This is a genomic window from Nocardia sp. SYP-A9097 (genome assembly GCF_009649815.1).
Taxonomy (GTDB): domain Bacteria; phylum Actinomycetota; class Actinomycetes; order Mycobacteriales; family Mycobacteriaceae; genus Nocardia.
In genome coordinates, this window is sequence record NZ_WJIC01000030.1 from 1 (window position 1) to 57671 (window position 57671).

General features: G+C 65.7%; 51 protein-coding genes, 1 tRNA gene and 1 pseudogene (1 of these 53 running past the window's edge). 37 read left to right on the plus strand and 16 right to left on the minus strand.

The window, feature by feature from the left end:
- The 4 genes from GFY24_RS34475 to GFY24_RS34490 form a co-directional block, all read left to right on the plus strand.
- A partial coding sequence (locus GFY24_RS34475) for an amino acid adenylation domain-containing protein (protein ID WP_153809306.1) occupies positions 1–2327 on the plus strand: 2327 nt, incomplete at its 5' end.
- Entirely contained in the window at positions 2314–3558 is a 1245-nt protein-coding gene (locus GFY24_RS34480) for a fatty acid desaturase (protein WP_153809307.1), read from the plus strand. The genes GFY24_RS34475 and GFY24_RS34480, both read left to right, overlap by 14 nt.
- Positions 3559–3570: 12 nt before the next feature.
- The gene (locus tag GFY24_RS34485) at positions 3571–4428 is read left to right on the plus strand and encodes an aspartyl/asparaginyl beta-hydroxylase domain-containing protein (protein ID WP_153809308.1); all 858 of its coding nucleotides are present in this window, start codon (positions 3571–3573) and stop codon (positions 4426–4428) included.
- On the plus strand, positions 4425–5297 hold the full coding sequence (locus tag GFY24_RS34490) for a hypothetical protein (RefSeq protein ID WP_153809309.1): 873 nt from the start codon (positions 4425–4427) through the stop codon (positions 5295–5297). The genes GFY24_RS34485 and GFY24_RS34490 overlap by 4 nt, the downstream gene beginning before the upstream one ends.
- Before the next feature lie 253 nt (positions 5298–5550).
- Here GFY24_RS34490 and GFY24_RS34495 read toward each other — a convergent pair whose 3' ends face one another.
- Entirely contained in the window at positions 5551–7104 is a 1554-nt protein-coding gene (locus GFY24_RS34495) for a trehalose-6-phosphate synthase (RefSeq protein WP_375336141.1), read from the minus strand.
- Entirely contained in the window at positions 7040–7252 is a 213-nt protein-coding gene (locus tag GFY24_RS34500; protein ID WP_153809310.1) for a hypothetical protein, read from the minus strand. Before GFY24_RS34500 ends, GFY24_RS34495 begins: the two co-directional genes overlap by 65 nt.
- 160 nt (positions 7253–7412) lie before the next feature.
- On the opposite strand from GFY24_RS34500, the gene GFY24_RS34505 reads away from it, so the two are divergent.
- From GFY24_RS34505 to GFY24_RS34525, 5 genes are all read left to right on the plus strand, one after another.
- Positions 7413–8216 (plus strand): alpha/beta fold hydrolase, encoded by an 804-nt coding sequence (locus tag GFY24_RS34505; RefSeq protein ID WP_153809311.1) that lies wholly within the window; start codon positions 7413–7415, stop codon positions 8214–8216.
- A 140-nt stretch (positions 8217–8356) separates the two neighbouring features.
- Positions 8357–8599, plus strand: a complete 243-nt coding sequence (locus tag GFY24_RS34510; protein ID WP_019931522.1) for an MbtH family protein — start codon at positions 8357–8359, stop codon at positions 8597–8599.
- Between the two features lie 185 nt (positions 8600–8784).
- Positions 8785–8856, plus strand: a tRNA-Thr gene (locus GFY24_RS34515).
- Between the two features lie 121 nt (positions 8857–8977).
- Positions 8978–9712: a response regulator transcription factor gene (locus GFY24_RS34520; protein WP_153809312.1), complete on the plus strand. Its 735-nt coding sequence runs from the start codon at positions 8978–8980 to the stop codon at positions 9710–9712.
- Entirely contained in the window at positions 9709–11172 is a 1464-nt protein-coding gene (locus GFY24_RS34525; RefSeq protein WP_153809313.1) for a cell wall metabolism sensor histidine kinase WalK, read from the plus strand. The genes GFY24_RS34520 and GFY24_RS34525 overlap by 4 nt, the downstream gene beginning before the upstream one ends.
- Here the strand turns inward: GFY24_RS34525 and GFY24_RS34530 are convergent.
- Entirely contained in the window at positions 11148–11573 is a 426-nt protein-coding gene (locus tag GFY24_RS34530; protein ID WP_153809314.1) for an HIT family protein, read from the minus strand. The two genes, GFY24_RS34525 and GFY24_RS34530, sit on opposite strands and share 25 nt — an antisense overlap.
- Positions 11574–11778: 205 nt before the next feature.
- On the opposite strand from GFY24_RS34530, the gene purD reads away from it, so the two are divergent.
- Positions 11779–13065, plus strand: a complete 1287-nt coding sequence (gene purD / locus GFY24_RS34535) for a phosphoribosylamine--glycine ligase (RefSeq protein WP_309231674.1) — start codon at positions 11779–11781, stop codon at positions 13063–13065.
- On the opposite strand, the gene GFY24_RS34540 is transcribed toward purD, so the two are convergent.
- Positions 13062–14054 carry a M23 family metallopeptidase gene (locus tag GFY24_RS34540; RefSeq protein ID WP_153809354.1) on the minus strand — a complete coding sequence of 331 codons (993 nt, stop codon included), beginning with the start codon at positions 14052–14054 and terminating at the stop codon, positions 13062–13064. The two genes, purD and GFY24_RS34540, sit on opposite strands and share 4 nt — an antisense overlap.
- Positions 14055–14527: 473 nt before the next feature.
- Between GFY24_RS34540 and GFY24_RS34545 the strand changes: the two genes are divergently transcribed.
- From GFY24_RS34545 to GFY24_RS34565, 5 genes are all read left to right on the plus strand, one after another.
- Positions 14528–15685: a pyridoxal phosphate-dependent aminotransferase gene (locus GFY24_RS34545; RefSeq protein WP_309231675.1), complete on the plus strand. Its 1158-nt coding sequence runs from the start codon at positions 14528–14530 to the stop codon at positions 15683–15685.
- A 91-nt stretch (positions 15686–15776) separates the two neighbouring features.
- Entirely contained in the window at positions 15777–16382 is a 606-nt protein-coding gene (locus GFY24_RS34550; RefSeq protein ID WP_309231676.1) for a TetR family transcriptional regulator, read from the plus strand.
- 161 nt (positions 16383–16543) lie between these two features.
- Positions 16544–17965, plus strand: coding sequence for an adenylosuccinate lyase (purB, locus tag GFY24_RS34555; RefSeq protein WP_309231677.1), 1422 nt, complete (start codon positions 16544–16546; stop codon positions 17963–17965).
- Between the two features lie 84 nt (positions 17966–18049).
- On the plus strand, positions 18050–18487 hold the full coding sequence (locus GFY24_RS34560) for an HIT family protein (protein WP_153809316.1): 438 nt from the start codon (positions 18050–18052) through the stop codon (positions 18485–18487).
- Between the two features lie 128 nt (positions 18488–18615).
- Positions 18616–19575 (plus strand): alpha/beta hydrolase family protein, encoded by a 960-nt coding sequence (locus GFY24_RS34565; RefSeq protein ID WP_153809317.1) that lies wholly within the window; start codon positions 18616–18618, stop codon positions 19573–19575.
- Between the two features lies 1 nt (position 19576).
- Here GFY24_RS34565 and GFY24_RS34570 read toward each other — a convergent pair whose 3' ends face one another.
- The gene (locus GFY24_RS34570; protein ID WP_153809318.1) at positions 19577–19870 is read right to left on the minus strand and encodes a DUF397 domain-containing protein; all 294 of its coding nucleotides are present in this window, start codon (positions 19868–19870) and stop codon (positions 19577–19579) included.
- Positions 19871–20234: 364 nt separating this feature from the next.
- Between GFY24_RS34570 and GFY24_RS34575 the strand changes: the two genes are divergently transcribed.
- Entirely contained in the window at positions 20235–22397 is a 2163-nt protein-coding gene (locus tag GFY24_RS34575; protein WP_153809319.1) for a S9 family peptidase, read from the plus strand.
- Here the strand turns inward: GFY24_RS34575 and GFY24_RS34580 are convergent.
- Positions 22394–23833: a glutamate decarboxylase gene (locus tag GFY24_RS34580; RefSeq protein ID WP_153809320.1), complete on the minus strand. Its 1440-nt coding sequence runs from the start codon at positions 23831–23833 to the stop codon at positions 22394–22396. The two genes, GFY24_RS34575 and GFY24_RS34580, sit on opposite strands and share 4 nt — an antisense overlap.
- A 310-nt stretch (positions 23834–24143) precedes the next feature.
- On the opposite strand from GFY24_RS34580, the gene GFY24_RS34585 reads away from it, so the two are divergent.
- The 4 genes and pseudogenes from GFY24_RS34585 (at position 24144) to GFY24_RS34600 (ending at position 27608) form a co-directional block, all read left to right on the plus strand.
- Complete coding sequence (locus GFY24_RS34585; protein WP_153809321.1) at positions 24144–24620, plus strand: hypothetical protein; 477 nt, start codon at positions 24144–24146, stop codon at positions 24618–24620.
- Between the two features lie 13 nt (positions 24621–24633).
- Positions 24634–25358, plus strand: a pseudogene (locus GFY24_RS34590) (peptidase dimerization domain-containing protein); the annotation flags it as partial.
- A gap of 97 nt (positions 25359–25455) precedes the next feature.
- Complete coding sequence (locus GFY24_RS34595) at positions 25456–26082, plus strand: hypothetical protein (protein WP_228566944.1); 627 nt, start codon at positions 25456–25458, stop codon at positions 26080–26082.
- A complete protein-coding gene (locus GFY24_RS34600) occupies positions 26082–27608 on the plus strand; it encodes a hypothetical protein (RefSeq protein WP_153809322.1) in 1527 nt (508 codons plus the stop codon). The genes GFY24_RS34595 and GFY24_RS34600 overlap by 1 nt, the downstream gene beginning before the upstream one ends.
- Positions 27609–27625: 17 nt before the next feature.
- Here GFY24_RS34600 and GFY24_RS34605 read toward each other — a convergent pair whose 3' ends face one another.
- Positions 27626–28270 (minus strand): MBL fold metallo-hydrolase, encoded by a 645-nt coding sequence (locus tag GFY24_RS34605; protein WP_153809323.1) that lies wholly within the window; start codon positions 28268–28270, stop codon positions 27626–27628.
- Between the two features lie 162 nt (positions 28271–28432).
- Between GFY24_RS34605 and purS the strand changes: the two genes are divergently transcribed.
- Positions 28433–28666 (plus strand): phosphoribosylformylglycinamidine synthase subunit PurS, encoded by a 234-nt coding sequence (purS, locus tag GFY24_RS34610; protein ID WP_309231678.1) that lies wholly within the window; start codon positions 28433–28435, stop codon positions 28664–28666.
- Positions 28663–29340: a phosphoribosylformylglycinamidine synthase subunit PurQ gene (purQ, locus tag GFY24_RS34615; RefSeq protein ID WP_067568440.1), complete on the plus strand. Its 678-nt coding sequence runs from the start codon at positions 28663–28665 to the stop codon at positions 29338–29340. Before purS ends, purQ begins: the two co-directional genes overlap by 4 nt.
- Before the next feature lie 62 nt (positions 29341–29402).
- Here the strand turns inward: purQ and GFY24_RS34620 are convergent, their stop codons facing one another.
- On the minus strand, positions 29403–30491 hold the full coding sequence (locus GFY24_RS34620) for a substrate-binding domain-containing protein (RefSeq protein ID WP_153809325.1): 1089 nt from the start codon (positions 30489–30491) through the stop codon (positions 29403–29405).
- A 43-nt stretch (positions 30492–30534) separates the two neighbouring features.
- Here GFY24_RS34620 and GFY24_RS34625 point away from each other — a divergent pair, with 43 nt between their 5' ends.
- On the plus strand, positions 30535–30972 hold the full coding sequence (locus tag GFY24_RS34625) for a MarR family winged helix-turn-helix transcriptional regulator (RefSeq protein ID WP_153809326.1): 438 nt from the start codon (positions 30535–30537) through the stop codon (positions 30970–30972).
- 30 nt (positions 30973–31002) lie between these two features.
- On the opposite strand, the gene GFY24_RS34630 is transcribed toward GFY24_RS34625, so the two are convergent.
- The gene (locus GFY24_RS34630; RefSeq protein WP_194853136.1) at positions 31003–32067 is read right to left on the minus strand and encodes an ABC transporter substrate-binding protein; all 1065 of its coding nucleotides are present in this window, start codon (positions 32065–32067) and stop codon (positions 31003–31005) included.
- A 214-nt stretch (positions 32068–32281) separates the two neighbouring features.
- Here GFY24_RS34630 and GFY24_RS34635 point away from each other — a divergent pair, with 214 nt between their 5' ends.
- On the plus strand, positions 32282–33601 hold the full coding sequence (locus GFY24_RS34635) for a M18 family aminopeptidase (protein ID WP_153809328.1): 1320 nt from the start codon (positions 32282–32284) through the stop codon (positions 33599–33601).
- Here the strand turns inward: GFY24_RS34635 and GFY24_RS34640 are convergent.
- Positions 33598–34812: a glycosyltransferase 87 family protein gene (locus GFY24_RS34640; protein WP_153809329.1), complete on the minus strand. Its 1215-nt coding sequence runs from the start codon at positions 34810–34812 to the stop codon at positions 33598–33600. The two genes, GFY24_RS34635 and GFY24_RS34640, sit on opposite strands and share 4 nt — an antisense overlap.
- A gap of 339 nt (positions 34813–35151) precedes the next feature.
- On the opposite strand from GFY24_RS34640, the gene purL reads away from it, so the two are divergent.
- The gene (gene purL, locus GFY24_RS34645) at positions 35152–37446 is read left to right on the plus strand and encodes a phosphoribosylformylglycinamidine synthase subunit PurL (RefSeq protein ID WP_309231679.1); all 2295 of its coding nucleotides are present in this window, start codon (positions 35152–35154) and stop codon (positions 37444–37446) included.
- Positions 37447–37543: 97 nt separating this feature from the next.
- Here the strand turns inward: purL and GFY24_RS34650 are convergent, their stop codons facing one another.
- Positions 37544–37834, minus strand: a complete 291-nt coding sequence (locus GFY24_RS34650; RefSeq protein ID WP_153809331.1) for a YiaA/YiaB family inner membrane protein — start codon at positions 37832–37834, stop codon at positions 37544–37546.
- A 144-nt stretch (positions 37835–37978) separates the two neighbouring features.
- On the opposite strand from GFY24_RS34650, the gene GFY24_RS34655 reads away from it, so the two are divergent.
- The 3 genes from GFY24_RS34655 to GFY24_RS34665 are packed head-to-tail and all read left to right on the plus strand — an operon-like array spanning position 37979 to position 40918.
- Positions 37979–39748 carry an alpha/beta hydrolase gene (locus GFY24_RS34655; RefSeq protein WP_309231680.1) on the plus strand — a complete coding sequence of 590 codons (1770 nt, stop codon included), beginning with the start codon at positions 37979–37981 and terminating at the stop codon, positions 39746–39748.
- A complete protein-coding gene (locus GFY24_RS34660) occupies positions 39745–40521 on the plus strand; it encodes a CPBP family intramembrane glutamic endopeptidase (protein ID WP_228566945.1) in 777 nt (258 codons plus the stop codon). Before GFY24_RS34655 ends, GFY24_RS34660 begins: the two co-directional genes overlap by 4 nt.
- Positions 40522–40531: 10 nt before the next feature.
- On the plus strand, positions 40532–40918 hold the full coding sequence (locus tag GFY24_RS34665) for a sterol carrier family protein (RefSeq protein ID WP_309231681.1): 387 nt from the start codon (positions 40532–40534) through the stop codon (positions 40916–40918).
- 88 nt (positions 40919–41006) lie between these two features.
- On the opposite strand, the gene GFY24_RS34670 is transcribed toward GFY24_RS34665, so the two are convergent.
- Complete coding sequence (locus GFY24_RS34670) at positions 41007–42341, minus strand: DUF3533 domain-containing protein (protein WP_309231682.1); 1335 nt, start codon at positions 42339–42341, stop codon at positions 41007–41009.
- A gap of 115 nt (positions 42342–42456) precedes the next feature.
- On the opposite strand from GFY24_RS34670, the gene purF reads away from it, so the two are divergent.
- From purF to purM, 6 genes are all read left to right on the plus strand, one after another.
- Positions 42457–44022: an amidophosphoribosyltransferase gene (purF, locus tag GFY24_RS34675; protein WP_309231683.1), complete on the plus strand. Its 1566-nt coding sequence runs from the start codon at positions 42457–42459 to the stop codon at positions 44020–44022.
- A gap of 334 nt (positions 44023–44356) precedes the next feature.
- Positions 44357–45898 (plus strand): ABC transporter substrate-binding protein, encoded by a 1542-nt coding sequence (locus GFY24_RS34680; RefSeq protein ID WP_194853138.1) that lies wholly within the window; start codon positions 44357–44359, stop codon positions 45896–45898.
- The gene (locus GFY24_RS34685; RefSeq protein ID WP_309231689.1) at positions 45898–46920 is read left to right on the plus strand and encodes an ABC transporter permease; all 1023 of its coding nucleotides are present in this window, start codon (positions 45898–45900) and stop codon (positions 46918–46920) included. Before GFY24_RS34680 ends, GFY24_RS34685 begins: the two co-directional genes overlap by 1 nt.
- A complete protein-coding gene (locus GFY24_RS34690) occupies positions 46920–47915 on the plus strand; it encodes an ABC transporter permease (protein ID WP_194853137.1) in 996 nt (331 codons plus the stop codon). Before GFY24_RS34685 ends, GFY24_RS34690 begins: the two co-directional genes overlap by 1 nt.
- Positions 47908–49578 carry an ABC transporter ATP-binding protein gene (locus GFY24_RS34695; RefSeq protein ID WP_153809333.1) on the plus strand — a complete coding sequence of 557 codons (1671 nt, stop codon included), beginning with the start codon at positions 47908–47910 and terminating at the stop codon, positions 49576–49578. The genes GFY24_RS34690 and GFY24_RS34695 overlap by 8 nt, the downstream gene beginning before the upstream one ends.
- A gap of 168 nt (positions 49579–49746) precedes the next feature.
- Entirely contained in the window at positions 49747–50826 is a 1080-nt protein-coding gene (purM, locus tag GFY24_RS34700; protein WP_153809334.1) for a phosphoribosylformylglycinamidine cyclo-ligase, read from the plus strand.
- Positions 50827–51117: 291 nt separating this feature from the next.
- Here the strand turns inward: purM and GFY24_RS34705 are convergent, their stop codons facing one another.
- The 4 genes from GFY24_RS34705 to GFY24_RS34720 form a co-directional block, all read right to left on the minus strand.
- Complete coding sequence (locus GFY24_RS34705; protein WP_153809335.1) at positions 51118–51327, minus strand: DUF3073 domain-containing protein; 210 nt, start codon at positions 51325–51327, stop codon at positions 51118–51120.
- 208 nt (positions 51328–51535) lie between these two features.
- Positions 51536–52498 carry an asparaginase gene (locus tag GFY24_RS34710; RefSeq protein ID WP_309231690.1) on the minus strand — a complete coding sequence of 321 codons (963 nt, stop codon included), beginning with the start codon at positions 52496–52498 and terminating at the stop codon, positions 51536–51538.
- 20 nt (positions 52499–52518) lie between these two features.
- Positions 52519–53196, minus strand: coding sequence for an MOSC domain-containing protein (locus GFY24_RS34715; protein WP_309231691.1), 678 nt, complete (start codon positions 53194–53196; stop codon positions 52519–52521).
- Between the two features lie 71 nt (positions 53197–53267).
- Complete coding sequence (locus GFY24_RS34720; RefSeq protein WP_309231684.1) at positions 53268–54383, minus strand: folate-binding protein; 1116 nt, start codon at positions 54381–54383, stop codon at positions 53268–53270.
- 257 nt (positions 54384–54640) lie between these two features.
- Between GFY24_RS34720 and GFY24_RS34725 the strand changes: the two genes are divergently transcribed.
- From GFY24_RS34725 to cydB, 3 genes are all read left to right on the plus strand, one after another.
- Complete coding sequence (locus GFY24_RS34725; protein WP_153809338.1) at positions 54641–55570, plus strand: aminodeoxychorismate lyase; 930 nt, start codon at positions 54641–54643, stop codon at positions 55568–55570.
- A gap of 184 nt (positions 55571–55754) precedes the next feature.
- The gene (locus GFY24_RS34730; RefSeq protein ID WP_153809339.1) at positions 55755–57230 is read left to right on the plus strand and encodes a cytochrome ubiquinol oxidase subunit I; all 1476 of its coding nucleotides are present in this window, start codon (positions 55755–55757) and stop codon (positions 57228–57230) included.
- A 9-nt stretch (positions 57231–57239) separates the two neighbouring features.
- On the plus strand, positions 57240–57671 hold the 5' portion of the coding sequence (gene cydB / locus GFY24_RS34735; protein ID WP_153809340.1) for a cytochrome d ubiquinol oxidase subunit II. The gene runs 624 nt beyond the window's last position; 432 of the gene's 1056 nt are visible here — the first part of the coding sequence; it begins with the start codon at positions 57240–57242; the stop codon falls past the right edge of the window.

The window sequence follows — 57671 nt, forward strand, 5'->3', positions numbered from 1 at the left end:
CGTTGATGTTGCCGCGCTCGGCTGCGGCGATCGTGGCGACCCTGGCGGTATTGCGGACCGGCGCTGCGTATCTGCCGATCGATGTGCGTCATCCCGATGAGCGGGTCGGTTTCATGCTCGCGGACGCATCGCCCGCCGCGGTGATCACGGTGGGGGAGTATGTGTCCCGGCTGGCCGGACGCGATCTCGTCGTCATCGACATCGCCGACCCCGCACGGGCTGCTCAGCCGCTCGCGCCTTTGCCAGCGCCGTCGGCCTCGGCGGTGGCCTATGTCATCTACACCTCCGGTACGACCGGTACACCCAAGGGTGTCGCGGTCACCCACACCGGAATCGGTGATCTGATCGCCGATCAGGCCGCAAGGTTCGGCGTCGACGGAGACAGTCGGGTGCTGCAGTTCGCGTCCTGGAGTTTCGATGCGGCGGTGTCCGAAATATGGGTGACGCTGGTGACGGGGGCGACGCTGGTCATCCCGCCGGATGACGCGGTGACGCGTATTTCCGGGTTGACCGGCCTCATCCAGGAATTCGGCATTACCCATGTGACCCTCACTCCGTCGGTGTTGGGTGCGCTGTCACCGGAGGGGTTGGAGTCGGTGCGTTCGCTGGTCGTCGCGGGCGAGGCGACTTCGGCGGAATTGGTGGATCGGTGGGCGCCGGGCCGGTCGATGGTGAACGCGTACGGGCCGACGGAGACGACTGTGTGCGCGACGGTGAGCGAACCGTTGGTGGCGGGGTCGGGGGTGTTGCCGATAGGTCGTCCGATTTCGGGGACCGCGGTGTTCGTTTTGGATGAGGGTTTGTCCGAGGTCCCGGTCGGGGTCGTGGGTGAGTTGTATGTCGCGGGAAGGGGTTTGGCGCGCGGATATCTGCGTCGTCCGGGTTTGACGGCGTCGCGGTTTGTGGCGTGTCCGTTCGGCTCGGCGGGATCGCGCATGTACCGCACGGGTGATCTGGTGCGCTGGAATGCCCAGGGCGAGTTGGAGTATGTGGGTCGTAGCGATGACCAGGTGAAGATTCGGGGTTTCCGGATCGAGCTCGGTGAGGTCGGTGCGGCGTTGTCCGGGGTGGCGGGGGTCGAGCAGGCCGTGGTGGTTGTACGCGAGGATCAGCCCGGGAGCAAGCGACTTGTCGGGTATGTGACCGGTGCGGTGGACCCTGCGGTGGTGCGTGCCTCGGTCGGGTCGCGGTTGCCGGAGTACATGGTTCCCGCAGCTGTTGTGGCGCTGGACAGCCTGCCGTTGACGGTCAATGGCAAGTTGGACAAGCGGTCTCTACCGGCACCCGATTATGCAGGCGAGGGATATCGGGCACCGTCGACACCGACCGAGGAAGTGCTGGCCTCGATTTACGCCCAGGTGCTCGGGTTGGAGCGGGTGGGAGTCGATGACTCCTTCTTCGATATCGGCGGTAATTCACTGCTGGCGATGCGGGTGGTCGCGGAAATTCATGATGCGTTCGATGTCCGGGTTGCGGTGCGCACTTTGTTCCAGGCGCCGACTGTGCGTGCCTTGAAGGAGCATTTGGGCGGCGATGTCGATTCGGAAGTCTCCCAGGCGGAGATATTGAGCGAAGGTGGGGGTACACCGCTGTTCTGCATACACCCGGGAGGCGGTGTGAGTTGGCCCTATAGGCCGCTCGGCGATTACCTCGACATTCCTATAATCGGAATATCGCAGGACCTGGATAATGATAGATCCGAAAGTGTCCGAGAAATGGCTGCGAACTATCTGGAGATCATCAGGAAGGCTCAGCCCGATGGCCCGTATCGCCTTTTGGGGTGGTCGTTCGGTGGAGGAGTCGCCCATGAGATCGCCGCACAGCTGACCCGATCCGGCGAGCAAGTCTCCACCCTGGTCCTGATGGACTCATTCCTGGCGATAGAGGATGCCGATTCGGCAGGGGATGTCTACACGGAGCGGCCGATTCTCGAGGATTATCTGAGAATCAATGGGTTGGATCCGTCGGGCATCGAGCCTCTCACGTACGAGGTGGTTCAGAGAATGGTTGATAGTGCATCGAATCTCAAGATGTCACTGCCACCTGAATCGATGGTCGGCCGGATCGCTGAAAACGTCAGGCACAACAGGCGGCTTCAAAATAGTCACAGTCCGGCGAAATTCGCTGGCTCGGCCATTATCCTGTCGGCTCGACTTGCCGAGAACAAAGAAGATCTGTCGGCATTGTGGAAGCCGTATATAGAAGGCGAGATCGTGGAGTACGGCGTCGAATGCACTCATGAGGAAATGCTGGATCCGGTGCCCATGGCGTCATACGCGGGGGTTCTGGAAGAAGCGTTCGGGAGGAATCAGGATGGCCATCAGTGATGTGAAGGAATATGCGCACCTGACTCCCGAGGAGGTGGAGGCACTGGGCGCGGAGTTCGATGCGATCCGTCGCGATATCGAGTCTTCGCTGGGCGAGCGGGACGCACAGTACATCCGCAAGGTGATCCGATTGCAGCGCGCGCTGGAGATCGGCGGTCGCACTGTGCTTTTCGTGAGTGCCTTCCGCCCGGCCTGGGTAGCAGGCACGACCATGCTGGGTCTCGCGAAGATTATCGAGAACATGGAGATCGCGCACAATGTCATGCACGGCCAGTGGGATTGGATGAATGATCCCGAGATCCACTCGGTGGCATGGGAATGGGACAACACCGGACCTTCAGAGCATTGGAAACATACACATAACTTCCTGCACCACAAGTACACGAACGTGCTCGGGATGGACGACGACATCGGGTACGGCGTGCTGCGCGTGACGCGCGACCAGAAGTGGCGGCCGTTCAATATCGGCAATCCGGTCTACAACCTGGTGTTGCAGTTGGGTTTCCAGTACGGGTTCGCAATTCAGCACCTGGAATTGGGCAAGGTCGCCAAGGGGCGAGTGGACCGCGAAGAGTTCGCGCGTAAACGCCGTGTGGTGCTGGCCAAGATCGGCAAACAGGTAGGTAAGGACTATGTGTTCTTCCCGCTGCTGACGGGTCCCTCCTACGTCTCGACGTTGACGGCGAACCTGACCGCCAACATGATTCGTAACGTCTGGAGCAATGTGGTGATCTTCTGCGGCCATTTTCCCGACGGCGCGGAGAAGTTCACCAAGTCCGACGTCGACTCCGAGACCCCGGGCGAGTGGTATCTGCGCCAGATGTTGGGCAGCGCCAATATTTCCGGCGGCCCGCTCACGCATTTCATGACGGGCAATCTGAGCCATCAGATCGAGCATCACCTGTTCCCGGACTTGCCGAGCAATCGGCTGGCCGAGGCCGCGGTGCGGGTGCGGGCGCTATGCGAGAAGTACGACCTGCCCTACACCACGGGATCGCTTCCGGCGCAGTACTTCAAGTCGTGGCGGACGATCGTGAAACTGTCGCTGCCGAACAAGTACCTGCGGCGCACGGCCGACGATGCCCCCGAGACGGCCTCGGAGCGGATGTTCGGCGGCAATGCCGTGGCGACGATCAATCCGGTGACCGGTCGGCGACGTGGCCTGCGCACGGCGCGCGTCGAGCGACAGTCGATCAGACGTGGTGCTGGAAGACCAATTTCTCACCAGTAAGGAGCTTTTCGGATGGTAGCGACGACAGTCAGCCAGAGTGGGCTACTGAGCCAGATCGCCTGTATCGACACCATCGACACCGATGTGTTGGAGCGTCTACGACATGAGGCACTGACGGTGCCGGCGAACTGGGTAGTCGAGTACGGCCGGTACCAATCCGGTGGATGGCGAACCCTTTCGTTGCTCAACGGCAGCGGAGATCCGGGTGACGTCAGAATCAGCGACTGCGATCCGGTCCCGACCACACTATTGCGACAGATGCCCATAACCGGACGGTTTCTCGACTCGCTGGGGCTGCGCTACATGTGGGTTCGGCTGGCGTGGTTGGAGCCGAGTTCGTTTCTGTGGGAACACCGCGACTACGCCGAGTTGGAGGACGTCGAGCGGCATCGGCTGCATCTGCCGTTGGTGACCAACTCCTCCGCGGCGTTGGTGACCGGCGGTGCCCGAGTCTGCCTGGATGCCGGCAGATTGTGGCGGCTGACACCGACGAATGTTCATGGTGCGTGCAACCTTTTGGGGCCGGGACGGCTGCACCTGATCATGGACTGTTACTCCGATGAAGCGCTCGCCCGGGTAATCGACAACGCGTATCTCGCGCCGGATGACGTGACGCTGTTGCCGGCGGCCGAGCCGACCGAATTGGAAAACCGAGTGGAGCAAGCCCGCAAGCTGATCATGCTCGGGTACGACCGGGCGGGCGAACAGCACCTGCTGCGGATGTTCTATGAGCGCACCGTGCCGGAGGGCCGGTTGTACGAGCTGATCGCCGCCGCCTACGAATCGGTCGGTCGTCATGCAGACGCGCAACGGTGGATCGACAGCAAAGCGGTCCTTCTCGGTGGCGAGCGTGCGGAGGTGTTGCAATGAGGAATCTCTTGTTGGATGGACTGGTGGCGCTGAACCGGCCCGAACAGTTCCTGTTGCTCGAGAATGCGATCGATGTATTCACGGCAAGCCCCTCGGTAACGCAGCTGTTGGTGCGTGGATCGCTGGCCACCGGCACCGCGGACCGGCTGTCCAACGTCGACTTCGTGGTTGGCGTCGCGGACGACGATTACATCGACTTCGTCTCTGTGCTGGACGCGTTGATGATGGCAGAGCTGCATGCGATCATGCCGGGCTGGCGCGATACCGGTGCCGGCGATATGGGAGGGCTCGGCTACGTCTATCTGGTGGCCTGTCAGGAGCGCCTGCGGCAGCTCGACATCTACGTGGTGCCGGAGAGCGCTCTCGACCACAACGTTATTTCGGCGCTCCCGGTATTCACCAGGGCCGATACCGATGTGTCGCTGCCGAGCCACGACGCCATGGCCTTCATCGCACGCACTATTGCCGAGCCACGGACATGCGGCGAGCTGCTTATCGAGTTCATGGTGCGGGGATTCCTGATCGGCAAACGGGTCATGCGCCGCCAGCGATTCGCCGCCTACCGCGAAACACATATGTTCAACGCGGCAGTCAAGAACCTCATCAAAGTTGCGTTGGCCCCGGATTCTCGCGATTACGGCTGGGACAACCTCCACACCGACATCGGTGCGACCCCTATCGGCAAACGGTGTCTCGCCGACCTGGACGCATTGCTCTCCGGTCCAGCTGTCCCGACAATCGAGTCGCTCGACCAGAACATCGCCCGCGCGCTCGCCTTGGCCGAGCGTGCTGCTCCCGAAGCAGTCGAAGCCCTACGCAAGCCGATCGACGCCTACCTCGAGTACCTGGAGCTGTTGAGACCGCTGTGACGATCTGAGGCTCGCGGATTCGCGAAGACGATTACTGACAGCGGAATGTTTTTCGCATCATGGGGATGCCGAATTAAGGAGATTGGTGTGGGAATTGCGGGTGTTTTCATTACTCTCGCCACTTACGGTGTGTATTTGGTCAAGGCCGCCATCCTCGGATTGGCAATGATGGGCGCCGGTCAGCTCTAGACGCCGATATGGCTGTGGCCCAGTCCCGCATGTCGTGCGGGACTGGGCCACAGGGTATTTCGCATCAGTTCCGGTGTACGCCCGGATCCACATCGTCATCGGTGAGCAGGGCGCTGCCCGCCACCCGATCCTGAGCCAGCGCGTCCAGGAAGGCGCGGGCCCAGCGGTCCACATCGTGGGTGAGCACCTGGCGGCGCATCGACCGCATGCGGCGGCGACGGGTGTCGCGGTCGTCCTCGATCGCGGCCAGCAGGGCTTCCTTGACGCTTTCCAGGTCGTGCGGGTTGCACAGGTAGGACTGGCGCAATTCCGCTGCGGCACCGGTGAATTCGCTCAGCACCAGAGCGCCGTTCAAGCCGCCCTGACAGGCCACGTACTCCTTGGCGACCAGGTTCATCCCGTCGCGCAGCGGGGTCACCACCATGACGTCGGCGGCCACGAAGAAGGAGATGAGGTCCTCGCGGGGGATGGGGCGGTGCAGATAGTGCACCACCGGATAACCCACCCGGGAGTACTCGCCGTTGATCCGGCCCACCTGGCGTTCGATATCGCCGCGCATCTGGATGTAGGAGTCCACCCGTTCCCGGCTCGGGGTGGCCAGCTGCACCATCACCGTATCGGCGGGATCGATGCGTTCCTCGTGCAGCAGCTCTTCCAGTGCGGCCAGCCGGATGTCGATGCCCTTGGTGTAGTCCAGGCGGTCCACCCCGAGCAGGATCGTCTTCGGATTACCAAGCTCCGCACGGATTTTCGACGCTCGTTCGCGCACGCTGCGGCGGCGCGAATATTCGTCCAACTCCGTGGAGGTGATGGAGATCGGGAACGCGCCCACCCGGACCGTGCGGAAACCCACCTGCACCACACCGAGTTTCGAGCGCACACCCACATTGCCGCGTGAAGTCGGTTGTCCGGCAAGCCTTCTCGCCAGGTACAGGAAGTTCTGCGCTCCCCCGGGGAGATGGAAGCCGATCAGGTCCGCGCCCAGCAGGCCCTCGACAATCTCTGTGCGCCAAGGCATCTGCATGAACAGTTCCACCGGCGGGAACGGAATGTGCAGGAAGAAGCCGATGGTCAGATCCGGGCGCAGCATGCGCAGCATCTTGGGCACCAGCTGCAGCTGATAGTCCTGCACCCAGACCGTCGCGCCCTCGGCGGCCACCTTCGCGGTGTGCTCGGCGAAACGCCGGTTCACCTGCACGTATGCCTGCCACCACTTGCGGTCGTAGACCGGCCGCACGATCACATCGTGATACAGCGGCCACAATGTGGCGTTGGAGAAGCCCTCGTAGTAGTCGGCGACCTCTTCGGAGGAGAGCGGTACCGGATGCAGTTCCAGCCCGTCCTCGACGATCGGATCGAGCTCCACATCGGGTACACCCGCCCAACCGACCCAGGCGCCCTTGTTATTTCGCAGCACCGGCTCCAGTGCGGTCACCAAACCGCCGGGACTGCGCTTCCAGCGGGTGGTGCCATCCGGCAGTTTCTCGAGGTCGACCGGCAAGCGGTTGGCGACTACGACGAAACCCGAGCCGGCGCTGTCCGGGTTCACGGTCTCATTCGCCCCGCGTATTGGGGCCGATGCCGAGCATCGACAGCAGCATGCGGCATTCGTCGGCATCGGTGGCGTACGCGGCTACGACACGCTGGGCCTGGCGGGCTGTCTCGTCGGCGAGCGGTTCCAGATCGTCGTCCGCGATGTCTTTCGCGCTGCTGTTCGCGGCCATCATCATGTCCTCTCGGGTCTGCTCAGCTTGCGAGGCCCCCATACTATCCGGAGCTTTCGGCCGAACTCTGTCCTGCGGGTACAGCGAGCCCGAAACGCAATGCGTGATTCGGACGATTCACCTGCGGACCGTACCGGCCGATCGGCCTGGCTTACGGTAATGACAGGAAGAGTTACCGGAATCGGGTGAAGGGGTCGTAGCAATGCCGTTGGTCACGGTGCACGGAATCTCGCTGAACTACCAGATCAAGGGGTCCGGACCGCTGGTCGTCATGATCATGGGGACGGGCAGCGGCGGCCGGGTGTGGGAGCTGCACCAGGTGCCCGCGCTGGTGGCCGCCGGATATCGGGTGTGCACCTTCGACAATCGCGGTATCGCGCCGTCCTACGAGGCCGCCCAGGGCATGACCATCGACGAACTGGTGCGCGATACCGCCGGGCTCATCGAATTCCTCGGGGAGGGACCGGCTTTGGTGGTCGGCCAGTCCATGGGCTCACGGGTCGCCCAGGAATTGGCGCTGGCCCGGCCGGATCTGGTGCGCAAGGCCGTCTTCCTGGCCGGGCACGCCCGCCTGGACCAGCTGCAGAAGACGCTCTCGGCCGGTGAGCACGAACTCGACGCTTCCGGGGTGCGGTTGCCCGCCAAATACGAGGCCGCCATCACCGCTCTGATGAACTTGTCCCCGGCCACCCTGGCCGATACCCATGCCGCCCGGGACTGGCTGGACCTGTTCGAATTCACCGGTGGCCCGGCCACGCCCGGTGTGCGTGCCCAGCGCCGGATGGATCATGACTTCGATCGCACCGCTGCCTACCGGGGTATTACCGTGCCCTGCCTGTCGGTCGGCTTCGCCGATGATCGGATGATCCCGCCCTACCTGTCCCGCGAGGTCGCCGAGGCGATTCCGGGCGCCCGCTATCAGGAGGTCCCGGACGCCGGGCACTTCGGCTACCTGGAACGACCCGAGGTCGTCAACAAGATCCTGCTGGAATTCTTCGCGGGCTGAAGGTAACCGCCCAGCCGTAACGCGAGCCTTGCTAGGGTCGAATCAACGTAGCGGGCTCGTCCTTGCGCTGCGGGTGCCAACCCAATGCGAAGATGATCCGTCAGCGTTCCTGTACAAGCGCCAGTATCCAGTGAGGTGAAATGAGCACCAATCCTTTCGATGACGAAGACGGCCGGTTCTTCGTCCTGGTCAACGACGAGGAACAGCACTCCCTGTGGCCTGCCTTCGCCGAGGTTCCGGCGGGTTGGCGGGTCGTGTTCGGTGAGGACTCGCGCGCCGCGTGCGTCGAGTACGTCGAGAAGAACTGGACGGATATGCGTCCCAAGAGCCTTCGTGATGCCATGGCCGCCGATGATGCGGCCCGTCAGGCGGCGCAGTCCTGATATCTAGCGGTTGACCCGATACTGCGCAGGAACGGTTCCGGATGCGGCAGGCGGCGCCATAAGCGCCGCCCCGCCGTGCTTCGGTCCGGCTTCTGACAGCGTCAGATCGACCGGGACGTCGGCTTTTCCGCGCAGCCGACCCACCCGGTTATGATGGGCACCGCTTTTGAAAAGGGCACCGTCACGCCTCCTTAGCTCAGTGGTAGAGCACCGCTCTTGTAAAGCGAAGGTCGTCAGTTCAATCCTGACAGGGGGCTCTGTACCCGCCTCCCCACGACTTCGGTCATGGGGAGGCGGTCTTTTTTGGTTTGCACCGCTCCCAGGAAACTCCCAGGTTTGGTACAGGGAGTTCGATGATGCGGGCTGCAGGATGAGGTCATGACAGGTGTGCCCGGGGGTCGTGAAGCCGAAGCCAGAGTGCTTATCGTCGATGACGAACCGATGATTGTGGAGTTGCTGTCGGTGAGTCTGCGGTATCAGGGGTTCGAGGTGGCGACCGCGGGATCGGGGACCGAGGGGTTGGATCGGGCCAAGATGTTTCGGCCGGATGCGCTCATCGTGGATGTGATGATGCCGGGGATGGATGGGTTCGGGCTGTTGCGGCGGTTGCGGGCCGATGGGATCGATGCGCCTGTGCTGTTTTTGACCGCGCGGGACGAAGTGGACGACAAGATCACCGGATTGACGCTCGGGGCAGACGATTACGTGACCAAGCCGTTCAGTCTCGAAGAGGTGGTGGCGCGGTTGCGGGTGATTTTGCGGCGGGCGGGGCGGGCCGCGCCGGAGGAGAAGTCGTCGCGGTTGCGGTTCGCCGATATCGAACTCGACGACGACACCCATGAGGTGTGGAAGGCGGGGGAGCCGGTTCCGTTGTCGCCCACCGAGTTCACGCTGCTGCGGTACTTCATGGTCAACGCGGGCACGGTGTTGAGCAAGCCGCGCATTCTGGATCACGTGTGGCGCTACGACTTCGGCGGTGAGGTCGGCGTGGTGGAGACCTATGTGTCGTATCTGCGTAAGAAGGTCGATACCGGGCCGGATCGGCTCATTCACACGCTGCGCGGGGTCGGCTATGTCATGCGGGAGCCGCATCGCCGGTCGGCCGCTAAATGAGCCGACGCGCCCGGTTGTCGGATCGGCTCGCCGCGGTACCGCTGCGCACCACCCTCGCCCTGGCGCTGGTCTCGCTCGCGGGTATCGGGCTGCTGGTCTCCGGGATCGCGGTCACCACTCTTATGAACAATGTGCTCATCGATCGCATCGACCGGCAGTTGAGCGAGGCCGCGCACAGTTGGGCCGCACCGGGTGCGCGCCGGCCCGAAACGCTGCCCGCACCACCCGCCGGTAAGGAGCGTCCGGCCGATCTGCTCTATGTGCGCGTACAGGATTCGACCGGGAAGCTGACCTTGCACCTGGATGTCGGCACCGGGCAGCCGGATGTGCCGGAGAATCTCGGCAGGCATGCGGTCACCGTCGGCTCCATCGGCAATTCGGGTGAGGAGTGGCGGGTCCTGCGCGTCACCAATCAGAACGGCACCAGCATTGTCGCGCTGCGCATGGATCAGACCCAGAGCATTCTGGATCGGCTGATTCTGCTGCAGGTGGTGATCGGGGCGCTGGTGCTGGCCGCGCTGGCGGTTGTCGCACGCCTGGTGATCCGGCGCAGTCTGCGACCCCTGGAAGCGGTCGAGCGCACCGCCGCGGCCATCGCGGGCGGTGACCTGCATCAGCGAGTTCCCATGCGCGGCAACGACACCGAGGTGGATCGGCTGTCGCAATCGCTGAACACCATGCTCACCCAGATTCAGCAGGCGTTCGCGGCCACCGAAGCCTCCGAGGAGGGGGCGCGGCGCTCCGAGGCCAAGATGCGGCAGTTCGTCGCCGACGCCAGCCATGAATTGCGCACACCGCTCACCACCATCAAAGGCTTCTCCGAGCTGTACCGGCAGGGCGCGATCACCGAACCCGAGCTGCTGATGGATCGCATCGAACGCGAATCCAAGCGGATGGGACTACTGGTCGAGGATCTGCTCATGCTGGCGCGGCTCGACGCGCAGCGTCCGGTGGAGCGGCGTCCGGTGGATCTGCTGACCATTGCCAGCGATGCGGTGCACAATGCGCGCGCCCTCGCCGCCGTACAGCAAGGTGACGGGCCCGCGCGGCCCATCGATCTGGAGATCCGTTCCGGCTCAGGGACTTTGGAGATCGCCGGGGACGAGACGCGGCTGCGGCAGATCCTGGCCAATCTGCTCAATAACGCGCTCGTGCACACACCGCCCGAGGCGGCGGTCACCGTGCGGCTCACACCCTCCGACGCGGATGTCCTCATCGAGGTCGCCGATACCGGGCCGGGGCTCGCGCCGGAACAGGCCGAGCGGGTCTTCGAACGCTTCTACCGCACCGACGCCTCGCGCAGCCGGGTCAGCGGCGGTACCGGGCTCGGGCTCTCGATCGTGCAGGCACTGGTCACCGCGCACGGTGGCGTGGTGTCGGTGACCAGTGCACCGGGTGCGGGGACGACCTTCAGTGTGCGATTGCCGCGAACCGGTCAGTCCGGGACATTGGCGCCGTAACCCAGATCGCGCAGCGCCTGCTGGATCTTGGCCTGCGCCTCGTCGAGGGATTCTTTGCTCGGCTCCGGATCCGCGCCGGTGATATCGAAATCACCGAGCTCGAATGCCGGAAAGACATGCAGGTGCAGATGCGGCACCTCCAGACCCGCGATGAGCAGACCCGCGCGCGGGGCATCCCAGGCCGCCCGCACCGCGCGGCCGATCGTCTGGGCGACCCCGGTCAGCCGGGACATGGTCTCCGGATCCACGTCCTGCCACTGATCGATCTCCTTGCGCGGCACCACCAGCGTGTGCCCCTGCGTGACCGGCGCGATGGTGAGGAAGGCGACGAATTCGTCGTCCTCCCAGACGAATCGGCCCGGCAGCTGACCTTCGATGATCATTGAGAAAACAGAAGCCATGCCCGGCAGATTACGCGCGGTGGGTGAAGGCCGCCCCGACACAGCCACCGTCCGCCGCAACTCGCCCCGCTGGTCGGGCTGCCGCGCGAGTACTCGGCTCATCCATAGCCCGGGGCGCGGCCGCGGACGAACGCTATTCCGTTTCGCCGGGTCTCGCGTGGAACCGCCCGGGGCCGGTCGACGCGCACGCTTTAAGCTGTCTGCCGTGCGCGTACTCGTCATCGGTTCCGGAGCCCGTGAACATGCCCTCGCCCTGGCCTTGCGCCGGGACCCGGCGGTGACCGCGGTGTCGGTCGCGCCCGGTAACGCGGGGATCGCCCAGCATGTGGAGGTGCGAGCGGTCGACCCCAGTTCGGGTGAAGAGGTGGCCGCCCTCGCCAAGGAGCTCGGTGTCGACCTGGTCGTGGTCGGGCCGGAGGTGCCGCTGGTGCTCGGTGTCGCCGATGCGGTGCGGGCCGCCGGGATTCCGGCCTTCGGGCCGTCCGCCGCGGCCGCGCGGATCGAAGGGTCCAAGGCGTTCGCCAAGGATGTGATGAACGCGGCCGGTGTGCGCACCGCGCACAGTGAGATCGTCGATCACCCGGGTGAGCTGGATGCCGCGCTGGATCGCTTCGGGCCGACCTGGGTCGTCAAGGATGACGGGCTGGCCGCGGGCAAGGGTGTCGTCGTGACGGCCGACCGGTCGATCGCGCGCGAGCACGGGGCCGAACTGCTGGAGAACGGGCATCCGGTACTGCTGGAGTCCTTCCTGGACGGGCCCGAGGTATCGCTGTTCTGCCTGGTCGACGGTGAGACCGTGGTGCCGCTGCTGCCCGCGCAGGACCACAAGCGCGTCGGCGACGGGGACACGGGGCCGAATACCGGTGGCATGGGCGCGTACACGCCACTGCCTTGGCTGACCGATGAGACTCTGCAGGCCATCGTCGATGATGTGGTGAAACCCGTTGCGGCCGAAATGGTTTGGCGTGGAGTTCCGTTCAGCGGACTGCTGTACGCCGGGCTCGCCGTCGGCTCGTCCGGTCCCGCCGTCATCGAATTCAATTGCCGCTTCGGCGATCCCGAGACCCAGGCCGTACTGGCCATGCTGGACAGCCCGCTCGGTGAACTGCTGTACGCCACCGCCACCGGAACCCTCGGTGAGGTCGAGGCGCCGCGCTGGAAGGACGGCGCCGCCGTCACCGTCGTGCTCGCCGCCGAGAACTACCCGGGCCGCCCGCGCAGCGGTGACGTCATCACCGGGGCCGAATCCTCCGGCACCGGAACCGAATCCGAGGTGCTGCACGCGGGAACCGCACTGCGCGAAGACGGTTCGATCGTCTCCGCCGGTGGACGCGTCCTCGCCATTATCGGCCAGGGCGCGGACCTCTCCGAGGCCCGCGAGAACGCCTACACCCGCCTCGCCGGAATCAAGCTGCCCGGCGGCCACTTCCGCACCGATATCGCCTTGGCAGCGGTAGAAGGCCGCATCACCGTCCCCGAACCGGCGGTCTAGTTCAGCGAGATCCCGCGCTGGGCCAGCCAGGTCTGCGGATCGACGTGCTGCCCGTTGACGATGATCTCGAAGTGCAGGTGCGGACCGGTGGAGTCGCCGCGATTGCCGATACGGGCGATCTGCATGCCCGCCGGGACGCGCTCGCCCACCGAGACGAAGAAGTCGTACATGTGCCCGTAGACGGAGATGGTGCCGTCGTCGTGCCGGATGCGCACCCACAGCCCGAAGCCCTGCGCCGGGCCCGCGTCGATGACCGTGCCCGCCGCGACCGCGTAGATCGGTGAACCGAGCGGTCCGGCGATATCGATGCCCGCGTGGAAAGTGCCCCAGCGCGCACCGAACCCGGAGGTGAACGCGCCTATCGCCGGTAGGACGAAGCCGCCGACCCCGGGTAGTACGAAGCCCGGCGGCAGGGTGCCGGCCGGTGCGGGACCGACCATCCACGGCTGCTGCTCGCCGTTCACCGCCGCCGCGGCCTCGGCTTTGGCGCGTTCGAGGGTCGTGCGGGCGGCGGCGGCCACCACCGCCGATTCGCGCAGGCGCTCACCGTTGCTGATCGCGTCCAGATATCGTTTCGCCGACTCCGCCGCAGTATGTACCTGCAACGGGTGCGCCACCGGAACCCGCAGTGCCACACCGGGTTCCACCGCCGCATCGGTCGGAATCAACCCGAGTCCGCTGTCCGCGGCCGCGAATACCAGCACCGCGACCACCCCGCCGATCAGCACCCGATGCCGAATCGCCCAGGCCCGCGCTACCGGCGCCTGCCGCCGCACTTCCCCTTTGCCCCGCTCGACCAGTTCGTCGAACTCGGCGCGAGACCGCGGCCGCGTGTCCCAGAGCTCGAGCGCCTGATCCCGGACCACCGGCACCCGTTTGCGCGCCTGTGTCAGCCCGCGCGCCCCCGCTCGCGCACCCCGAGCCAGCTGCGCCCGCGCGAATGTCGACGCCCGGCCTGGCGTATCCAGCCGCAGCCGAACCCCCGGCATGAAACTGTCGACCCCGGCCCGAAACTCGCGTTCTGCTTCGTTCCCTGAAGTCTCGAAGTCCGCTTCCTGCGAAGCCGAGAACTTCTCCTGCTCGGTCGCGGACGTCTGCGCGTTGCTCCGTCCGCGCGAGGTCTTGTTTCCAGCCGTGTGGCCCTCGGATTCGGCGTGTTGCTCGCACGCGACGCCAGGGCTTGGCTCATCGAGCGCCGAATCAGCCTCTGTCGCAGGTTCATCCCGCGTGTTCGCGATGGTGGCGGTTGCGGGGTGTGCCGAGTTGGGCGTGGGCTGGGCGGTCGCGTCGTCGGCGGCCTTCGCGTCAGGCGCGTGTCCGTTGGTGGTGTGCGCAGCGGCGTCATGATGTCCCGCCGGGTCCTCCTCGGTGGTTGCCGGTCCCCCCTGCATATGAGCCTCCTCAGGCATTCCGGCGGCCATTGCCGGACAGGCGGGGGAGTGGGTGCTCTACCGTCTGTCGAGTGCGTATCGAATCTCGCCGGTCGACCATTCCACCTTTTTACGTGATGGATGTCTGGAAGGCAGCAGCTGAACGGGCCCGGACTCATGGGGATGTGCTGGTGCTGGCCGCCGGACAGCCTTCAACGCCCGCTCCGCGGGCGGTTTTGCGGGCCACCAAAGAGGCCATGGATTCCGAATTGCTGGGCTATACCGAGACATTCGGGATTCTGGCACTGCGGGAGGCGATCGCGGAGCATCACCGGAGCACCTATGGGGTGCAGGTCAGCGCCGATGATGTGGTGGTGACGACCGGGTCGTCGGGTGCGTTCACGCTGATTTTCCTGGCGGCTTTCGATGTCGGCGACACCGTGGTGGTGGCGCGGCCGGGATACCCCGCCTACCGGAACACGCTGACGGCATTGGGCTGCAATGTGATCGAGTTGGATTGCGGTCCCGAGACCCGATTCCAGCCGACCGTGGCCATGCTCGAGGCCCTGCCCGAGCCGCCTGCGGGATTGATCGTGGCGAGCCCGGCCAATCCGACCGGGACCATGATCGCCCCGTCGGAGCTGGCAGCCCTGGCACGCTGGTGTGATGCGCACGGCACGCTGCTGATCTCCGACGAGATCTATCACGGCATCGTTTACGACGACACCGAACCGACGTCTTCCGCTTGGGAGACTTCCCGCGAATCGATCGTCATCGGCTCGGTCTCGAAATACTTCTCCATGACCGGCTGGCGGCTCGGCTGGATGCTGGTGCCCGAGGGCATGCGCCCGGCCCTGCAACGCCTCGCCTCGAATATGACCGTCTGCCCGCCCGCTATTTCGCAGTACGCGGCCGTGCACGCTTTCGGCGCGGAAGCCAAGGCCGAACTCGACGGGCATGTGGCGCGCTATGCCGCGAATCGGCAACTGCTGCTTTCGGGTCTGCCGAAGCTCGGCATCACCGATCTGGCTCCGGCGGATGGCGCGTTCTACGCGTACGCGAATATCGCGCATCTGACCGATGATTCGATGGCGTGGTGTACCGAGGTGCTCGATCGGACGGGTGTGGCGCTGGCGCCGGGTATCGACTTCGACACCGTGAACGGCGTTCATACCGTGCGCTTCTCGTTCGCGGGGGCGAGCTCCGATATCGAAGAAGCAATGGACCGGTTGGGACGGTATCTGGCCTGAACGGCCCCCGGAAGCGCCGTTCCCGGCGAATCGGCACAGATCGCACAGATTCGGTACAGATGAACCGATGAGGACTGGCACGATTGCATCCGTGACCACTGCGACGACTCCGAAAGGCGAACGGCGTCGCCAAGCGCTGGTTTGTGCCGCCGCCGAACTGCTCCTCGAGGGCGGCTTCGAGGCGGTTCGGCACCGCTCGGTGGCGACGCGTGCGGAGCTGCCGCTCGCGTCCACCACCTACTACTTCGAATCGCTGGAGGATTTGATCGCGCGCGCGGTCGAATTCTCCGGCAATGCCGAACTGGAGGCCATGCGCCGCCGCGTCGGTGAGGTGACGCATCGTCGCCGTGCCGCCGAGGCGACCGTGGATCTGGTGCTGGATCTGCTCGTCGGCCCCGAGCACGCCGATGCCGATGCCCGCGGCCAGCTCATCGCCCGCTATGAGCGTTCGGTGGCCTCGGCCCGCCATCCCGAACTACGTGAGGTCCAGCTCCGACTACGCGCCCAGTTGGATGAGCTGCTCGCCGATGTTCTGCGCCGCTCCGATCGCGTGGTCCGCCCCGAACAAACCCGGAGACTGGTGGCGGTGGTCGACGGCGCGGTGGTGACCGCCCTCGGCGAGGCCGACCCGCAACCCCGCCGCATGGCGCGCGGCGCACTCTTAGAGGTGATCGACATCGTTGCTCCCCCAACCTAACTCGCCCGACCCTATTCGAACATGCCCCCCAAGTTCGCGGCCCGTCTCGGTTCTGGACCGAGCGGAGCGGAGGAGCGAAGCGGGGGAGCGGAGGGAGGGAAGAACCGAGACTTCGGGGGCCGCGAACCGCCCGGAGCGAAGCGGAGGGCAAAATAGACACAGTGACATCAGTGCCGAACGTCCTCGCCACCCGTTATGCCAGTCCCGAACTGGTTCGCCTGTGGTCGCCGGAGAACAAGATCGTTCTGGAGCGGCGGCTGTGGCTGGAGGTGCTGCGGGCGCAGGCCGAGCTAGGAATCGCGGTTCCCACAGGCGTGGTCGAGGATTACGAGCGCGTCATCGATCAGGTCGATCTGGGTTCGATCGCCGAGCGTGAGCGGGTTACCCGGCACGATGTGAAGGCGCGGATCGAGGAGTTCAACGCACTCGCCGGGCATGAGCATGTGCACAAGGGCATGACCTCGCGTGATCTCACCGAGAATGTCGAGCAGTTGCAGATCCGGCTCTCGCTGGAGCATGTGTACGCGCACGGTGTGGCCGTCGCGGCCCGGCTGGCCGAGCGGGCCGCCGAGTACCAGTCGCTGGTGATGGCCGGTCGTTCGCACAATGTGGCGGCGCAGGCGACCACGCTGGGTAAGCGTTTCGCCTCGGCCGCGGACGAGTTGCTGATCGCGCTGACCCGTTTGCAGGAGCTCATCGACCGCTACCCGCTGCGGGGCATCAAGGGTCCGATGGGCACCGCGCAGGACATGCTGGATCTCCTCGACGGCGATGCGGCCAAGCTGGCGCAGCTGGAGCAGAAGGTCGCGCATCACCTCGGTTTCAAGAATGTCTTCACCAGTGTCGGCCAGGTGTACCCGCGCTCGCTGGATCATGATGTGCTCTCCACGCTGGTCCAAATCGGTGCCGGCCCTTCGTCTTTCGCGCACACCATTCGCCTGATGGCCGGGCATGAACTGGTCACCGAGGGCTTCCAGAAGGGGCAGGTCGGCTCGTCCGCCATGCCGCACAAGATGAATACCCGCTCCGCCGAGCGGGTGAACGGCCTGCAGGTGATCCTGCGCGGCTACGGTTCCATGGCCGCCGAAATGGCGGGCGCGCAGTGGAACGAGGGTGACGTCTTCTGCTCGGTGATCCGCCGGGTGGCTTTGCCGGACGCCTTCTTCGCCATCGACGGCATGATGGAGACCTTCCTGACCATTCTCGCGGAGTTCGGCGCGTACCCGGCCGTCATCGACCGCGAGCTGAACCGCTACCTGCCGTTCCTGGCCACCACCCGCCTGCTGATGGCCGCCGTGCGTGCCGGTGTGGGCCGTGAGACCGCGCACGAGGTCATCAAGGAGCACGCGGTCGCCGTGGCCCTGGCCATGCGTGAGCAGGGCCGTGAGCCCGATCTGCTGGACCGGCTGGCCGCCGACGACCGGATGCCGCTGGATCGGGCCGGCCTGGAGGCCGCGCTCGAGGATCGTTCGGCCTTCATCGGTGCCGCGGAGGCGCAGACCGCCGAGGTCATCGCCCAGGTGCAGAAGCTGGTCTCGGCGAACCCGGAGGCGGCGCGCTACACCCCCGCGCCGATTCTGTAGTAGCACAACGACTCTCGACCCCGGCGCGGCACGAGCGCCGGGGTCGAAACGTCTTCGGGTGGCGGCGCGTGGCAGGCTGCGGTCATGAATCCGTACACCATTTTCTCCGAGATCATCGCCGGGCAGGCCGAGGCCAGCAAGGTGTACGAGGACGAGGATGTGCTGGCGTTCATGGACATTCGGCCCGTGACGCCCGGACATCTGCTGGTGATTCCCAAGGTTCCGGCGCGCAGTCTGGCGGAGTTGGATCCGGCCCTGGGCGGCAAGCTTTTTCAGGTCGGACAGCGGTTGGCCGCGGCATTGCGTGAGTCCGAGGTGAATTGTGACGGCGTGAATTTCTTTCTGGCGGACGGGGTGACCGCGGGCCAGGAGGTGTTCCATGTGCATCTGCACGTGATTCCGCGGACCCCGGGCGATGGTTTCGGTTTGCGGGCGCGGCCGACCTCCCCGCGGCGCGCGGATCTGGATTATCTGGCCGGGTCTATTCGGGGCGTGCTGCGGCAGGAAACCGATAACTCATAGCCGATCGGCATTACCATATGCGGACCGATTGGTTGCCGAAGACACGCCCTGGATCGAATATTCCTCGCTGCTACCACCACTCGAGTTACGTTGGAATGTGATTGTGGTGGGCTGATGAAGGTGGGGCCATGCGTACAAGAGTCGTCGCCGCAGCGGTTTTCGCATTCGCCGCAGGTCTGCTCGGTCCGGCCGTGACGCCGCCGGTCACCGCTCATGCGGCACAGGTGGTCCGGGTCGACGAATTGAACGCCACCCGCTCCGCGATCTTCATCGATTCCCCCGCGATGGGCCGCACGGTCCAGGTGCAGGTGCTACATCCAGCGGGCGGCGGTGAACGCTCCAGCTACTACCTGCTGGACGGTCTGGACCCGGGCGCGACCCAGAGCACCTGGACAAATGCCACCGACGCCGAACCCTTCTTCCGCGATAAGAACGTGAATGTGGTGCTGCCCATCGGCGGCCAGGCCAGCTACTACACCGACTGGGCCGCCGACGATCCGCGGTTCGGCCGCTACCGGTGGGAAACCTTTCTGACAGCGGAACTTCCGCCGATCATCGACGACTATTTCGCCGGTAACGGCGTGAACGCCATCGGCGGGCTGTCCATGGGCGGCGTGGCGGCTTTCACGCTGGCCGTACGGCATCCGGAGCTGTACCGCGCGGTCGCCGGCTACAGCACCTGCCCGGACCTGAATATCGCGCAGGGCGCGATCCTGTTCTCCATCGCCAATCGCGGTGGCAATCCGTTCAATATGTGGGGTGGTCCGGCGGATCCGGCGTGGGCGGCACACAATCCGGCGCTCATGGCGGACCGGCTGCGCGGCAAGACCATCTACCTGTCCACCGGTACCGGGCTGCCCGGCCCGCATGAGCTGGAGATCAAACCGCAGCTGCCGGAGAACATCTTCTTCGGCGGGCCGATCGAATTGGGTGCGAACGCCTGCGTCAACTCGTTCGCCGGGCATCTGAAGGATCTGAATATCCCGGCCCACGTGGATTACAGCCCGGTGGGCACGCATTCGTGGTCGTACTGGCAGGACACGCTGCACGAATCGTGGCCCACCGTCGGCGGGGCGATCGGCGCCTGAATCACCTTCCGGGACGGTTGAATTCGCCGTCCTTGGCCCCGGCGACGAAGGCACGCCACTCGCCGGGGGTGAACACCAGCACGGGCCCGTCCGGATTGCGGGAGTCCCGCAGGCCGATATTTCCGCTGGCCAGGAAGGCGATTTCGACGCCGTCGGTACTGTCGTCGCCGCGCCGCCAGACGGCATCGGACTCGATTTCGCGGTTCTTCGCCGTGGCGGGCGAAGAGACGGACTCGGCTTCCACTTCGGACTCCCTAGGTGCCAGGTACTGGTCGGTGATGTAGATCGCACTCATAATGCCAGGGTTTGCGGAGCCATCGGATCGGATATTCCATTCTGTGTCTGCGGAAGGAGGTATGTGGTGCGCACGCCATGGTCAGAACAGCGAGCGGCTCCCATCTCCGACAGCTGTGATGTGGTGCCGGAGCGGTTCAATGCCGAACTGGCGCAAAGCATTCTGAGTGTGCATAGAAGCTGTCCGACCGATCAGTGCGCCCGGCGCAAGGCGGCGGTGTTCTACCTGTACGACCAGGCCCGGCATCGGGCCCCGTCGCGGACGCGGCGACGGTAGCTCAGCGACGCAGCGGGCGTCGGAGTAAATATTCGGGTCACGAGCAGGTCGGCGGTCCTGCTCGTACCCGCACCATTAACGTGTACCCATGGCTCTGGACAGCAGTGGTAGCGCGATATCGAATTCCGGCCCGGTCGTGACGGCGCCGATTGCCAAGCGGGTGCCGAGCGAGCGCGTGCACCACGGGGATGTCTTCGTCGACGAGTACGAGTGGCTGCGCGAGAAGAAGGATCCCGAGGTCATCGCGTATCTGGAGGCGGAGAACGCCTATACCGAGGCGCAGACCGAGAAGTTGCGGCCGCTGCGGGAGAAGATCTACGACGAGATCAAGGGCCGCACCCAGGAGACCGATCTGTCGCTGCCCACCCGGATGGGCGAATACTGGTACTACTCACGCACCTTCGAGGGTAAGCAGCACGGTGTGTCCTGCCGCTGCCCGCTCGCCGGTCCGGACGACTGGACGCCGCCGAAGTTGGAGGCCGGAGTCGAGATTCCAGGCGAGGAGGTGCTGCTGGATGCGAACGAGCTCGCCGAGGGGCATGACTTCTTCGCGCTGGGCGCGTATTCGCTGAGCCATGCCGGTGACATGCTCGCCTACTCGGTGGATACCGAGGGCAATGAGCGGTATGCGCTGCGGATCAAGAATCTGCGCACCGGGGAGATGCTGCCCGAGGAGATCGCCGATATCGCGGGCGGCGCGACCTGGTCCCTCGATGGCACGCACGTGTTCTATCAGACCCTGGACGAGTCCTGGCGGCCCGACAGCGTGTGGCGGCATCGGCTCGGTACCGAGCGCTCCGCCGATGTGCGCGTCTTCCATGAGGCCGATGAGAGCTTCTGGGTCGGTATCGACGCGACCCGTTCGGAGCGATTCCTGGTCATCCGCACCGGTTCCAAGGTGACCAGCGAGGAGTGGATTCTGGAGGCGGACAACCCCGAAGGGGAGTTCCGTGTCCTGCTGCCGCGTCGCGAGGGTGTCGAATACGGCACCGAGCATGCCGTCATCGGGGGTGAGGACAAGCTGCTCATCCTGCACAACGATGTGGTGGACGGGGTGAAGGCGGTGAACTCCGTGCTGGCCGTCGCGCCGCTCGCCGATCCGGCGAATATGACCCTGCTCATCCCGCATCGCGATGATGTGCGGCTGGAGGGTATCGATGCCTTCTCCGACAAGCTGGTGCTGAGTTACCGCCGGGAGGCGCTGCCGCGAGTCGCGGTGTGGCCGTTGACCTCAGACGGTTTCGGCGAGCTGAGCGATATCGACTTCGATCTGGCGCTGTTCTCCGCCGGGCTGGGCGGCAATCCCGAATGGGAGCAGCCCATGCTGCGTATCGGGGTGACCTCGTTCATCACGCCCACCCAGATCTTCGATTACGTGCCCGGGACCGGTGAGATGATCCTGCGCAAGGAGCAGGTCGTACTCGGCGGGTACAACGCGGACGAGTATGTGCAGCAGCGGGATTGGGCGATCGCGGCGGACGGCACCCGGGTGCCGGTCTCGCTGGTGCAGCGCAAGGACGCTCCAGCGGGCCCGAAACCGTTGATGCTCTACGGATATGGCTCCTATGAGGCGGCCATCGACCCGTACTTCTCGGTGGCGCGGCTGTCGCTGCTGGATCGCGGCATGGTGTTCGCGGTGGCGCATGTGCGCGGCGGCGGTGAGATGGGCCGGCTCTGGTACGAGGACGGCAAGACGCTCACCAAGAAGAACACCTTCACCGATTTCGTCTCCGTCGCACAGCATTTGGTGGATACCGAGGTGACCGCGCCGGATCGGATGGTCGCCGATGGCGGCAGTGCGGGCGGGCTGCTCATGGGCGCGGTGGCGAATATGGCGCCGGAGCTGTTCAGCGGCATTCTCACCAGTGTGCCGTTCGTGGATCCGCTGACCTCGATCCTGGATCCGTCGCTGCCGCTCACCGTCACCGAATGGGACGAGTGGGGTAATCCCTTGGCGGACAAGCAGATCTACGACTACATGAAGACCTACACACCGTACGAGAATGTCCAGGCGCAGGACTATCCGGCGATTCTGGCCATCACCGGGCTCAATGACACCCGGGTGCTGTACGTGGAACCGGCCAAGTGGGTCGCGAAACTGCGTGCCACCAAGACCGGTCACTCGCAGCTGCTGCTCAAGACGGAGATGACCGCGGGCCACGGCGGTGTCAGCGGGCGCTATGAGAAGTGGAAGGAAATCGCCTTCGAATTCGCCTGGCTGCTGGACACCGTCGGGCTCGCGGACGCCTAGACGGATTTCGGCTGGCCCGACTGCGCCGCTGCCGCGACGGGATGCGTCTGGGCATCCTTGGAAGACACTGCGGCGGTGGCGTTGTGGGTGAACCCGCCTGCCTCTTCGCGGGTGAGCGAGGTGGTCAGGGGGTGCGCGTTCAACTGCTCGAGGCAGCGCGTGAAGTCGGCGAGCAGCAGATCCGCCATATCGAGGGTGAAGCCGTGCCGCAGCACCGTGCGCATGATGGTCTCGTCATCGCGGTCGGCGGGTAGCGGGTAGGCGGCGATCAGCCAGCCGCGGGTGCGTAGCCGGTCCGACAGGTCGTAGAGGTTGAAGGTGCGCTCGCCCTTCAGTTTCCAGGAGACGGCGGTGATACCGCGTTGCGGGTCGCCGTCGTGGATCATTTCGAAGAGTCCGGTATCGGTAAGTCCGGCCGCGAGATGCTGTGCGGCCCGGTAGATCTCGTATTGCACCTTGGTGTAACCGGTGCGGCCGAGCCGGATGAAGTCGTAGTACTGGGTGATGACCTGCCCGCCCGGCCGGGAGAAATTGAGATTGAAGGTGGGCATATTGCCGCCGAGGTAGTCGACATTGAAGATGAGTTCCTTGGGCAGGTCGGCGGCGGTGCGCCAGATGGCCCAGCCCGCACCGAGCGGGGCGAGTCCGGTCTTGTGGCCGGAGGCATTGATGGATTTCACCCGCGGCAGCCGGAAGTCCCACAGCACCTCGGGCGCGCAGAACGGGGCCAGGAAGCCGCCGCTGGCCGCATCGACGTGAACGGGGATGTTCAGGCCCGTCCGCTCTTCCAAATCGTCCAGGGCCCGGCAGATTCCGGCCACATCCTCGAACAGCCCGGTGAAGGTCTGCCCGAAGGTGGGCACCACCATCATGGTGTTCGCATCGCAGTACGCGGCCACATCGTCCGGATGCATGGTGAGCCGGTCGCCGCGCAGCGGGATCTGCCGGATCTCGACATCGAAGTAGCGGGCGAACTTCTCCCAGCACACCTGCACCGGACCGCAGACGAAATTGGGGATGCCGGTGCCACCGCGCTTGCGCCAGCGGAACTTCGCGGCCAGGCCGCCGAGCATGGCGGCCTCGCTGGATCCGGTGGTGGAGGTGCCGAGGGTTCTCGTGGCGTCGGGGGAGTGCCAGAGGTCGGCGAGCATGCGCACACAGCGCTTTTCGAGCTCCGCGGTCTGCGGATATTCGTCCTTGTCGACAATGTTCTTGTCGAGGCAATTGTTCATGAGCCGGCGGGCCTGATCGTCGATCCAGGTGGTGCAGAAGGTCGCCAGGTTCATCCGGGAGACGCCGTCGAGCATGAGTTCGTCATGCACGAGCTGGTATGCCACCTCGGGGAGCATTTCGGTAACCGGGAAGCCGGCCTTCGGGGCGCCGCGGCGTAAACCGGGCATCGCGAAGAGATCGTCGGATTCCGGATTGCTGCTCATTTAGCCTCCCAGAGATGGTTGCTGAACGATTACCATCCAGCTCCATGGGCTCTCAGAATGTCATATGGCGAGTGCTCTCCGCGGTAGCGCCACGCATGGGATAAGGCATGTTAGGGGATTGTATTCCGGGTCGTGCTACCGCCGAACAACTCGGCGCCATTTGGATAGCTGATAAATTGCTATATGACTAACTGTATGGGGCCGGCCTCGATCCGAAGGGTAATTCGGTAGTCGGTGGCATCGCGCTGGAAGCATTGGCGCGCGCCACCGGCTTCTCGCTGTTCTGACAAACCGACGGGAAGGCGAGGTTATGACCGGGACGACCACCACGGTCGCGAAAAGCACTGCCATCAAATACCTCTCATGGGTGACGCTGGCGCTCATGACCACCAGTTCGGTGGCCAGCCTGCGCTCGGCACGGGCTGGCATGCGTATTCCTGTATCTGCTGCCCGCCTGGACCGGGCTGGCCGGCCTGGTCTTCCGGTTCCGCAAACCCGCCTGGAAGATCGCGGTCCCCGAGGAGGCGCTCTCCTGAGTGAAGTCGAATTACCGCAATTGGAAGGGGCTTCCGAGCGTTCGCGGCGGCTCGTCTACTGGTCGGTGGCGGTGGTGCCGGTGGCCATCGCGATCGCCGGGGTGCTCATCTTCCGGGAGGACCGGGACAGCGATGTATCGCTGCGCAAGGCCGAGGTACTCCAATCCCGTTTACTGGCAGCGGGATTGGCCGCACCGACCCCCAGCGCACCGCCGTGCGAGAATTCATGCCGCGCGCGAAAACCGATCTGACCGAACCGGTTTCGAGACCCTCGACGGGCCAATGCATTCCGGCATGTTCGGTGGTCCCGCACCCGATGCTCTCGCCGCGCTCATCCACGTGCTCGCCAGTCTGCGCGACGCCGACGGCAACACCACCGTCGACGGTCTGCCCAGTGATCAGAAGTGGGACGGCGTCCAGTACCCCGAGGACCAGTTCCGCGCCGACGCCAATATTCTCGACGGTGTCGATATCGTCGGCAGCGGCACCGTCTCCGATATGGTCTGGGCGCGACCGGCTCTCACCGTCCTCGGCATGGATGTGCCCCGGTGGTCGGCTCCTCGGCGGCCATTCAGCCCAAGGCCCGCGCCCGCCTCAACCTGCGCATCCCGCCGGGCGTGGAACCGCAGGACGCGCTGAAAGCCCTTACCGCGCATCTGGAATCGCATACCCCGTGGCATGCCAAGGTCACCATCGAGACCGAGGCGACCGGTTCACCCTTCCGCGCCGCGACCGGCGGACCCGCACGCACGGCGATGGAGGCCGCCTTCGCCGCGTCCTACGGCCGCGCGGCCACCACCGAAGGCCAGGGTGGCTCCATCCCGCTCTGCAATGTCTTCGCCGACACCTACCCGAACGCGGAGATCATGCTCATGGGCGTCGAGGAGCCCAAATGCCTGATCCACGCGCCCAATGAGAGCGTCGATCCCTCGGAGATCGAGCACATGGCATTTGCGGAGGCGTTGTTCCTCGCCTCATACGCGAAGTAGCTCCCTGTGACCCCGGTCCCGATTACACATTGACAATCGACGTCGATTTGTAACATGCTTACCCGGATTTTGCGGTCATAGGGAGAGAGGTGCGCCGGTGACCGAGCATGCCCGGGTGGCAATGGAGCTCGTGCGGGACAGCAGCCAGTTCAAGTGGTACATCGTCCCGCTGCTGTTGGTCGTCATCTACATCTATGCGACCGAAGTCGAGCGGCGGAACTGGAATGTGCTCTTCGCGGGGCTCGCGCTCTGGGGCATGGATGTCTTCAACGAGGTTTGGAACTCGCTGTTCTTCCATGCCACCGGGCGCGCGCCCGTCTGGGGTGCGACCGGGCCGACCGCGTATCAGCTGCTCATCGGGCTGAATATCGAGATCTGCTTCATGTTCGCGATCATGGGCATTGCGGCGGCGAAGATGTTGCCGCCCAAGGAGACCCGCATCTTCGGGCTGCCCAATCGGCCGGTGCTCATCGCGGTCAACTCGGCCGCGGCGGTCGGGGTCGAAGTGGTGCTCAACAAGGTGGGCGTGCTCACCTGGGACTGGTCCTGGTGGCAGCCGAGCTTCCCGTTCCTCATCTGGCTGATCGGGTACGTGCCGTTCTTCACCGCCTGTTTCTGGGTGTACGACCTGCCCACCGTGCGGCGCAAGGCGACCGCGGTGGGCGTGATTCTCGGTATCGATGCGCTGGCCGTGATCGTGTTCGGCGCACTGGGGTGGCTGTGATGAATTCTCGCAATATCGAACGCGGCGTGCTGGCGGCTGTTGCCGGACTCGTATTCACCGGTCTCGCAGTGCATCCCGCGGCCGTCGCCGACCCGGGTGGCTGTGTGCTCATCGGCACCGTCGGTACCCCCGAACCCGGTGCGGATCCGAGTATCGCTGGGCTGGAAGCCTTTCCGGTCGCCGATGCCGCGCTGCCCGCGCAGGTCGACTTCCGCACCGCGACCGAGACCTTCAACCGCCGCTGGTCCTTCGCGGCGCGCGATGGCGGACTCTTCGTGAAAGAGGCTGCCGCCCAGGGAGGTTGGCGATCGATGGCATTGCCCGGCTGTCTCGCGGGACAGGTCGCCGGCGTGTCCGCCGATGACGACGAAATCATGGTGGTGGACCGCGCGGGCCGCTTCTACACCATGGATCACGCCCTGAGCGCGCCCAAGGATTGGAATTGGAGCACCAGGTACGGCACCCCGCTGTGGACCGGACCGGGTAATGTCCTGCCGCCCGGCACCGTCGACTGGACCTGGTCGGTGCTCTCGCCCAATGAGGATCACGTTTGGCGCGACACCGCGGGCAACGCGCATCCCGTTGGCGGCGCGAAGGTTTCGCATGTCTACGCGCTGACCGACGGTGGCACGCGGATTCGCTATATCGACCCGTGGTTGCCGGTCGACCACAGTTACGAGATGTCGCTGCCGGACCGGTTCCGCGCGGTGGCGCTCTCCACCAGCGGCTCCACCTCGCTCATTGTGGACCGCAATGGCGATATGTACACGCGGCTCTACGATTTCGACATCTCCGGTGCGGACAAGGTCTTCTTCCGCTACTCGTACGAGGATCAGCGCGGCCTGCCCGAAGCACCCGACATGCTGAGCGAGCGTGTCGACCCGCGCTATGCCGCGATCCAGCTGCCGGCACCGTCGTGGGTGCGGCAGCCGAAGGTGCCGGGTGTGATCACCGACCGCGTCTCGATTCACAAGACCGGCGTCGGATCGGATGCGCGGGAACTGCGGGTCGAGGGTGTCGATGGTGGCCGAAATGGTTACTGGACAAAGCAACTCGCGGCGACGCGGTGGAGTTTCGTACCCACGGATCGGCCGCTCGGTGGTGCGCGATTGGAGAATACGCCGGACGACCGCAGCGTCGACCCGACGGTTTCCGTATCGCCCTACAGTTATGCGGGCGGTTTCGCCGGTGTGACCGCGAGTGTCGAATCCTTCGATGTGGCAAGCACTCCCGCGCCACTTCGACTCGACTTCGCCGATGGTGGCCGGCTGGATTTGATCCTGCACACCGTGGACGCGCTCCGGCAGACGCCGCAGCAGGCGGGAATCTCGGCGCAACCGCGGCACTTCGACGGCACCGTCGAAGTCCCCGCGGACGTACTGAATTCCCTTGCCGCGCAGCCCGCCTCGATTCGCGAATACATTGCCTCGAGGCTCGGCGGGCGGCGATTCAGCGATACCGGAGTGGATGTCTCGGAAAGCGAATTCCGTATCGATGCACTGGGCACGCTGAACCGCAAGCCATAGGAAATCGGGGGAGCGTGCTAGAAGTCGGCGTTTTCCTCCGCCTGGATGACCTTGAATTCGGTATTGGCGGGAGACATTTCGTTCAAGCGGCCGAAGTAGATGCCCTGCGCGGCGGGTTCGATGATGCCGAAGTGAATGGGGAAGGCGGTGCGCGGATTCACCGCGCGCAGATAGTCCACCGCCTCGCTGATGCGCATCCACGGCGCGGCCGCCGGAATGGCGAGTACGCCCACCGGAACCGGCGGCACCCACAGCGAATCACCGGGATGCACCAGCTGCGCGGGATCGTCCGGCGTTCCGAGTTGGAACACGGTGTTGTCGATGACCGGAATCTCCGGGTGGATTACCGCATGCCTGCCACCACCACCGGTGACCTGGACATCCTTGACCTTCAGCACATTTCCGGCATGCACCGCCTCCCACGGCTCACCGCGCTGCTGCGCCGTCTGCGGATCGCTCAGCAGCCGCGCCTGTGGATTGGCCTCGATGAGCGCCTCGATGCGATCCGGGCAGATGTGATCGGGATGCTGATGCGTGACCGCGATGGCGTCCAGCCCGGTGATCCCCTCGAACCCGTGCGAGAAGGTGCCGGGATCGAACAGGATCTTCGCGCCGTTCAACTCCACCAAAATGCAGGAATGTCCGAAATGGGCAATGCGCATGCCTGTCACGGTAGTCCCGGCACCCTGTGGCGTGCACCACCCAGGTCGACCCGGCGGTCGGACTCCAGGCTGCGCCAACTAGTCTGATCTGCGAAACCCAGCTCGGCCGCACTGTGTGGAACACGGTCGTCCGGGCCCGCCCCACCAGCTGAGGAGCAACGCGTGGCACGTGTCGTGGTCGAGGTGATGCCGAAGGCCGAAATCCTGGATCCGCAGGGTCAGGCCATTGTCGGCGCGCTGGGGCGCCTGGGTCACCCCGGGATCTCGGAAGTGCGGCAGGGCAAGCGGTTCGAGCTCGAGGTCGCCGAGGATGTGACCGAGGCCGAGCTCGAGCAGATCGCGGAGTCGCTGCTCGCCAACACCGTCATCGAGGACTGGAAGGTCGTCCGGCTGTGACCGCACGCATCGGAGTCATCACCTTCCCGGGCACCCTGGACGATGTCGACGCCGCCCGCGCGGTCAAGCTCGCCGGGGCCGAGGCGGTCAGCCTCTGGCACGGGGACGCCGACCTGAAGGGTGTCGACGCGGTCATCGTGCCCGGCGGCTTCTCCTACGGCGACTACCTGCGCACCGGTGCCATCGCCCGGTTCGCGCCGGTCATGGAGAAGGTCATCGAGGCGGCGGGCTCCGGCCTGCCGACCCTGGGCATCTGCAACGGCTTCCAGATCCTGTGCGAGGCCGGACTGCTGCCGGGTGTGCTCACCCGCAATGAGGGCCTGCACTTCATCTGCCGCGACCAGTGGCTGACCGTCGAAGCCGCGAATACCGCGTGGACCTCCCGGTACGAACCCGGCGCGCAGATCCTGGTGCCGCTCAAGTCCGGTGAGGGCCGCTACCAGGCGTCCGCGCCGGTGCTGGACGAGCTGGAAGGCGAGGGCCGCGTGGTCTTCCGCTACTCGGGCGACAATCCGAACGGTTCGCAGCGCGGTATCGCGGGCATCAGCTCCGCGAATGGCCGCGTGGTCGGGCTCATGCCGCATCCGGAGCACGCCACCGAGGCGCTCACCGGACCCAGCGATGACGGGCTGGGCATGTTCCTGTCCGTGCTGGACGCGCTCGTCTCGGCGTAATCGAATAGCTGTAAGTAGCGCCCGCACCGTCGATGACGGTGCGGGCGTTGCCATCTCATGGATCAGGCGCAGATGCGGTCGAGGACTTCGAACTCGACGCCCTCGGCGCGGGCGATGTAGCTCGGGAACAGCACCTGATTGCCGTCGAAACCTATTGCACCGGTAGGTGTTTCGAGTGAGTGCAGCTCGTCGACGACGGCGTGCAGGCGGCGCACGTCCAGTGACCCCGCGGCTCCGGCCATGGCGCGGAGCGTGCGGATGGCCTCGTACTCGGTATTGCTGAAGTTGGTGAGCTTGGGTGCGAAGTCGCCGTGTAGTCGCCGATAGCGTTCGGCGCGTTCGCGATTCGCGGGACCGTTCACGAAGAAGCTCGACGGTACGTACAGATTGCGGTTGGCCGCCGTGCCACCCGCGAGCAACACGTTGTCGTCCACGGCGGGGCTGACCCGCAATTGCCGTTCATCGCGCCCGATTCGGGCGAATTGTCGGTTAAAGCGCGCGACGTCCGCACCCACCAGCAGCACGATCACCCCGTCCGCGCGATCCAATCGCGGATCGCTCAGGAACTCCTCGAAATCGGCGCCAAATGGTACGAACTTCTCGAATGGGAGAAACTGTTCCAGCGACAATGCCCCGCGCTCACCCAACTCCGCCCGCACCACCGCCGCGGTCCGCCGCGGCCACACATAGTCATTGCCGATGATCGCCCACCGCCGCGCCCCGAACTCCCGCCGCAACCAGCGCAAAGCGGGCAGCAACTGCCGCCCCGGATCCGAACCCACCAGGAACAATCCCGGCGGCGAATCATCCATCCCCTCGTGATCGGTGGCGAACAGGTACGGCACCCGCCCCGTATTCGCCCGCGTCACCGCCCGCCGCACCGCCGAGGTGTGCCATCCGGTGATGGCGTGCACCATTCCCGTGGCCAGCAGCGCGGAAACTTCCAGGGCCACCTCACCGGGTTCGCGCCCGCCGTCAATGTGGGTGGCACGCAATTCCCGGCCGAGAATTCCTGTGCCGCTGTTGATTTCTTCGACGGCCAATGAAATGGCGGCCTCGCAGGAGGGTGCGAAGATACCGCCGGGCCCTTGTAGCGGCACTATGTTCAGGATCTCGATACTGTTCTCGGGGCTCCCGCGGAACGAGGTCATCGGATACCCTCTCCTCGTTCAAGTGAAATTGACGGGCGGGAATATGGCGACAATTCTAGGTGGGATTTCCACACTGCATGGGGCGCTGCGTGCCGCGGAACGCAGTTGGCTTCGTCACCTCGACGCCGCGCTGTGCGCCAGACGGCTGACCGCCGACCAATGGTGCATGCTGACCAATCTCTCCTCCGATTCCGGCATCACCATGAGTGAACTGGCCGCCCGCGCGCAACTTCCGCCCTCCTCCGCCACCCGGCACGCCGACCATCTGGCCGAACGCGGACTCATCTTCCGGGTCGCCGCCGCCGATGATCGCCGCCGCATTCTCATCGGCCTGAGCCGCCGCGGCGTGGAACTGGTGGGCGAGGTGCGGGCCGAGGAGATGCGCGCCGAGGGCGAGCTACGCCGCCGCCTCGGTGGCGGCGACTATCGGGAACTGCTGCGCCTGCTGGAACGCGTCTCGGACGCACCCTTTCCGCAATAGCCGTGCCGCACAACCGAATTCGCGCGTGCCCTAGCCGGTGAGCAGGGTGAGATCGACGCCGTCCGCATGCGCGATGCGCACCGGGCGCAGGATCTGATCGTCCCAGAACCGGAACTCCCCGCCCGGTCCGGCGAGCACCGAGCGCTCGCTCAGCGCCGCGTGGATGCCCGGAATCGACGGTGCGCCAACGGCTTCCACCATCGTTCGGAGCGCCTGTACGGACAGGTAGGAGCCGTACGCGAAGCGCCCGATCGCGGGCGCGAAGTCATTGCGGGTGCGCAGATACCGGTCGCGCAGTTCCCGATCCTGGGCCGGATCCAGCAGCGTGCTCGATGCCACGAACACATTCCGGTTCGCCGCCGGACCCCCTGCGAGCAGGATGTTCTCATCGAAGGACGGACCCAGCCGGACCTGGTACCGCGCCCGCCCCGACTCGGTGAACGCCCGATTGAAACGCACCGCGTCGCCCGGAAACAGGAACAGCAACACCCCATCCGCCGCGTCCAGGCGCGGATCGGTGAGCACGCCGGTGAACTCGTACACCCCCATCGGCAGCACGAACTCGGCCAGCACCCGATGCGGTGCGGCCACGCGCCTGCGCAACCGCGCCGTCATGCGCAGCGTCCACCGATAGTCGGTGGTCACAATGGCCCAATTACGCAGGCCGTATTCGCGATACAGCCAGCGCATGGTCGCGTAGGTGAGCGCGCCCGGATGCTCGCCGATCATGAAGGTGCCCGATTGCGACGGAGCCATACCGTCATGTCCGATACCGAAGACGCACGGCACCGCGCGCCCGGCCGCCGCGCGCATGACCGGCCCGCGCCCGGCCGCATTGGGACTACCGGTCACGGCCTGCACCATGCCGGTGGCCAGCAGCGCCGACACCTCCGCGCCCAGCCGGCCGGGTTCGGCACCGCCGTCCACCATGGTCAGGCAGAGTTCGCGACCCAGTACGCCGCCGTGCGCGTTGACTTCCCGGAGTGCGAGCTCCGCGAGCGCCTCACAGGAGGGCCCGTACACACCGGCGTGACCCTGCCGGGGCGCGATATGCAGGATCTCGAATCTCGCACCCGAAGGATTCGCGGCCGTCATCGCGAGCACCCCTCCCGCCGCGGGGTGGACAGCCCCGGCTCCAGGATCGTGCGTTCGATTGTAGGCGCGCCCCGGCGAATACTTTCCGCGAAATCTGCTATTTCCCAGTCCAATCCGAGTACCGGGCGGAACCGCGGCGGCCGCCACACCGAGCAGGCAGGCGGATAGGGCGGCCGTCGGCAGAACCGAATATCGAATGCTTAGGATCGCTGTCATGCCAGTTGCCGAGACCACCGCGACCGCCGCCGGACTGTGCGAATTCATCGACGCCTCCCCGTCGCCGTTCCATGTGTGCCGCACCGTCGCCGCCGAACTCGACGACCACGGCTTCACCCGGTTATCGGAGTCCGCGCCCTGGCCGTCCAGCAGCGCGGGCCGCTACTACGTGGTGCGCAGTGGATCCCTGGTCGCCTGGGCCGACGGTGGACCGGGCGCGCCCACCGGTTTTCGCACCGGGCAGGCCACTCCCTTCCGGGTCGTCGGCGCGCATACGGACAGCCCGAACCTGCGGGTCAAACAGCATCCGGACACCGCGGTCGCGGGCTGGCAGATGGTCGGCCTGGAACCGTACGGCGGGGCCTGGCTCAATTCCTGGCTGGACCGCGACCTCGGCATCTCCGGGCGGCTCTCGGTGCGCGACGGAAATGTGGTGCGGGAGCGACTGATTCGCATCGACGAACCGATCCTGCGGGTACCGCAGCTGGCCATCCACCTCTCCGAGGATCGGCACGGGGTCACCCTGGACCCGCAACGGCATGTGAACGCGGTGTGGGGGATCGGCGGCGAACCGCGATCCTTCATGGCCTTCATCGCCGAACGCTCCGGTATCGAGGCGAGCGCGGTGCTCGGCTGGGAACTCATGACGCATGATCTGGTGCCCTCCAAGCCGATCGGCCGCGACCTGGACCTGATCAGCGCACCGCGACTGGACAATCAGGGCACCTGCTATGCCGGATTGCGCGCCTTCCTCTCCGCCGTCACCGAACCCGGCGCGGCCGTACCCGTGCTCGCCATGTTCGATCACGAAGAGGTCGGCAGCCAATCCGATCGCGGCGCCCAATCCGGGATGCTGCCCACGGTTTTGGAGCGCATCGTGCTGACTCGCGGTGGCGGTCGCGCCGAATACCTTGCCGCCCTGGCCGGATCGGTCTGCGCCTCCGGCGATATGGCGCACGCGACGCATCCCAACTACCCGGACCGGCATGAACCCATGCACCGCATCGAGGTGAACGGCGGGCCGGTACTCAAGGTCAACCAGAACCTGCGCTACGCCACCGACGCGGCCGGCGCGGGCGCCTTCGCCCTGGCCTGCGCGCAAGCCGATGTGCCACTACAGCGTTACGTGCACCGCGCCGACCTGCCCTGCGGCTCCACCATCGGCCCGATGACGGCAGCCCGCACCGGCATGCCCACCGTCGACGTCGGCGCCGCCCAACTCGCCATGCACTCCGCCCGCGAAATGATGGGCGCGGCAGACGTTCCCGCCTACGCGGCGGCTCTGGCGGCCTTCCTCACCCCGGAAGCCCCGCGCTAGACCGGGCTTTCGGCCCGCTTCGGCTCCGGGTGGTAGGTCAGTACCGCCACGATGAACAGGGCCAGGGTGAACAGCACGTAGCTGCTGCCGATGATCTGCTGCCACCAGGCCCAGGTGAGCTCACGGTCACTGCCGTGCGGCAGCAGCCACTGCGGTCCGATGGCGAACAGCACGACGGCCACACCGGTCGCGCTCAGGAACAAGCGATTACGACGGCCATTGGCGATGGCATCGGCCACCACGATCAGCACCGGCGCGATCCACACCCAGTGATGCGACCACGACACCGGGGAAACCAGCAGTACCGCACCGGCATTCACCATGAGCGCTGCCGCGTCCGCACCAACCGAGATGAGCCGCTTCATCCAAATGGCGGCCAATGCCACGGCCAGCACCGACAGCACCACCCAGAGCAGGGTCGCCGCCGAATCGGAGACACCCAGCCGGTACGCGAAACCCTTCAGCGACTGATTGCCCGCGTACCAGGGCGGCCCGATCCGCCCGGTATCGGAGAGCGTGTGGAACCAGTACTGCACCGAATCATGCGGGAAGAACGCGAAACCCACCGCCACCGCACCGATGGTGGACAGCACCAGCGTCGCCGCGCCCTTCCAATCCCTCTTCAACAGGAAGAACAGCAGATACCCGCCGGGCGTCAACTTCACCGACACCGCGATACCGATCAGCATGCCGCGCGGCCAGAAAGTCTTGCGCGCCAAGCAATCCAGCGTGATCGCCGCCATCAGCACCAGGTTGATCTGCCCGAACCCGTAGGTCTGCCGAATCGGTTCCAGCAATTGCAGTAGGCCGACCGCGCCGACCACGATGGTCAGCCGCGTCACCCGAGCCAGGCTCGGCCGCAGTCGCTCCAGCACCACCCACAGGGTGATACCGAGCGAGAGAATCGAGACGATCAGCACCGCCCACTCGGACACGAGCAGTGGCATGAGCGCCAGTGGCGCGAAGAACAGGGCCGCCAAAGGCGGATAGGTGAACGGCAATCCGAGCCCGTACACCGGCGGCATCGGGCCGTACAGATCCTTATCGTCCAGCCAGGCCCGCGCACCGTTGCGATACACCTGTAGATCGATATACCCGTGCCAGAAATGCGCGAAGAAGCTGACGAGAGCCGACACCACGAAGAGCGCCACCGCGATAACCAGCAGTCGAATCTGCTGCCGAGTCAGCAAAGAATCCCGCGGTGCACTCATGGGCCTCTCCGCCGGATCCGCCAGCCCGGATCGTTCATTCACCGGGACAGAGTAGCTGCGATTTTTGCCTCCGCTTCGCTCCGGCGGGCTCGCGGCCCCGAAGTCTCACTTCTTCCCTCCCTCCGCTCCCCCGCTGCGCTCCTCCGCTCCACTCAGTCCAGAAGCGAGACGGCCGCGAACCTTGCCGGTGAAGACATCCCAGGCCTGCCACCGAGGCGAATCCGAGGCAGGTTCGGAGGCGTGTTGGGTGGCAACTAGACTCTGACCAGTATCTCGCCGAAATCCAGCATGCCGGTTCTCGGTTCTGACCTGCCCGGCCGAAAGGACTCTGGTTTCCCCGTGACCAGCCACGTCGATACCGTCAGCAACGCCGCGGCCAGCCCGGAGCTTGCGCAGCCCTATAAGGAACTCGGCCTCAAGGACGACGAGTACGCCCGCATCAAGGAGATTCTCGGCCGCCGGCCGACGGATGCCGAGCTGGCGATGTACTCGGTGATGTGGTCCGAGCACTGCTCGTACAAGTCCTCGAAGGTGCACCTGCGCTACTTCGGTGAGACCACCACCGAGGAGATGCGCTCCTCCATGCTCGCCGGTATCGGCGAGAACGCCGGTGTGGTGGATATCGGTGACGGCTGGGCGGTCACCTTCAAGGTCGAATCGCACAACCACCCCTCCTATGTGGAGCCGTATCAGGGTGCGGCCACCGGCGTCGGCGGCATCGTCCGCGACATCATGGCCATGGGTGCGCGCCCGATCGCCGTCATGGATCAGCTGCGCTTCGGTGCGGCCGACCACCCGGACACCCGTCGCGTCGTCGACGGTGTGGTGCGCGGTGTCGGCGGTTACGGCAACTCGCTCGGCCTGCCGAATATCGGCGGCGAGACCGTATTCGATGCCTCCTACCAGGGCAATCCGCTCGTCAACGCGCTCTGCGCGGGCGTCATGCGGGTCGAGGACCTGAAGCTGGCCTTCGCCTCCGGTGAGGGCAACAAGATCATTCTGTTCGGTGCGCGCACCGGTCTCGACGGTATCGGCGGCGTCTCCGTGCTGGCCTCGGACACCTTCTCCGGTGACGAATCCGGTTCGGGCCGTAAGAAACTCCCCAGCGTGCAGGTCGGCGACCCGTTCACCGAGAAGGTGCTCATCGAGTGCTGTCTCGAGCTGTACCACTCCGGTGTCGTCGTCGGTATCCAGGACCTCGGCGGTGCCGGTCTGTCCTGCGCCACCTCCGAACTGGCCGCGGCCGGCTCCGGCGGTATGCACATCAACCTGGATCAGGTCCCGCTGCGTGCCGCGAATATGTCTCCCGCCGAGATCCTTTCGAGCGAATCCCAGGAGCGCATGTGCGCCGTGGTCGCGCCCGAGAATGTGGATCGCTTCATGGAGATCTGCAAGAAGTGGGACACCACCGCCACCGTCATCGGTGAGGTCACCGACGGCGAGCACCTGCAGATCACCTGGCACGGCGAGACCGTCGTCGACGTCCCGCCGCGCACCGTCGCCCACCACGGACCGGTCTACGAGCGCCCCGTGCAGCGCCCCGCCGACCAGGACGCGCTGAACGCGGATTCCACTGCGGCACTGAACCGTCCGAAGAGCGGCGACGAACTCCTCGCCACCCTGCTGAAGATGATCGCCAGCCCGCAGCTGTGCTCGCGCAAGTGGATCACCGAGCAGTACGACCGCTACGTGCGCGGCAATACCGTGCTCGCCGAGCACGCCGACGCCGGTGTCATCCGCATCGACGAGGAGTCCGGTCGCGGTATCGCCCTGGCCACCGACGCCTCGGGCCGCTACACCAAGCTGGACCCGTACACCGGCGCGCAGCTCGCGCTCGCGGAGGCGTTCCGCAATGTCGCCACCACCGGTGCCACCCCCAAGGCCGTCACCAACTGCCTGAACTTCGGTTCGCCGGAGGATCCTGGTGTCATGTGGCAGTTCCAGCAGGCCGTCCGCGGTCTCGCGGATGGCTGTGTGGCCCTTGGCATTCCGGTCACCGGCGGTAACGTCTCCTTCTACAACCAGACCGGCCAGACCGCCATCCTGCCGACCCCCGTGGTCGGCGTGCTCGGCGTCATCGACGACGTGCACCGTCGCATCCCGACCGGCCTGGGCCTCGAGCCCGGCGAGACGCTCATCCTGCTCGGCGAGACCCGCGACGAGCTGGACGGCTCCATCTGGGCACAGGTCGAACACGATCACCTGGGTGGCCTGCCCCCCAAGGTCGACTTCGCCCGCGAACAGCTGCTGTCCGAGATCCTCACCGCAGGTTCCCGCGACGGCATGATCAGCGCCGCGCACGACCTCTCCGAGGGTGGTCTGGCGCAGACCGTCATCGAGGCCGCGCTCGCCGGTGAAACCGGTTGCCGCATCCTGCTTCCCGAGGGCGCGGACCCGTTCGTCGCGCTCTTCTCCGAATCCGCCGGACGCGTGCTCGTCGCCGTCCCGCGCTCGGAGGAGACCCGCTTCACCAAGATGTGCGATGCGCGCGGCCTGCCGTGGGCACGCATCGGCGTGGTCGATCAGGGCTCGGACTCGGTCGAGGTGCAGGGCCAGTTCTCCATCACCCTGGCCGAACTGCGCACCGCCTTCGAAGGCACGCTGCCCGCACTGTTCGGCCACTTCGAACACTGACCCAGCGCGCGTAACAGAAACACCGAACCACCCCGCCGCACCCGGACCCCTCGTTCCGGGCGCGGCGGTGTGGTCTCGTTTTCGTGCCGTTCGGGAATCAAGACACGACCTTGAACGGATCATGTTCGGCCATCAGCTTTTCCAAGCGGGCCTCGTCGATACGGGAATACACCTTCGTCGACTCGTACTGATCGCGAATCACTTTCGCGAGGGTGAAGCAGCTGCTCACCAGGAAAAGCATGGACATCAACAGGAATCCACGCTGCCAGAAGTCCAATGGGAGTCGCGCGATGCCGATACCCATGGCGCAGAAGCTGATTCCGAATGCGATGACAGCCTGAGCGAGAAAAGCCGTGGTGCTCTTGGTCTGTGCGCTGGAGGTGCTCATGGCAGTCGAGTCTGTCGAGCCGGGCCGCCGCCGCACCGCGTACAACTACTCGAGTGCCATGCGTAGTAGCAGCACGCCGTTCACATGGTGGCACTCACACCGATGAATCCCCGGAATCCGTACCGCGCCGTCCATACTTGACGGGTGCTTGACCCCGCCGAGACCCTGACGCGGCTGCGCACGCGCGGCGCCGCGCTCATGCGGCGTGGCTGGGGACGGCGGGCCGCGCGCATCGCCAAGCGCGCCGAGGACATTGTCGACCTCAATCACACCGGGCTGGTGGTGGCGACGCTCTTCTTCGCCTGGTCGGTCACGCCGTCGCTGGTACCGCGCGACTGGCTGTTCCAAGGATTGATCTCCGGACTCAACGCGGCCGCCGGATACGGCGTCGGCTGTGTCCTGCAATGGTTGTTCCACAAGTGGATTCGGCCGCGACTGAAGATCGAGACGCCACCCGAATGGGTGCGCTACGTGGTGAAAGTGGCCGTCGTACTCACCTGCACGCTGGCCGCCGCGTACATGCTCGTGCTGTCGGCCGACTGGCAGCGCGAGATCACCGGACTCATGGGGATGGAGGGCACCACCCGCGCCGCCTACCTGCGCACCGGCGGATTGAGCTTCCTGGTCGGCGCGCTCGTGGTCGCGGTCTTCCGCACGGTGCGCGAAATGGTGCGGTTCATCGGGCGACAGCTCAGCCGCTGGGTGCGGGTACCGCCCGCGCTCGCACCCGCCACCGGGGCGCTGCTGCTGTTCGTGCTGATCCTCACGCTCTTCAATGGTGTTGCCACGCGGGCATTCTTCGCGGTCGCCAACTCCGCGTTCAGTGTGCGCAATGACAAGATGACGCCCTACGCCGTGCAACCGACCCGGCCCGAACGCTCCGGCAGTCCGCAGTCGCTGGCCAAATGGGAGACGCTCGGCTCCGAGGGCCGCTGGTTCGTCTCACACGGACCCGATCCGATGCTCATCTCCGACGTCACCGGAAAGCCCGCGCGCCAACCGATTCGGGCGTACGTGGGACTGCAATCCGCCGACTCGAACACCACCGAGGAGGAGCTGGCCGTCGCGGAACTACAGCGCACCGGGGCCTTCGACCGCAAGGTGCTGGTCATCGTCACCACCACCGGCACCGGGTGGGTGAACTCCATGAGCGCGGCCGCGGTGGAGTACATGTACGGCGGCGATACCGCGATTCTGGCCTCGCAGTACTCGTATCTGCCCAGCGTGCTGTCCTTCCTGGCGGACCGGCAGAAGGTCACGGTGGCCGGACGCAAAATGTTCGACGCCGTCTACGCGGCCTGGTCGGCGCGGCCGGAGAACGCGCGCCCCAAACTCCTCGTCTACGGCGAGAGCCTGGGCTCGCGGGGCTCCGAAGCGGCCTTCGACGGCCTCGCCGACCTGCGCTCCAAAATCGACGGCGCGCTCTGGGTCGGCCCGCCCAACTCGAATCGACTGTGGGAGCAGTTCGTTTCGCGCCGCGACCCCGGCACCCGCGAAGTCGACCCCATTTACGCCGACGGCCTCGTCGTCCGATTCGCCGCCACCGCACCGGATCTCGACAAACCCTCCGCCGACTGGCGACGCCCGCGCATCGCCTACCTCATGCACCCGTCCGACCCCATCGTCTGGTGGTCCTCGGATCTCATCTTCTCGCAACCGGATTGGCTCTCCGAACCGCGCGGCGCCGATGTCACCTCGCAAATGCGCTGGTGGCCCTTCGCCACCTTCTGGCAGGTCACCGCCGACCTCACCAATGCCCAGGGCGTCAGCGACGGCCACGGCCACCGCTACGGCTCCCTCGTCCTGGACGGCTGGGCCGCCATAGCCGCACCCCCCGACTGGACCCTCGACCTCAGCGAAAAGATCCGCACCCAAATAGAACTCGCCGAAGAATACGAGCGAGTGGTGAAATGAGCACGCGGACCCACGCGCAACCGGCCGCCGCCCCGGGTAGCCCCGATATGGGTGCAGCCCAACGTCATTCCGATGTGGCCGGCATGCCCCGTCCTCCCGGTACCGCCGCATCCCATCGTCATTCCGGCATGCTTTCGGCCGGGATCCACGCAGCGGCCGTTGCCCTCCCGCTGGTGTGGAGCAATCGAGTACTACCCGCACTCGACCTGGATGTGCGCGGCCGCACCGCCGCCAACACCGCATTCGCTCTCGCCTATACCTTTGCCTTCCAAGGCAATCCGAGGTGGATATCCGCGCACGGCCTGCGCGCCGGAGCCGTCGCGGGCGGCGTGGTCGTCGCCGGTTACGGTGCGGCCCTCGCGATTCCGCCGATCCGCCGCCAACTGGCCGGATCCGCCCACCGCGGTCCCGCCGTCTCCACCTTGGAATGGGCGGCACTGCATATTCCCGGCGGCACCGTCTTCAGTGAGGAGCTGGTCTACCGCGCCACCCTCACCCCGCTGCTCGAGGAGAGTTACGGCAGGCTCGGAAGATGGCTGGGCGCACTGACTTTCGGGCTCTCGCACGTTCGGGCCGCCCGATCCGCCGATGACCCGATCCTCGGCACCGTGGCCGTGACGACCACGGCCGGATTGGTCTTCGACCGGCTGCGTCTTCGGACCGGCAGCGCTTCGGCCCCCGCCCTACTGCACCTGGCCATCAACGCCGGGGGCGCGCTCGCCCCATTCGCGGCCCGCCGCGGCGAAGGATTCCTTGTCGGGGGTCGGCGGTAGCCTGACCTCCGTGGCAGGACGTGGAGCGGTGAATCCGGGGGAGGTCAGGGCGGCGGTGGCCGCGGTGGGGGAGTGGCTGCGGGATGAGACCGCGGCTGCTCCCGCGCGGGCGGAGTTGGCCGCGGCGGTGCGGGGGACGGCGCGGGCGCTGGCGGCGGACGCACCGGGTGGGGCGGTGGAGGTGCGGGTGCCGCCATTCGTGGCGGTGCAGTGCATCGAGGGGTTGCGGCATACGCGGGGGACGCCGCCGAATGTGGTCGAAACCGATCCGCGCACTTGGCTATTGCTGGCCACCGGACTATTGAATTTCGCGGCTGCCGTCGAATCCGGAGCGCTCACGGCCTCCGGCAGTCGTGCCGCCGATGTGGCGCGCTGGCTACCCATCGTGCCGCTCTGACATTCGCGGTGCGACTCCGAACCGAAGGCGGCCTTGAACCCGTCGCGCCGCGCGAACTGGAGTCGGATTTATCGCGCGGTGCTGAAACCTACTGTGCCGCAGTGGTTGTCGCGGGTGTGCGGTCCAGGCCCTTGTGGTCGTAGAAGCGGGTGATGGCCAGGCCGAAGATCAGGCCCACGGCCAGGCCCAGGATCGCCATCCAGAGGCCCCGTGAAAGTCCTGCTGCCGCACCGCCGTTGAAGTACAGGATCGAGCGGGTGCCCAGGAACACCTGGTGCATGGGCTCGAATTTCGCCAGCCAGCCGAAGTACTTGGGTGTGGCCTCGATCGGCACGGTGCCGCCGGAGGAGGGCAGGCCCAGGATGATGAAGATGATCAGGTTGATGATCAGGCCCGCCGTGCCGACCGCCGCCAGGATCGAGGTGCAGGTGACCCCGACCGCGGTGATCACCAGCGCGCCGTAGAGGAACAGCAGCAGCGGCCGGTCGATCGGCATGCCGAGGGCCGCGCCGATGCCGAGCAGCGCACCCGAGACCGCTATCGACATCACCACCACCGCAGCCCATTTCAGCAGCAGCGTGTGCACCCGGGAGATCAGTGTGTGCGGGTAATGCACATACCAGGGACCCCATTCGGTCGGCAGGAAGCCGAGCGCCGAATCGATGAGCTGGTGAATGATCATCGCCCCGACCATGCCGGCCAGCAGAAGCAGCAGGCTGTAGAAGAACGCGGTGAGCCCCTCACCGGAACCGCCGGGCAGCGGCCGGAACTCCTCGACCACGATATTCAGCGGCTGCGCCAAGGTGATCATGGTCGCGGCCGAGAGCGCGGGTGCGGGCGGTCCACCGGGTGGCGGTTGCAGAGTCGTCTTGACCTGATCGGTCAACTGCTGACCGACCTGAGTGTCCACCTGGGTGAGCGCCTGCGCACCGAACTTCTGCACGATCGCCGTGGCGAAGGCTCCCATGCGCGGATTGGTCTGCAGGGTGATGACCGGCTTGCTGATCTCCCCGGGCACCACGCTGCCCACACCGAGAATGCCGAGCCGCTTGGAGAAGTCGCTCGGAATGATGAGCGTCCCGTACACCTGCGCCGACTGCATCTGCAGTTGCGCCTCATTGATCCCGAGCACCCGCAGATCGATCTGATTCGCCGGGACCGCTTGCCGCAACCCGGCCGCGACCTGATCGCCGAAGTTCACATACTTGATCTGCCTGCCGGTTTCGAGGTCGTCACCGACATCCTGATTCACCAGTGCGATGGGGAAGTCGTGCAGGTTCTTCTCGGGATCGACGATGTAATCGAGGTACATCACGCCGAGCAGCGAGGCCAGCAGTGTCACCACCAGAATGGGAAATGCCCACCTGAGAGGGGTCAGTCGCCGCGGGGCCGGACTCGATGCCGAAGTATCGGTGCTCGCCACGCCCGAACGCTAACAGCAAACGCCCTGCCATCCCGGTTATCCCAGCGGTGGGTTGCGCGGCGGTTACCAGTACTATGGGTGCTGCCCCCAGCCCGCCGAACAGGGAGCAAACACGGTGACCCTGCCCCCCGCCGACACCACCCCCGATCAGCCCGAAAACGAACCCCGCGAAGAGTGTGGTGTTTTCGGTGTCTGGGCCCCGGGTGAAGATGTGGCCAAGCTCACTTACTACGGGCTGTATGCCCTCCAGCATCGCGGTCAAGAGGCAGCCGGTATCGCCGTCTCCGACGGTTCGCAGGTTCTGGTATTCAAGGATTTGGGCCTGGTGAGCCAGGTCTTCGATGAACAAACTCTCGCGGCCATGCCCGGCCATGTCGCTGTCGGGCACTGCCGCTACTCCACCACCGGCTCCACCACCTGGGAGAACGCCCAGCCGATCTTCCGCACCACCGCGGTCGGTTCCGGACTTGCGTTGGGCCACAATGGAAATCTGGTCAATACCGCCGAATTGAGTGCTCGCGCAAGGGAACTCGGTCTGATCAGTGGCCGGGTCGCGGGCAATATGGCCGCCACCTCCGATTCGGATGTGATGACCGCGCTGCTCGCGCACGCGGCCGCCGACAAGAGCATCGAACAGGCCGCTCTCGAGCTGCTGCCGACACTGCGCGGTGCGTTCTGCCTCACCTTCATGGATGAGCACACGCTGTACGCCGCGCGCGATCCGCACGGTGTGCGCCCGCTCTGCCTGGGTCGTCTCGACCGTGGCTGGGTGGTCGCCAGCGAAACCGCCGCACTCGATATCGTCGGCGCGTCCTTCGTGCGCGAGATCGAACCCGGCGAACTGCTGGCGATCGACGCGGACGGGGTGCGCTCGCTGCGCTTCGCCAATCCGACGCCCAAGGGCTGCGTCTTCGAAATGGTGTACCTGGCGCGTCCGGACAGCACCATCTCCGGTCGTTCCGTGCACGCCACCCGGGTGGAGATCGGCCGCCGACTAGCCGCCGAGCATCCCGTCGAGGCGGACCTGGTCATTCCGGTGCCGGAGTCCGGTACCCCGGCCGCCGTGGGTTACGCCCAGGGCTCCGGTGTGCCCTACGGCCAGGGCCTGATGAAGAACGCCTATGTCGGCCGCACCTTCATTCAGCCCAGTCAGACCATTCGCCAGCTCGGTATCCGGCTCAAGCTGAATCCGCTGAAGGATGTCATCCGCGGTAAGCGGCTCATCGTGGTGGACGACTCCATCGTGCGCGGCAATACCCAGCGCGCGCTGATCCGAATGCTGCGTGAGGCAGGCGCTTTGGAGATCCACGTGCGGATCGCCTCGCCGCCGGTCAAGTGGCCGTGCTTCTACGGCATCGACTTCGCCTCACGCGCGGAGCTGATCGCCAATGGGGCCGGGCCCGACGGTATCGAAGGCACCAGCATGGACGAGATGGTGGATGGGGTGCGTCGCTCCATCGGCGCGGACAGCCTCGGCTATATCTCCCTCGATGCCATGGTCGCCGCCACCGAGCAGCCGCGTTCGCGCCTGTGCTGCGCGTGTTTCGACGGTGACTACCCGATCGCACTGCCCACCGAGGCGGCCATCGGCAAGAACCTCCTGGAGAGCGTCCTCACCGGCGCGACCGAGTCGGAACTGCTGGCGGACAATGCGAATGCGAGCGCCCTGAGCCGCCCGTAGCAACCAGCCGTAACCACCCGTGCCCGTCCGCGATCCTCGTGGGCGGGCACGAGTGTTTCGCGCCCGGCGGCGATATCCGGTGCGGCCCGCCGATGCCACCGCTCGCGAATTGCGCTGTCGCAGTTGCGACATCGGCCTGGTCGCGCCCATTAGGCAAAAGTGATGAGTTTGTTCGTATTCGCAACATTCCGGTTATAACCGGCCGATACTGTCCGCAGCCAAACGAAGTCCACCGCGGCGCGGCGGGGCCGCGACCCGGCCCGCGCGCCGCGACTCGAAAGCAGGCGGTATGCGCGCGAAAAGTATTGCGGCAGTGGGGCTGGCGGGCCTCACCATGCTCGCGGCGGCAGGTTGTGGGTCCGGGCGAACCGGGGGAGACAGCGGAGGTGCGGGCCTGGTGGTCGGCACCACCGACAAGATCTTCGCGCTCGACCCGGCCGCGGCCTATGACAACGGATCGCTGCTGGTGGAGACACAGGTCTACCAGTTCCTGATGAACTTCGCTCCCGGAGAAGCGGTTCCGAAACCCGATGCCGCCGAGAAATGCGGCTTCACCACACCGACCGTGTACAGCTGCACACTCAAGCCGAATCTGAAGTTCGCCAACGGCAATCCGCTCACCGCGACCAGCGTGAAGTTCTCCTTCGACCGCATGCTGAAGATCAACGACCCGAACGGTCCGGCCTCCCTGCTCGGCAATCTCGACCACACCGACGCCCCGAACCCGACCACGGTCAACTTCACCCTCAAGGTCGCCAACGACCAGACCTTCCCGGCCATCCTGCCCACCCAGGCCGGACCCATTGTCGATGAGAAGGTGTTCCCGGCGGACAAACTCCTCGACGACGACGCGGCATGGAAGGCCAAGCCGTTCTCCGGCCCGTACGTCATCACCAGCTACGACAAGAACAAACTCGTGTCGTACCAGGCGAATTCGGATTACGACGGCCTGTTCGGCAAGCCCAAGACCGAAACCGTCTCCACCAAGTACTACGCCGGTTCGGAGAATATGCGCATCGATGTACAGAACGGCGATATCGACGTCGCCTGGCGCTCGCTCGCCCCGACCGATATCGAATCACTGCGCGGCAATGACAAGGTGACGGTCAAGGAAGGCCCGGGCGGCGAACTGCGCTACCTGATCTTCAATATGAACACCATGCCCGGCGGCACTCCGGCCCAGAAACTCGCCGTGCGCAAGGCCCTGGCCTCCTCGATCGATCGTGAGGCGCTATCCACCGGTGTCTACAAGAACACCTACGCACCCGCGTATTCATCTGTACCGCAGGGTGTTCCGGGCGCGACCGAACCCTTCAAGGACATCTACGGCGCCAAGCCGAACAAGGCGGCCGCGGCCAAGTTCCTCGCCGACGCGGGTGTAACCACCCCGGTGGACCTGAACATCCAGTACAACACCGATCACTACGGCAGCACCTCCTCCGAGGAGTACGCCGCCATCAAGAGCCAGCTCGAAGCCAGCGGGCTGTTCAAGGTGAATCTGCAATCCACCGAATGGGTTTCGTATCAGAAGGAACGGGTCAAGGACACCTACCCGATCTTCCACTTCGGCTGGTTCCCGGACTACCCGGACGCCGACGACTACCTGACCCCGTTCTTCGGCACCAATAACTTCCTGCAGTCGCACTTCGAGGATCCGCGCATCAACGCCGAACTGCTGGCCGAGGTGACCGAACCCGACAATGCCAAGCGCATGGCGGCCCTGGCCACTGTACAGCGTTCCCTCGCAGCCGATTTCATCCCGATCCTGCCGCTGCTCTCTGGTAAGCAGATCGCCGTCGCGGGCAAGAGCGTCTCGGGTGTGGAGAACACCCTCGATCCGTCGTTCAAGTTCCGGTTCGGAGTACTCAGCAAGTGATCTCCGGTCAACTGCTGCGGTACCTGGCGGTACGGCTGCTGCTGATCGTGCCCACCACCTGGATTCTGGTGACAGTCGTATTCTTCCTGATGCGGGTGGTGGGCGATCCGATCACAGCGGCACTCGGCGGACGGCTACCGGCCGACCAGCTGGCGGCGCGTAAACACGCCGCCGGGCTGGACCGGCCCATCCTCACCCAGTACTGGGACTACATCAGCAAGCTCGCACAGGGGGATTTCGGCCGCTCCCAAGACAATCGGGCGATCACCGAAGTGGTGTCGACCTACGGGGCGGCCACCCTCGAACTGGTGTTCTGGGCACTGATCGTGGCCTTCGCCGTGGGAATTCCGCTGGGACGCTATGCCGCCACCCGTCGCGATACGGCCGCCGACGCGGGATTGCGACTCTTCGCCATCCTCGCCTACGCGGCGCCGGTGTTCTTCGTCGGCCTGCTGCTCAAACTGATCTTCTCGGTGAAACTGCACTGGCTGCCCGCCTCCGGACGGGCCAGCACCAATGTGGAGCTCGCGTTGCAACATGTCTCGCCGAAGACGAATGTGCTGTTCATCGACGCGATTCTGTACGGGGACACCGGGTATCTCTGGGATGTGCTCAAACACGCTGTGCTGCCGGCCATCGCACTCGGCCTGCTCACCGCGGGCGTATTCCTGCGGCTGGTGCGGATCAATCTTATCCAGACGCTGCGCAGTGATTACGTCGACGCCGCTCGCGCCCGCGGCCTGTCCGCGCGCGTGGTGACCCGGCGGCACGCCTTCCGCAACGCGCTCATTCCCGTCGTCACCGTCATGGGCATGTACATCGCGTCCATGCTCGGCGGTGCGATCCTCACCGAACGGACCTTCGACTGGAAGGGACTCGGCTATCAGCTCACCGAGTACCTGACCCAGCGCGATTTCGTTGCGGTGCAAGGGATTGTCACATTCCTGGCGCTGGTGGTCGCGATCATGAGTTTCCTGGTGGATCTGATCGTCGCGCTGATCGACCCGAGAGTGAGGTTCTGATGACCGCTCCGGAAGTGGTGACCGATCCGGCCGTCCCGCCGCTCGCCGTGGCGGGGCGGCGCGGGCTGCCCGGGCTGAAGCTGTTCACCATGACGCACGGATTACAGCGCGCCACACTGATATTCGGGCTCGGACTGATCGCGGTATTCCTGCTCGCCGCACTCCTCGCGCCGTGGATCGCACCCTACGGACTCGCCCAGAACGCTTCCGACGGTGTGGATTTCGTACGCCAGCAGGCCCCGTCGGCCCAGCATTGGCTCGGCACCTCGGTGCGCGGTGAGGATGTGCTCTCGCGCGTGCTGTACGGCGCGCGCACCGCGCTGTACGTGATCGCCGTATCGCTGGTGCTGTCGCTATTCGTCGGTGTCCCTTTGGGATTGATCTCCGGCTATATCGGCCGCTGGGTCGACCGGGTGCTGGTGCTGTTCATGGACGCCATGTTCGCGTTCCCGACCCTGCTGCTGGCCATCGTGGTCTCGATCATGGTGGCGGGCGGTAACTCCAGCAAGCTCGGCGGCGTACTGTCCGCGGCCATCGCCATCACGGTTATCTTTGTGCCGCAATACTTCCGGGTGGTGCGCAATGCCACCGTGGCGGTCAAGAACGAACCGTATGTGGACGCCGCCCGGGTGAGTGGAGCCTCCACCGTACGCATTCTGTACAAGCACATCTTCGCCAATGTCACCCAGTCGCTGCCGGTGATCATCACGCTCAACGGCGCCGAGGCCATTCTCACCCTCGCCGGACTCGGCTTCCTCGGCTTCGGTATCGAACCCACCCAGGCCGCCGAATGGGGCTTCGACCTCAACAAGGCGCTACAGGACGTACCCAACGGCATCTGGTGGACCGGCGTATTCCCCGGCGCCGCAATCGTTCTCGTGGTGCTGGGGATGACCCTGGTCGGCGAGAGCCTCAACGAAGTACTCAACCCACTGCTGCGCACCCGCCGCGGCGTGGACGCAGCCGCACCGGAACCGGAGGTCACCGATGCCTGACCACACCGAGCCCCCGCTCGAAAAGCGCAGTCCCGCACTGTCGGTCGATGCTCTCTCGGTCACCTTCGCCACCGACGCCGGCGCCGTATACGCGGTCCGCGACGTCTCCTATCAGGTGTATCCCGGCGAAGTCCTCGCCGTCGTCGGTGAATCCGGCTCCGGCAAATCGGTGAGCTCCCGCACCGCCATCGGACTGCTGCCCGACACCGCGCGAGTGAGCGGCAGCGTCACCCTCGGCAGCGCCGAGATCACCTCCATGAGCGAACGCCAGCTCACCGCGGTGCGCGGCGGCGATATCGCCATGGTGTTCCAGGAACCCGGCTCCGCGCTCGACGCGCTCTTCACCGTCGGCTACCAGATCATGGAAGCCCTACGCGCGCATAAGAAAATGAGCCGCATCGCCGCGCGCACCCGCGCCATCGATCTACTGCGCATGGTCGGGCTGCCCGATCCCGAACACCGCGTCGACTACTACCCGCATCAACTCTCCGGCGGACAGAAACAACGCGTCATGATCGCCATCGCCATCGCGTGCGAACCCAAGGTGATCATCGCCGACGAACCCACCACCGCCCTCGACGTGACCGTGCAGGCCGAAATCCTGGAACTGCTACGGGATCTGCGCGATCGCATCGGCAGCGCCATCATTCTCATCACGCACAATATGGGCGTGGTGGCCGATATGGCCGACCGCGTAGTCGTCATGCGCGCCGGGCGCGTCATCGAACAGGCCACGGCGGACGACCTTTTCGCCAACCCTGCCCAGGAGTACACCCGCGCACTGCTCGCCGCCGTCCCGCACCTGGGCACCTCGACTCGGGAAGCTCCGGCCGCCGATTCCGGCGAAGCGGTGCTGGAGATCACCGATCTGACCGTTGAATTCTCCAGTGGCCTGCGCCGATCCACCTTCAAAGCGGTGCAGGGCGTCAGCTTCGCCATCGCGCGCGGCGAAACCCTGGGCCTGGTAGGCGAATCCGGCTCCGGCAAATCGACCATCGGCCGCTGCGCCGCCGGATTACAGCGCGCCACAAGCGGATCCGTGCGCGTACTCGGCTCCGAACTGACCGGACTGTCCGAACGCCGCCTACGCCCACTGCGCCGCCGCCTCGGCTTCGTCTTCCAGGACCCGGCGACCTCCCTCAACCCGAGACTCACCGTCGGTGATTGCGTGGCCGAACCCCTCGTCGTGCACCGCGCCGCCAATGGCGCGGCCATGCGCGACCGCGTCCGCAAACTCCTCGACGATGTCCAACTCTCCGAAGGCACCGAAAAGCGCTACCCCCATGAACTCTCCGGCGGCCAGCGCCAGCGCGTCAGTCTCGCCCGCGCCCTCGTCCTCAACCCCGACCTACTCATAGCCGACGAACCGACCAGCGCCCTCGACGTCTCCGTCCAAGCCAAGGTCCTCGAACTCTTCGCCGACCTGCAACGCGAATACGGCTGGGCTTGCCTCTTCATCAGCCACGACCTCGCCGTCGTAGACCAACTCGCCGACCGGGTAGCCGTCCTCTGCAACGGCGAAGTAGTCGAACAGGGCACCCGAGACCAAATCCTGCGCACCCCCACCCAGGACTACACCCGCCGCCTGGTAGCAGCGGTTCCGGTCCCGGACCCCCAAGAGCAGCGCCGTAGGCGTGCGGAAAGGCGACAACTGATCTCGTGAGGTCGGGGTAACTCGTCGGGCACGTCCAAAATTGTTGTCCCACCCGACCGCACCACGCGTGCGAAAGTGTCAACGGTTCCCAGGCCGTGCGCTAAATACGCGGAGAGGCGGGACTGCTACCGTGAGCAGGCATCTATCCGTCGATTCGGCTTGGAGCTTTCCCCGACAATGACTGAACAGACCCCCAGTGGCGCTGGTGCTTCGTACGCAGCGGCCGGAGTGGATATCGAAGCTGGCGACCGCGCAGTGCAGCTGTTCGCGCCGCTGGCCAAGAAGGCTTCCCGGCCCGAAGTACAGGGTGGGATCGGCGGTTTCGCCGGACTGTTCGCGCTGAAGGGCGGATACAAAGAGCCGCTGCTGGCCTCCTCCACGGACGGCGTCGGCACCAAGATCGCCATCGCGCAGGCCATGGACAAGCACGACACCGTCGGCCTGGACCTGGTCGCCATGGTCGTCGACGACCTGGTCGTGTGCGGCGCCGAACCGCTGTTCCTGCAGGACTACATCGCCGTCGGCAAGGTCGTCCCCGAGCGCGTCGCCCAGATCGTCTCCGGCATCGCCGAAGGCTGCATCCTGGCCGGCTGCGCCCTGCTCGGCGGCGAGACCGCCGAACACCCGGGCCTGATGGGCGCGGACGACTACGACATCTCCGGCACCGGCGTCGGCGTGGTCGAAGCCGATGCCGTCCTCGGCCCCGACCGCGTCCGCCCCGGCGACGTCGTCATCGGCATGGGCGCCTCGGGTCTGCACTCCAACGGTTACTCCCTGGCCCGCAAGGTGCTCCTGGACATCGACCGCATGCAGCTCTCCGGGCATGTGGAAGAGTTCGGCCGCACCCTCGGCGAGGAGCTTCTCGAGCCCACCAAGATCTACGCCAAGGACTGCCTGGCCCTCATCGCCGAAACCGATGTGCGCACCTTCTCGCACGTCACCGGCGGCGGCCTGGCCAACAACCTGGCCCGCGTCCTCCCGGCCGGTCTGGTCGCCGAACTGGATCGCGGCACCTGGAGCCCGGCCCCGGTCTTCAAGCTGATCGCACAGCGCGGCCGCGTCGAGCGCGCCGAAATGGAGAAGACCTTCAATATGGGCGTCGGCATGGTCGCCATCGTGGCCCCCGAGGACGCCGACCGCGCCCTCGCGGTGCTGACCGCCCGCCACATCGACTGCTGGACCCTCGGCACCGTCAAGAAGGCCAAGGACGCCGACGCCGAGCGCGCCGTCCTGCTGGGCGAGCACCCACGCTTCTGACGTCATAGACAGCACAGGGCCCCGATCACTCCGCGGAGTGATCGGGGCCCTGTTGTATGTCTGGAATGCCGGATGTCGTTGCCGCCCGCCACCTTCGGAGCACCGAGCCCGGAATCCACGTACGCGGAATTCCGGTACGCCAGGTACAGAACACACATCGGCGTCCCGTCCTGGAGGGACGAGACGCTCGTATCAGCGGTCCTTCAATGTCGTCGGAGCTCGGCGCGCATCGACGTGTCAAAGGGCAGGCCAGTCACGGCCTGCCCCTTACTCACGTGCGATAAATCCGAGTCAGCGGCGCCAGTCGTCGTAGTCGTCTTCGTCCCAGCTCGACTGCGAGTCCTTCGCATCGTGCTCGTCGGAAAGCACACCACTCCGCGGCAATTCGGAGGGACTTCCTCCCAGCTCCTTTTGCAGGCTCTGGAAGTCGGTCGGCGCGGAGCTGTACTTGAGCTCGCGTGCCACCTTGGTCTGCTTTGCCTTAGCCCGGCCACGGCCCATGGCTGACCCCCTCATGTCACTGCGGGGCGGCCTGGGGTGGTTTGGCGGCCCCGTTCGAATTAATAATCTTCCTGACAGACACTTTAGCGTGTGTCGGGCGGTCTCGCTTCCAGGAGTGGGGGACAAACCGTCGAAGCGCCACCCGCGACCGGAATTCGCGGCTCCGGCGGAGCCACGCGGACGGGGCGGTGCGAGGGGCCGGGGCGGCCTAGAACACCCCCGGGACAGCGCGGATGACACCCACCCGGGCCGCACCGCCGAGCACCGCCGGCGCGGCCAATTCCGAGTGCTCATCGGTCCACTCGATACCCATACGCTGCAACAGCGCGAGCGTCAGCGGCAATCTGGCGCGATCGGAACCGTCATCGATCTTGTACGCGAAGGCCGAACCATCCGGCAGCGCGCCCGCGTGCACACCGTCCGCGCCGATCTTGCAGACCAGGCCCGGCGTAGCCGACATGACTCGGAAATCCGGGCCGTCCGTGCCGGAAATCACTCGCGGATGCGCGCGAATCGCGTCCGCGACTCGCCGCTCCGGGCTATTTTCCGGCGCGGTCGCCAGCGTGGCGTAGGCCCGCGCCAGATTCACCAGGGACACCGGCACGATCGGCAGACCACAACCGTCGATCCCGAGATCGGACTCCGGCTCACCCGTCACATCGGTGATGGTGGCCAGTACCGCCTGCTGCAACGGGTGCGCGATATCGAGGTAACCGGTCGTCGGCCAGCCGTTGATCCGGCAGGTCGCGAGCATGGCCGCGTGCTTGCCCGAACAGTTCATGAAGATCCGCCGGGCCGCCTTACCGCGCTCACGACCGGCCAGCGCCTGAGCCCGCGCCTGCTCCTCGAAGGGAAGATCAGGCGGGCATTCCAGCTCGTCCTCGGTGAAGCCGAAACGATCCAGCAGCCGCTGCACCAGATCCACGTGATCGGATTCACCGAAATGTGAGGCGGTCGAGATGGCCAGCTCGGCGCTGTCCACGGGTTCGAAACCATTGCGCAGCAGCGTCAGCGCCTGCATCGGCTTATTGGTCGAGCGCGGGAAGATCGGGCCGTGCACCGCGCCCACGCCCACCAAGGGTTCGCCATCGGGGCGCAGCACGACCGCCGACCCGCGATGCACGCACTCGCGGAAACCCGAGCGCACCACCTCGACCAGGTCCGCGTTCACGCCCGGAACTCCTGGTGCACTCATGCGGTGGCCTCCTGCTCTCGTTGCTCGGCCGCGCGCGCGGCATTGGCGTGCCTGCGGCGGTGCCGGTCGATCTGCATGCGCACATCATCGGAGAGCGTCGGCTCGGATTCCAGGAGCAGTTCCAGGCGGGCCATATCCGCGCCGGTGAACAGATCGCGGACGGTGACGCCGTGCGCGGGCACGTGCACCACCCGTACCTCGTCATCCGCGCCGATCGTGCCCTCGGTCAGGACGCGCAGGTACGCACCCGTATTCGACTGTGCGGTGAACCTTTTCACCCACTGTTGCTCACCGGACCAGTGCTGGAAGGTCGCGCACGGGACGCGCGGGGCGGATACCTCCAGCACGGTGTCGCCGATGGCCCAGTGCGCGCCGAGCACGGCATCGCTCACCGGAATGCCTGTGACGCGCAGGTTCTCGCCGAACCAGCCGGCCGGGAGTTCCCGACCCAGCCGGCCGGACCAGCCGTTGGCGTCCTCTTCGGCATAGGCGTAGACGGCCTGGTGCACGCCGCCGTGATGCTCGGTATCGCAGACGTGATCGCCGTCCAGGCCCAGACCGCGCACCGGAACCCGGTGCGGCACCGGACGTTTGTCGATCGCGGTGCGACCGACCCGGGTCGGTACTTCGAGTTCCGCGCGCACCACACAGACCGCCAGCACGCGTCCCACCACCGCGGCATTGCCGCCTAGGGGATCGCTCACGGTGCCGACAGCCGGGCCGGTAGTGGCGCGGGAATCGGCACTCATCGGCCGCGCAGCCTTTCGACTGCGAGCCTGCCCGCTTGCGGTTCGTCATGGGCGGGAACGGAATCCGGGTCGATGGCGGCCGCGCACGGGCCCACCTCGAGCGGAGTATCCGCCGGGACATTACGTTTCACCAGCGCCAGCGCGATGGGACCGAGTTCGTAGTGGTCCACAACCGTGCCCAGCACGCCCACCGCACGCCCACCGGCGGTCACGGCATCACCGGTGACCGGACGGGAGTCCGCGGAGCCGTCCAGATGCAGCAGCACCAGATTGCGAGGCGGCTTGCCCAGATTGTGGACGCGGGCCACCGTCTCCTGGCCGCGGTAGCAGCCCTTGTTCAGGTGTACCGCGCCATGCTCCTCGATACCGCCCACCCAATTCGCCTCATGCGGGATGGTGCGGTCGTCGGTGTCGATACCGACGCGCGGGCGCAGCGCCGCCACCCGCAGCGCCTCGAAAGTCCAGCTGCCCGCTGCCTCCGCGCCGGCCGCACGCAGTCGCGTCCACCAGGTGGTGAGCTGATCGCGGGGGACGAGCAGGTCGAAGGAGTCAGCGGTGGGCCAGGGCATGCGGCGCACGAAGCCGCCGCCGGGCAGCGCCACGGCCTGATAGATATCGGGAAGGGTTGCGATACCCAGGGTTTCGACCAGGTCCCGCACGCGCGGGCCGAGCAGGCTCAGCACCGCGTGATCGGGTGCGGCCTCGGGCTTGGCGTCCGCCCAGAACACCATCTTCCGCAGGAACGCCAGCAGATCGGGCCCGCGCGAGGCCTCGGTATCGATCCAGAGGGTGCCGTCCAGATCGGTGAGCACGAAGTGGTGCAGTACGCGGCCGTTCAGATCCAGATCCAGATCCTCGGCGGACTGCCCGTCACCCAGATCGGCGACGGCCTGACTGGAGATGGTATTGAGCCAGCTCAACCGTTCTTTACCGGTGATGCTCAGCACGAACCGATGCGATCTGTCCACGACGACCGCGCGCTCGACGGCGACGCGTTGCTCGCCCAGCGGATCTCCGTAATGCCACGCGACGGCCGCATCCGGTGATTCGGGCGGCCCCGCGACAGCCCCTGGAACCTGAAGAATCGGACTGGGTGCTACCTCGAAGGACACACCCCCACCCTAGCTGTGTCTAATTTGCGCCGCCTGCGGCGTCGCGGTTCGCGGCCCTCGAAGGCTCGGTTCTTCACTCCTCCGGTCAGTCGCTGCGCTCCCTCCCTCCGTCGCTCCAGAACCGAGCCGGGCCACGAACTTGGTGGTTTTGTGCTTATTCGGGATGGGTATCCGGGGGTGCTCTGTATTGGCGGGTTGGCGTTTTTTGCCGTTCGGATATCGCTCGTCGGCGGGGTATCTGTCCTAAGGTCGGTCGCATGGTGGAACGGGTTCTGGTGACTCTCGACGGCGCGATCCGGGATCCGGACGCGCCGCTTCTGTATGCGGACGATATCGGCGCGTTGCGCGGCGACGGGATATTCGAGACGGTGCTGGTGCGGGGTGGTGTGGCCTGCGCGCTGGAGCTGCATCTGGCTCGACTACGCCGTTCGGCGCAGGCCCTCGAACTGCCCGCCCCGGATCTGGACGCGTGGCGGTTCGCGGTGGAGCTGGCGGCCGAGGAATGGGGGAGCGAGCAGGAGGGCATGTTGCGCATGGTGCTCACCCGCGGGCGTGACAGCGATCACGGAACAGCTAATAGAAAATCTTCAGCAAACGCAACTGGAGCGCTGTCCGGGGCCGAACCCGCCACCACCGGTTACGTTTTGGTGGCTCCGGTGCACGAGCGCGTGAAAACCGCTCGCAGCGAAGGTGTTTCGGTCATCACGCTGTCACGCGGCATCTCCATCGATTTGGCGCAGGCCGCGCCCTGGCAGCTGCTCGGGGCCAAAACCCTCTCGTACGCAACGAATATGGCCGCCCTGCGGTTCGCTCGGCGGATGAACGCCGACGACGTGATCTTCACCAGCACCGAACATCGCGTGCTGGAGGGTCCGCGCTCGACTGTGGTTGTGCAACGCGAGAATCAGCTGATCACCCCGCCGGCACGCAATGGTGTGCTGCCCGGCACCACGCAGCGGGCACTGTTCACGCAGGCCGAGAAGGCCGGTTGGGACTGCCGCTACGAACCGCTGTTCACCGCGGACCTGATCACCGCCGACAGTGTCTGGATGCTGTCCAGTATCACCTTGGCCGCGCGGGTGAAATCGCTGGACGGACTGCGCATGTCGGCTCCGGGCAATGCCGCCGAGATCATCGCGCTGGTGGATCGTGGCATCGCACTGCCCGGGAGTATCGCGGATTGGTGATCTGATTCGAGAGGCTTTTTCCGGAACCTCGGCTATCCAAGGTCCCCGTCTTCAGGGTCCTTGGCCAGCGATTCGTCACAAATCGGCAAACTTGCAGCACGCTGTGGCGCGTCACATGTTGATCTGAAATACGAACGGCGTAGGGTCAATTACTACGTCATGTCGTAGATCGGCTGGAGGTCGGATGAGCGTCGTTGATTTAGCGCGCTGGCAGTTCGGAATCACCACCGTCTATCACTTCATCTTCGTGCCGCTGACCATCGGACTCGCGCCGCTGGTGGCGGGCATGCAGACCGCATGGGTGATTACGGGCAAAGAACACTGGTACCGCCTCACCAAGTTCTTCGGGAAACTCTTCCTGATCAACTTCGCACTCGGCGTCGCCACCGGCATCGTGCAGGAATTCCAGTTCGGCATGAGCTGGAGCGAATACTCCCGCTTCGTCGGCGACGTCTTCGGCGCACCCCTGGCCATGGAGGCCCTGGTCGCCTTCTTCCTCGAATCCACCTTCCTCGGACTGTGGATCTTCGGCTGGACCCGACTGCCGAAGAAGGTGCACCTGGCCACCATCTGGGCGGTCGCCATCGGCGTCAACGCCTCCGCGTACTTCATCGTCGCCGCCAACTCGTTCATGCAGCACCCGGTCGGCGCGGAGTACAACCCCAACACCAAACGCGCCGAGCTGACCAGCATTTGGGAGCTCATCACCAACAACACCACCCTCGCGGCCTTCCCGCACGTGGTCGCCGGAGCGTTCCTCACCTCCGGCACCTTCGTCGCCGGAATCGCCGGCTGGTGGATGGTGCGCCGGGTCCGGCAAGGGCAGAAGGCAAGTGACACAGCGCCTGTCGAGGAGGCCCGCACCATGTGGCGGCCCGCCGCGCGCATGGGCCTGTACGTGGTGCTGGCCGCCGCGGTCGCGCTCAGCATCACCGGTGACATCCAGGGCAAGCTCATGTTCAAACAGCAGCCCATGAAGATGGCCTCGGCGGAATCGTTGTGCCACACCGAAACCGACCCGGACTTCTCCGTCCTGACCATCGGCACGCACAACAACTGCGACAGCGTCAACCACCTCATCGAGGTGCCCGGCGTGCTGCCGTTCCTCGCCGAAGGCAAATTCAGCGGCGTCACCCTGGACGGTGTGAAGGATCTGCAGGTCACCTACAACGAGAAGTTCGGCGTCGGCGACTATCGGCCCAACCTCTTCGTCACCTACTGGTCCTTCCGCGCCATGATCGGCTTTCTGGCCGGCTCGATCCTGTTGGCACTGGCCGGATTCTGGGTCACCCGGCGCGGCCGGGTACCGGAACAGCGGTGGTTCTCCTGGCTGTCGCTGATCGCCATCGTCACCCCGTTCCTGGGCAATATCTCCGGCTGGGTATTCACCGAAATGGGCCGCCAGCCCTGGGTGGTCGCACCCAATCCCACCGGGGACCAACACATTCGAATGACGGTGCAGCAGGGCGTCTCCGGCGTCACCGCGGGCACCATCGTCACCTCGCTCATCGTCTTCACCCTGCTGTACGGCCTGCTCGCGGTCGCGTGGTTCTACCTCATGCGCCGCTATGTCGTTGCGGGACCGGAGCATCCGGCCCCCGCCGACGCCGGCCCGCGCATGACCGGGGACGCCGTCGACAAGCTTTCCTTCGCCTACTAGGAGCCGAGGATGAGTCTCCCTGAATTCTGGTTTCTACTGATCGCGGTGCTCTTCACCGGCTACTTCGTACTGGAGGGGTTCGACTTCGGCGTCGGCATGCTCATGCCGATCCTCGGTAAGGGCTCCGAAGTGCGAAAGCGCGTGGTGCTCAACACCATCGGACCCGTATGGGACGGCAATGAGGTGTGGCTGCTCACCGCCGGTGGCGCCATGTTCGCCGCCTTCCCCGAGTGGTACGCCAGCCTGTTCTCCGGGTTCTACCTGGCGCTGCTGCTCATTCTGGTCGGCCTGATCGCCCGCGCCTGCGCCATCGAATGGCGCAGCAAGATCAATGACGACAAATGGCGGGTGTGGTGCGATATCGGCATCGGGCTCGGCTCCTGGATCCCCGCTCTCGCATGGGGATTGGCATTCGCGAATATCGTGCGCGGCGTGAAACTG

Bases quoted from the DNA above. Each gene is read 5' to 3' on its own strand.
- GFY24_RS34485 (WP_153809308.1), top strand. From the start codon at position 3,571: ATGGTAGCGACGACAGTCAGCCAGAGTGGGCTACTGAGCCAGATCGCC.
- GFY24_RS34570 (WP_153809318.1), bottom strand. From the start codon at position 19,870: ATGAGTGCGATCTACATCACCGACCAGTACCTGGCACCTAGGGAGTCC.
- GFY24_RS34640 (WP_153809329.1), bottom strand. From the start codon at position 34,812: ATGAGTGCACCGCGGGATTCTTTGCTGACTCGGCAGCAGATTCGACTG.
- GFY24_RS34530 (WP_153809314.1), bottom strand. From the start codon at position 11,573: ATGGCTTCTGTTTTCTCAATGATCATCGAAGGTCAGCTGCCGGGCCGA.
- GFY24_RS34605 (WP_153809323.1), bottom strand. From the start codon at position 28,270: ATGCGCATTGCCCATTTCGGACATTCCTGCATTTTGGTGGAGTTGAAC.
- GFY24_RS34680 (WP_194853138.1), top strand. From the start codon at position 44,357: ATGCTCGCGGCGGCAGGTTGTGGGTCCGGGCGAACCGGGGGAGACAGC.
- GFY24_RS34560 (WP_153809316.1), top strand. From the start codon at position 18,050: ATGAATCCGTACACCATTTTCTCCGAGATCATCGCCGGGCAGGCCGAG.
- GFY24_RS34565 (WP_153809317.1), top strand. From the start codon at position 18,616: ATGCGTACAAGAGTCGTCGCCGCAGCGGTTTTCGCATTCGCCGCAGGT.
- GFY24_RS34520 (WP_153809312.1), top strand. From the start codon at position 8,978: ATGACAGGTGTGCCCGGGGGTCGTGAAGCCGAAGCCAGAGTGCTTATC.
- GFY24_RS34635 (WP_153809328.1), top strand. From the start codon at position 32,282: ATGCCAGTTGCCGAGACCACCGCGACCGCCGCCGGACTGTGCGAATTC.
- GFY24_RS34625 (WP_153809326.1), top strand. From the start codon at position 30,535: ATGGCGACAATTCTAGGTGGGATTTCCACACTGCATGGGGCGCTGCGT.
- GFY24_RS34660 (WP_228566945.1), top strand. From the start codon at position 39,745: ATGAGCACGCGGACCCACGCGCAACCGGCCGCCGCCCCGGGTAGCCCC.
- GFY24_RS34725 (WP_153809338.1), top strand. From the start codon at position 54,641: ATGGTGGAACGGGTTCTGGTGACTCTCGACGGCGCGATCCGGGATCCG.
- GFY24_RS34490 (WP_153809309.1), top strand. From the start codon at position 4,425: ATGAGGAATCTCTTGTTGGATGGACTGGTGGCGCTGAACCGGCCCGAA.
- GFY24_RS34500 (WP_153809310.1), bottom strand. From the start codon at position 7,252: ATGGGGGCCTCGCAAGCTGAGCAGACCCGAGAGGACATGATGATGGCC.
- GFY24_RS34525 (WP_153809313.1), top strand. From the start codon at position 9,709: ATGAGCCGACGCGCCCGGTTGTCGGATCGGCTCGCCGCGGTACCGCTG.
- GFY24_RS34540 (WP_153809354.1), bottom strand. From the start codon at position 14,054: ATGCCGGGGGTTCGGCTGCGGCTGGATACGCCAGGCCGGGCGTCGACA.
- GFY24_RS34575 (WP_153809319.1), top strand. From the start codon at position 20,235: ATGGCTCTGGACAGCAGTGGTAGCGCGATATCGAATTCCGGCCCGGTC.
- GFY24_RS34600 (WP_153809322.1), top strand. From the start codon at position 26,082: ATGAATTCTCGCAATATCGAACGCGGCGTGCTGGCGGCTGTTGCCGGA.
- GFY24_RS34730 (WP_153809339.1), top strand. From the start codon at position 55,755: ATGAGCGTCGTTGATTTAGCGCGCTGGCAGTTCGGAATCACCACCGTC.
- GFY24_RS34585 (WP_153809321.1), top strand. From the start codon at position 24,144: ATGACCGGGACGACCACCACGGTCGCGAAAAGCACTGCCATCAAATAC.
- GFY24_RS34480 (WP_153809307.1), top strand. From the start codon at position 2,314: ATGGCCATCAGTGATGTGAAGGAATATGCGCACCTGACTCCCGAGGAG.
- GFY24_RS34690 (WP_194853137.1), top strand. From the start codon at position 46,920: ATGACCGCTCCGGAAGTGGTGACCGATCCGGCCGTCCCGCCGCTCGCC.
- GFY24_RS34695 (WP_153809333.1), top strand. From the start codon at position 47,908: ATGCCTGACCACACCGAGCCCCCGCTCGAAAAGCGCAGTCCCGCACTG.
- GFY24_RS34705 (WP_153809335.1), bottom strand. From the start codon at position 51,327: ATGGGCCGTGGCCGGGCTAAGGCAAAGCAGACCAAGGTGGCACGCGAG.
- GFY24_RS34620 (WP_153809325.1), bottom strand. From the start codon at position 30,491: ATGACCTCGTTCCGCGGGAGCCCCGAGAACAGTATCGAGATCCTGAAC.
- purM (WP_153809334.1), top strand. From the start codon at position 49,747: ATGACTGAACAGACCCCCAGTGGCGCTGGTGCTTCGTACGCAGCGGCC.
- GFY24_RS34630 (WP_194853136.1), bottom strand. From the start codon at position 32,067: ATGACGGCCGCGAATCCTTCGGGTGCGAGATTCGAGATCCTGCATATC.
- GFY24_RS34580 (WP_153809320.1), bottom strand. From the start codon at position 23,833: ATGAGCAGCAATCCGGAATCCGACGATCTCTTCGCGATGCCCGGTTTA.
- GFY24_RS34505 (WP_153809311.1), top strand. From the start codon at position 7,413: ATGCCGTTGGTCACGGTGCACGGAATCTCGCTGAACTACCAGATCAAG.
- GFY24_RS34510 (WP_019931522.1), top strand. From the start codon at position 8,357: ATGAGCACCAATCCTTTCGATGACGAAGACGGCCGGTTCTTCGTCCTG.
- GFY24_RS34650 (WP_153809331.1), bottom strand. From the start codon at position 37,834: ATGAGCACCTCCAGCGCACAGACCAAGAGCACCACGGCTTTTCTCGCT.
- GFY24_RS34495 (WP_375336141.1), bottom strand. From the start codon at position 7,104: ATGCCGACGAATGCCGCATGCTGCTGTCGATGCTCGGCATCGGCCCCA.